Origin of the sequence: Kitasatospora sp. NPDC092039 (genome assembly GCF_044756065.1) — a bacterium.
Taxonomy (GTDB): domain Bacteria; phylum Actinomycetota; class Actinomycetes; order Streptomycetales; family Streptomycetaceae; genus Kitasatospora.
Window position 1 is genome coordinate 1 of record NZ_JBIVSD010000025.1, and the last position, 53,798, is coordinate 53,798.

56 protein-coding genes and 2 pseudogenes are annotated in these 53,798 nt (G+C 75.2%); 29 read left to right on the plus strand and 29 right to left on the minus strand.

Annotated features, from left to right (window positions below; genetic code table 11):
* Window positions 1–57 precede the first annotated feature (57 nt).
* Window positions 58–975 carry an MBL fold metallo-hydrolase gene (locus tag ACIQI7_RS34140; RefSeq protein ID WP_401117607.1) on the plus strand — a complete coding sequence of 306 codons (918 nt, stop codon included), beginning with the start codon at window positions 58–60 and terminating at the stop codon, window positions 973–975.
* Window positions 976–2,889: 1,914 nt separating this feature from the next.
* Here ACIQI7_RS34140 and ACIQI7_RS34145 read toward each other — a convergent pair.
* The 6 genes and pseudogenes from ACIQI7_RS34145 to ACIQI7_RS34170 all read right to left on the minus strand — a co-directional run.
* Window positions 2,890–4,311, minus strand: a complete 1,422-nt coding sequence (locus ACIQI7_RS34145; RefSeq protein WP_401117609.1) for a sugar ABC transporter permease — start codon at window positions 4,309–4,311, stop codon at window positions 2,890–2,892.
* Entirely contained in the window at window positions 4,308–5,093 is a 786-nt protein-coding gene (locus tag ACIQI7_RS34150) for an ATP-binding cassette domain-containing protein (protein ID WP_401117611.1), read from the minus strand. The genes ACIQI7_RS34145 and ACIQI7_RS34150 overlap by 4 nt, the downstream gene beginning before the upstream one ends.
* Before the next feature lie 307 nt (window positions 5,094–5,400).
* On the minus strand, window positions 5,401–6,498 hold the full coding sequence (locus ACIQI7_RS34155; protein WP_401117613.1) for a substrate-binding domain-containing protein: 1,098 nt from the start codon (window positions 6,496–6,498) through the stop codon (window positions 5,401–5,403).
* 451 nt (window positions 6,499–6,949) lie between these two features.
* On the minus strand, window positions 6,950–7,315 hold the full coding sequence (locus tag ACIQI7_RS34160) for a hypothetical protein (RefSeq protein WP_401117615.1): 366 nt from the start codon (window positions 7,313–7,315) through the stop codon (window positions 6,950–6,952).
* Between the two features lie 285 nt (window positions 7,316–7,600).
* The gene (locus ACIQI7_RS34165; RefSeq protein ID WP_401117617.1) at window positions 7,601–8,278 is read right to left on the minus strand and encodes an HAD family hydrolase; all 678 of its coding nucleotides are present in this window, start codon (window positions 8,276–8,278) and stop codon (window positions 7,601–7,603) included.
* A 1,184-nt stretch (window positions 8,279–9,462) separates the two neighbouring features.
* Window positions 9,463–9,771 (minus strand): annotated as a pseudogene (locus ACIQI7_RS34170) (DUF4331 family protein); the annotation flags it as partial.
* Window positions 9,772–9,982: 211 nt separating this feature from the next.
* Here ACIQI7_RS34170 and ACIQI7_RS34175 point away from each other — a divergent pair.
* Together ACIQI7_RS34175 and ACIQI7_RS34180 are read left to right on the plus strand one after the other, a co-directional pair.
* The gene (locus tag ACIQI7_RS34175) at window positions 9,983–10,582 is read left to right on the plus strand and encodes a putative glycolipid-binding domain-containing protein (protein WP_401117619.1); all 600 of its coding nucleotides are present in this window, start codon (window positions 9,983–9,985) and stop codon (window positions 10,580–10,582) included.
* 165 nt (window positions 10,583–10,747) lie between these two features.
* Window positions 10,748–11,137 carry a hypothetical protein gene (locus ACIQI7_RS34180; protein ID WP_401117621.1) on the plus strand — a complete coding sequence of 130 codons (390 nt, stop codon included), beginning with the start codon at window positions 10,748–10,750 and terminating at the stop codon, window positions 11,135–11,137.
* Window positions 11,138–11,272: 135 nt separating this feature from the next.
* On the opposite strand, the gene ACIQI7_RS34185 is transcribed toward ACIQI7_RS34180, so the two are convergent.
* Window positions 11,273–12,955, minus strand: coding sequence for a hypothetical protein (locus ACIQI7_RS34185; protein WP_401117623.1), 1,683 nt, complete (start codon window positions 12,953–12,955; stop codon window positions 11,273–11,275).
* A 283-nt stretch (window positions 12,956–13,238) separates the two neighbouring features.
* Between ACIQI7_RS34185 and ACIQI7_RS34190 the strand changes: the two genes are divergently transcribed.
* From ACIQI7_RS34190 to ACIQI7_RS34200, 3 genes are all read left to right on the plus strand, one after another.
* Window positions 13,239–14,345, plus strand: coding sequence for an RCC1 domain-containing protein (locus tag ACIQI7_RS34190; RefSeq protein ID WP_401117625.1), 1,107 nt, complete (start codon window positions 13,239–13,241; stop codon window positions 14,343–14,345).
* An 86-nt stretch (window positions 14,346–14,431) separates the two neighbouring features.
* Window positions 14,432–14,932, plus strand: coding sequence for a peptidylprolyl isomerase (locus ACIQI7_RS34195; RefSeq protein ID WP_401117627.1), 501 nt, complete (start codon window positions 14,432–14,434; stop codon window positions 14,930–14,932).
* 271 nt (window positions 14,933–15,203) lie between these two features.
* Window positions 15,204–16,919 carry a serine hydrolase gene (locus ACIQI7_RS34200; RefSeq protein ID WP_401117629.1) on the plus strand — a complete coding sequence of 572 codons (1,716 nt, stop codon included), beginning with the start codon at window positions 15,204–15,206 and terminating at the stop codon, window positions 16,917–16,919.
* A gap of 5 nt (window positions 16,920–16,924) precedes the next feature.
* Here ACIQI7_RS34200 and ACIQI7_RS34205 read toward each other — a convergent pair whose 3' ends face one another.
* The 7 genes from ACIQI7_RS34205 to ACIQI7_RS34235 all read right to left on the minus strand — a co-directional run bounded on the left by ACIQI7_RS34205 (window position 16,925) and on the right by ACIQI7_RS34235 (window position 23,919).
* A complete protein-coding gene (locus ACIQI7_RS34205) occupies window positions 16,925–17,545 on the minus strand; it encodes a hypothetical protein (RefSeq protein ID WP_401117631.1) in 621 nt (206 codons plus the stop codon).
* The gene (locus ACIQI7_RS34210) at window positions 17,545–18,060 is read right to left on the minus strand and encodes a DinB family protein (RefSeq protein WP_401117633.1); all 516 of its coding nucleotides are present in this window, start codon (window positions 18,058–18,060) and stop codon (window positions 17,545–17,547) included. The genes ACIQI7_RS34205 and ACIQI7_RS34210 overlap by 1 nt, the downstream gene beginning before the upstream one ends.
* A gap of 114 nt (window positions 18,061–18,174) precedes the next feature.
* The gene (locus tag ACIQI7_RS34215) at window positions 18,175–19,299 is read right to left on the minus strand and encodes an ABC transporter substrate-binding protein (protein ID WP_401117635.1); all 1,125 of its coding nucleotides are present in this window, start codon (window positions 19,297–19,299) and stop codon (window positions 18,175–18,177) included.
* Between the two features lie 1,613 nt (window positions 19,300–20,912).
* Window positions 20,913–21,290 (minus strand): hypothetical protein, encoded by a 378-nt coding sequence (locus tag ACIQI7_RS34220; RefSeq protein WP_401117637.1) that lies wholly within the window; start codon window positions 21,288–21,290, stop codon window positions 20,913–20,915.
* 32 nt (window positions 21,291–21,322) lie between these two features.
* Complete coding sequence (locus tag ACIQI7_RS34225; RefSeq protein WP_401117639.1) at window positions 21,323–21,718, minus strand: copper chaperone PCu(A)C; 396 nt, start codon at window positions 21,716–21,718, stop codon at window positions 21,323–21,325.
* A gap of 221 nt (window positions 21,719–21,939) precedes the next feature.
* Complete coding sequence (locus ACIQI7_RS34230) at window positions 21,940–22,188, minus strand: hypothetical protein (RefSeq protein ID WP_401117641.1); 249 nt, start codon at window positions 22,186–22,188, stop codon at window positions 21,940–21,942.
* A 186-nt stretch (window positions 22,189–22,374) separates the two neighbouring features.
* The gene (locus tag ACIQI7_RS34235; RefSeq protein ID WP_401117643.1) at window positions 22,375–23,919 is read right to left on the minus strand and encodes an alpha/beta fold hydrolase; all 1,545 of its coding nucleotides are present in this window, start codon (window positions 23,917–23,919) and stop codon (window positions 22,375–22,377) included.
* 316 nt (window positions 23,920–24,235) lie between these two features.
* On the opposite strand from ACIQI7_RS34235, the gene ACIQI7_RS34240 reads away from it, so the two are divergent.
* A complete protein-coding gene (locus tag ACIQI7_RS34240) occupies window positions 24,236–25,135 on the plus strand; it encodes a GNAT family N-acetyltransferase (RefSeq protein ID WP_401117645.1) in 900 nt (299 codons plus the stop codon).
* Between the two features lie 55 nt (window positions 25,136–25,190).
* Here the strand turns inward: ACIQI7_RS34240 and ACIQI7_RS34245 are convergent, their stop codons facing one another.
* Both ACIQI7_RS34245 and ACIQI7_RS34250 read right to left on the minus strand, forming a co-directional pair.
* Window positions 25,191–25,397 carry a DUF397 domain-containing protein gene (locus tag ACIQI7_RS34245; protein ID WP_401117647.1) on the minus strand — a complete coding sequence of 69 codons (207 nt, stop codon included), beginning with the start codon at window positions 25,395–25,397 and terminating at the stop codon, window positions 25,191–25,193.
* A complete protein-coding gene (locus ACIQI7_RS34250) occupies window positions 25,382–26,221 on the minus strand; it encodes a Scr1 family TA system antitoxin-like transcriptional regulator (protein ID WP_401117649.1) in 840 nt (279 codons plus the stop codon). The genes ACIQI7_RS34245 and ACIQI7_RS34250 overlap by 16 nt, the downstream gene beginning before the upstream one ends.
* A gap of 116 nt (window positions 26,222–26,337) precedes the next feature.
* Between ACIQI7_RS34250 and ACIQI7_RS34255 the strand changes: the two genes are divergently transcribed.
* From ACIQI7_RS34255 to ACIQI7_RS34265, 3 genes are read left to right on the plus strand one after another with little or no spacing between them, the layout of a single operon-like run.
* Window positions 26,338–26,535, plus strand: coding sequence for a hypothetical protein (locus tag ACIQI7_RS34255; RefSeq protein WP_401117651.1), 198 nt, complete (start codon window positions 26,338–26,340; stop codon window positions 26,533–26,535).
* 5 nt (window positions 26,536–26,540) lie between these two features.
* Window positions 26,541–26,786, plus strand: a complete 246-nt coding sequence (locus tag ACIQI7_RS34260) for a hypothetical protein (RefSeq protein WP_401117653.1) — start codon at window positions 26,541–26,543, stop codon at window positions 26,784–26,786.
* 35 nt (window positions 26,787–26,821) lie between these two features.
* The gene (locus ACIQI7_RS34265; protein ID WP_401117655.1) at window positions 26,822–27,289 is read left to right on the plus strand and encodes an NUDIX domain-containing protein; all 468 of its coding nucleotides are present in this window, start codon (window positions 26,822–26,824) and stop codon (window positions 27,287–27,289) included.
* 69 nt (window positions 27,290–27,358) lie between these two features.
* Here the strand turns inward: ACIQI7_RS34265 and cpt are convergent, their stop codons facing one another.
* Window positions 27,359–27,901: a chloramphenicol phosphotransferase CPT gene (cpt, locus tag ACIQI7_RS34270; RefSeq protein ID WP_401117657.1), complete on the minus strand. Its 543-nt coding sequence runs from the start codon at window positions 27,899–27,901 to the stop codon at window positions 27,359–27,361.
* Window positions 27,902–28,118: 217 nt separating this feature from the next.
* Here cpt and ACIQI7_RS34275 point away from each other — a divergent pair, with 217 nt between their 5' ends.
* The gene (locus ACIQI7_RS34275; protein ID WP_401117659.1) at window positions 28,119–28,727 is read left to right on the plus strand and encodes a DUF2306 domain-containing protein; all 609 of its coding nucleotides are present in this window, start codon (window positions 28,119–28,121) and stop codon (window positions 28,725–28,727) included.
* A gap of 166 nt (window positions 28,728–28,893) precedes the next feature.
* A complete protein-coding gene (locus ACIQI7_RS34280) occupies window positions 28,894–29,298 on the plus strand; it encodes a hypothetical protein (protein ID WP_401117661.1) in 405 nt (134 codons plus the stop codon).
* Between the two features lie 144 nt (window positions 29,299–29,442).
* Here ACIQI7_RS34280 and sigJ read toward each other — a convergent pair whose 3' ends face one another.
* The gene (gene sigJ, locus ACIQI7_RS34285) at window positions 29,443–30,426 is read right to left on the minus strand and encodes an RNA polymerase sigma factor SigJ (protein ID WP_401117663.1); all 984 of its coding nucleotides are present in this window, start codon (window positions 30,424–30,426) and stop codon (window positions 29,443–29,445) included.
* A 170-nt stretch (window positions 30,427–30,596) separates the two neighbouring features.
* Here sigJ and ACIQI7_RS34290 point away from each other — a divergent pair, with 170 nt between their 5' ends.
* The 4 genes from ACIQI7_RS34290 (at window position 30,597) to ACIQI7_RS34305 (ending at window position 32,869) form a co-directional block, all read left to right on the plus strand.
* Window positions 30,597–31,073 carry a carboxymuconolactone decarboxylase family protein gene (locus ACIQI7_RS34290; protein WP_401117665.1) on the plus strand — a complete coding sequence of 159 codons (477 nt, stop codon included), beginning with the start codon at window positions 30,597–30,599 and terminating at the stop codon, window positions 31,071–31,073.
* A gap of 45 nt (window positions 31,074–31,118) precedes the next feature.
* The gene (locus tag ACIQI7_RS34295; RefSeq protein WP_401117667.1) at window positions 31,119–31,505 is read left to right on the plus strand and encodes a DoxX family protein; all 387 of its coding nucleotides are present in this window, start codon (window positions 31,119–31,121) and stop codon (window positions 31,503–31,505) included.
* 220 nt (window positions 31,506–31,725) lie between these two features.
* The gene (locus ACIQI7_RS34300; RefSeq protein ID WP_401117668.1) at window positions 31,726–32,244 is read left to right on the plus strand and encodes a SixA phosphatase family protein; all 519 of its coding nucleotides are present in this window, start codon (window positions 31,726–31,728) and stop codon (window positions 32,242–32,244) included.
* A gap of 130 nt (window positions 32,245–32,374) precedes the next feature.
* Entirely contained in the window at window positions 32,375–32,869 is a 495-nt protein-coding gene (locus tag ACIQI7_RS34305) for an EF-hand domain-containing protein (RefSeq protein ID WP_401117670.1), read from the plus strand.
* A gap of 153 nt (window positions 32,870–33,022) precedes the next feature.
* Here the strand turns inward: ACIQI7_RS34305 and ACIQI7_RS34310 are convergent, their stop codons facing one another.
* Window positions 33,023–33,766 (minus strand): polysaccharide deacetylase family protein, encoded by a 744-nt coding sequence (locus tag ACIQI7_RS34310; protein ID WP_401117813.1) that lies wholly within the window; start codon window positions 33,764–33,766, stop codon window positions 33,023–33,025.
* Between the two features lie 283 nt (window positions 33,767–34,049).
* On the opposite strand from ACIQI7_RS34310, the gene ACIQI7_RS34315 reads away from it, so the two are divergent.
* From ACIQI7_RS34315 to ACIQI7_RS34325, 3 genes are read left to right on the plus strand one after another with little or no spacing between them, the layout of a single operon-like run.
* Window positions 34,050–34,730: a response regulator gene (locus ACIQI7_RS34315; protein WP_401117672.1), complete on the plus strand. Its 681-nt coding sequence runs from the start codon at window positions 34,050–34,052 to the stop codon at window positions 34,728–34,730.
* Window positions 34,727–36,250, plus strand: a complete 1,524-nt coding sequence (locus tag ACIQI7_RS34320) for a sensor histidine kinase (RefSeq protein ID WP_401117674.1) — start codon at window positions 34,727–34,729, stop codon at window positions 36,248–36,250. Before ACIQI7_RS34315 ends, ACIQI7_RS34320 begins: the two co-directional genes overlap by 4 nt.
* Window positions 36,247–36,726 (plus strand): GerMN domain-containing protein, encoded by a 480-nt coding sequence (locus ACIQI7_RS34325; RefSeq protein ID WP_401117676.1) that lies wholly within the window; start codon window positions 36,247–36,249, stop codon window positions 36,724–36,726. Before ACIQI7_RS34320 ends, ACIQI7_RS34325 begins: the two co-directional genes overlap by 4 nt.
* Before the next feature lie 69 nt (window positions 36,727–36,795).
* Here the strand turns inward: ACIQI7_RS34325 and ACIQI7_RS34330 are convergent, their stop codons facing one another.
* Both ACIQI7_RS34330 and ACIQI7_RS34335 read right to left on the minus strand, forming a co-directional pair.
* Window positions 36,796–38,157 carry a DUF418 domain-containing protein gene (locus tag ACIQI7_RS34330; RefSeq protein ID WP_401117678.1) on the minus strand — a complete coding sequence of 454 codons (1,362 nt, stop codon included), beginning with the start codon at window positions 38,155–38,157 and terminating at the stop codon, window positions 36,796–36,798.
* A gap of 802 nt (window positions 38,158–38,959) precedes the next feature.
* Complete coding sequence (locus ACIQI7_RS34335; protein ID WP_401117680.1) at window positions 38,960–39,619, minus strand: histone deacetylase; 660 nt, start codon at window positions 39,617–39,619, stop codon at window positions 38,960–38,962.
* Between the two features lie 216 nt (window positions 39,620–39,835).
* On the opposite strand from ACIQI7_RS34335, the gene ACIQI7_RS34340 reads away from it, so the two are divergent.
* Window positions 39,836–40,084, plus strand: a complete 249-nt coding sequence (locus tag ACIQI7_RS34340) for a DUF4287 domain-containing protein (RefSeq protein ID WP_401117682.1) — start codon at window positions 39,836–39,838, stop codon at window positions 40,082–40,084.
* A 26-nt stretch (window positions 40,085–40,110) separates the two neighbouring features.
* Here ACIQI7_RS34340 and ACIQI7_RS34345 read toward each other — a convergent pair whose 3' ends face one another.
* Window positions 40,111–40,836 (minus strand): class I SAM-dependent methyltransferase, encoded by a 726-nt coding sequence (locus tag ACIQI7_RS34345; RefSeq protein WP_401117684.1) that lies wholly within the window; start codon window positions 40,834–40,836, stop codon window positions 40,111–40,113.
* Between the two features lie 322 nt (window positions 40,837–41,158).
* On the opposite strand from ACIQI7_RS34345, the gene ACIQI7_RS34350 reads away from it, so the two are divergent.
* The 4 genes from ACIQI7_RS34350 to ACIQI7_RS34365 are packed head-to-tail and all read left to right on the plus strand — an operon-like array spanning window position 41,159 to window position 43,789.
* The gene (locus ACIQI7_RS34350) at window positions 41,159–41,278 is read left to right on the plus strand and encodes a lasso RiPP family leader peptide-containing protein (RefSeq protein ID WP_401117686.1); all 120 of its coding nucleotides are present in this window, start codon (window positions 41,159–41,161) and stop codon (window positions 41,276–41,278) included.
* A 10-nt stretch (window positions 41,279–41,288) separates the two neighbouring features.
* Complete coding sequence (locus tag ACIQI7_RS34355) at window positions 41,289–43,103, plus strand: asparagine synthase-related protein (protein ID WP_401117688.1); 1,815 nt, start codon at window positions 41,289–41,291, stop codon at window positions 43,101–43,103.
* Between the two features lie 15 nt (window positions 43,104–43,118).
* Window positions 43,119–43,376 carry a lasso peptide biosynthesis PqqD family chaperone gene (locus tag ACIQI7_RS34360; protein WP_401117690.1) on the plus strand — a complete coding sequence of 86 codons (258 nt, stop codon included), beginning with the start codon at window positions 43,119–43,121 and terminating at the stop codon, window positions 43,374–43,376.
* Window positions 43,373–43,789, plus strand: a complete 417-nt coding sequence (locus ACIQI7_RS34365) for a lasso peptide biosynthesis B2 protein (protein ID WP_401117693.1) — start codon at window positions 43,373–43,375, stop codon at window positions 43,787–43,789. The genes ACIQI7_RS34360 and ACIQI7_RS34365 overlap by 4 nt, the downstream gene beginning before the upstream one ends.
* Window positions 43,790–44,593: 804 nt before the next feature.
* Here the strand turns inward: ACIQI7_RS34365 and ACIQI7_RS34370 are convergent.
* Entirely contained in the window at window positions 44,594–45,178 is a 585-nt protein-coding gene (locus ACIQI7_RS34370; protein WP_401117695.1) for a hypothetical protein, read from the minus strand.
* The gene (locus ACIQI7_RS34375) at window positions 45,175–45,903 is read right to left on the minus strand and encodes a hypothetical protein (protein ID WP_401117697.1); all 729 of its coding nucleotides are present in this window, start codon (window positions 45,901–45,903) and stop codon (window positions 45,175–45,177) included. Before ACIQI7_RS34375 ends, ACIQI7_RS34370 begins: the two co-directional genes overlap by 4 nt.
* A 58-nt stretch (window positions 45,904–45,961) precedes the next feature.
* Here ACIQI7_RS34375 and ACIQI7_RS34380 point away from each other — a divergent pair, with 58 nt between their 5' ends.
* Entirely contained in the window at window positions 45,962–46,981 is a 1,020-nt protein-coding gene (locus tag ACIQI7_RS34380) for an ArsR/SmtB family transcription factor (RefSeq protein ID WP_401117699.1), read from the plus strand.
* A 313-nt stretch (window positions 46,982–47,294) separates the two neighbouring features.
* Window positions 47,295–47,885, plus strand: a complete 591-nt coding sequence (locus ACIQI7_RS34385; RefSeq protein ID WP_401117701.1) for a hypothetical protein — start codon at window positions 47,295–47,297, stop codon at window positions 47,883–47,885.
* A 100-nt stretch (window positions 47,886–47,985) separates the two neighbouring features.
* Here ACIQI7_RS34385 and ACIQI7_RS34390 read toward each other — a convergent pair whose 3' ends face one another.
* The 4 genes from ACIQI7_RS34390 to ACIQI7_RS34405 all read right to left on the minus strand — a co-directional run bounded on the left by ACIQI7_RS34390 (window position 47,986) and on the right by ACIQI7_RS34405 (window position 50,885).
* Entirely contained in the window at window positions 47,986–48,618 is a 633-nt protein-coding gene (locus tag ACIQI7_RS34390) for a flavin reductase family protein (RefSeq protein WP_401117703.1), read from the minus strand.
* 231 nt (window positions 48,619–48,849) lie between these two features.
* Window positions 48,850–49,428: a carbonic anhydrase gene (locus tag ACIQI7_RS34395; RefSeq protein ID WP_401117815.1), complete on the minus strand. Its 579-nt coding sequence runs from the start codon at window positions 49,426–49,428 to the stop codon at window positions 48,850–48,852.
* A 280-nt stretch (window positions 49,429–49,708) separates the two neighbouring features.
* Window positions 49,709–50,392, minus strand: a complete 684-nt coding sequence (locus tag ACIQI7_RS34400; protein WP_401117705.1) for a DUF6766 family protein — start codon at window positions 50,390–50,392, stop codon at window positions 49,709–49,711.
* Between the two features lie 82 nt (window positions 50,393–50,474).
* The gene (locus tag ACIQI7_RS34405; RefSeq protein ID WP_401117707.1) at window positions 50,475–50,885 is read right to left on the minus strand and encodes a hypothetical protein; all 411 of its coding nucleotides are present in this window, start codon (window positions 50,883–50,885) and stop codon (window positions 50,475–50,477) included.
* 157 nt (window positions 50,886–51,042) lie between these two features.
* On the opposite strand from ACIQI7_RS34405, the gene ACIQI7_RS34410 reads away from it, so the two are divergent.
* The 3 genes from ACIQI7_RS34410 (at window position 51,043) to ACIQI7_RS34420 (ending at window position 52,356) form a co-directional block, all read left to right on the plus strand.
* Window positions 51,043–51,486 carry a helix-turn-helix transcriptional regulator gene (locus ACIQI7_RS34410; protein WP_401117817.1) on the plus strand — a complete coding sequence of 148 codons (444 nt, stop codon included), beginning with the start codon at window positions 51,043–51,045 and terminating at the stop codon, window positions 51,484–51,486.
* Between the two features lie 10 nt (window positions 51,487–51,496).
* On the plus strand, window positions 51,497–51,913 hold the full coding sequence (locus ACIQI7_RS34415; protein WP_387754126.1) for a VOC family protein: 417 nt from the start codon (window positions 51,497–51,499) through the stop codon (window positions 51,911–51,913).
* 317 nt (window positions 51,914–52,230) lie between these two features.
* Entirely contained in the window at window positions 52,231–52,356 is a 126-nt protein-coding gene (locus tag ACIQI7_RS34420; RefSeq protein ID WP_401117819.1) for a superinfection immunity protein, read from the plus strand.
* A gap of 905 nt (window positions 52,357–53,261) precedes the next feature.
* On the opposite strand, the pseudogene ACIQI7_RS34425 reads toward ACIQI7_RS34420, so the two are convergent.
* Window positions 53,262–53,711, minus strand: a pseudogene (locus ACIQI7_RS34425) (FAD-dependent monooxygenase); the annotation flags it as partial.
* Between the last annotated feature and the right edge of the window lie 87 nt (window positions 53,712–53,798).

The following is a 53,798-nucleotide window of genomic DNA, read 5'->3' on the forward strand; positions in this document are numbered from 1 at the left end:
CGGCGCGTCGTCGACGCCTGCGGTTGACGCCCGTCATCCCGTCAAGAGGAGAACACCATGAGCCGGCACCACGCCGCCCACCCCGAGGCGCCCGGACGCGACGAGCTCGTCCCGTCGCGCTACGCGCTGAAGGTCGGGAACATCGACGTGATGGTGATCAGCGACGGGGTGCTGCCGATCGCGCCCGCGACGCTGGCCACCAACGCTCCTGCGGCCGACCTGAAGGCCTGGCTCGGCGACATGTTCCTGCCGCTGGAGTCGATCGACTGGCCGTTGAACGTGGCCGTGGTGCGCAGCGGCGGGCGGACCGTCCTGATCGACTCCGGGCTGGGCACGCAGTTCCCGGGCTTCCCGCGGGCCGGGCAGCTCGCGGCGCGGCTGGACGCCGCCGGGATCGATCCCGCATCGGTGACCGACGTGGTCCTCACCCATCTGCACATGGACCACATCGGGGGGTTGCTCGTCGAGGGGTTCAGGGGTCGGCTGCGTACCGACGTGCGGGTTCATCTGGCTGCTGCCGAGGCCGAGTTCTGGGCGGCGCCGGACTTCTCGCGTACTGACATGCCGGGGCCGGTGCCGCAGGTGCTCCGCACGACCGCCTCACGGTTCCTGGAGGTCTACCGCGGCCGGTTGCGGCCGTTCGAGTCGCAGTACGAGGTGGCGCCGGGGGTGGTGGTGCGCCGCACCGGCGGGCACACGCCCGGCCACAGCATCGTCTGCCTGGAGTCCGGCGGCGACCGGTTGACGTTCGCCGGTGACGCCGTGTTCCAGTGCGGGTTCGACAAGCCCGACTGGCACAACGGCTTCGACCACGACCCCGAGGAGTCGGCCCGCGTCCGGGTCCGGCTGCTGGAGGAGCTCGCGTCCGGCGGCGGGCAGCTGCTGGCCACGCATCTGCCGTTCCCGTCGGTGTGCCACGTGGCGGACGCCGGCAGCGGCACGTTCCGCTTCGTGCCGGTCGTCTGGAACTACTGACCGCCGCCCGCCGCCTGCTGCCTGTCGGCGGCCGTGCCGTGCCGTGCGCGGCGCAACGCCCGTGCCGCGCCGCATAGGAAGTCGACCCCGCCGACTTCCTGTGCGCGCGGCGGGGGCGGGGCAGGGGGTCGTGCGTCCTGGCTTTACATGCGGGTGGCGCCGCCTCGGGTACGCCGCCTCGCTTTCGGTGCTGGTTGTTTCGTGCGTGGGAAGTCGATTCCGCCGACTTCTCGTGCGTGCGAGGGAGCGGGTTGGGGCTTGGGGGCCAGTGGCCCCGTGTTAGGAAGTCGGTTTCTCGTGTGGGCCGGGTGGTCGGGTGTCCCGGCTGTCGGCTGCGTGTGCGGGTGGCACGTCGCTTCGCCGTTCGGGGCTGGGTGTTTCGTGTGGGGGAAGTCGACTGCGCCGACTTCCTGTGCGTTGGGGTGGCCCGGGTGACCGGCGCCAGCGCCCGGCCGCATTGCAGGGGAAAATTGGTCGTGCCGCCGTTGCAGGCGGCCAGCCGCGCCGCCGCGCCTTCGGTGCTGAGTGTTTCGTGCGTGGGAAGTCGACTCGGCTGGCTTCTCGTGCGTGCTGGTGGTGGTCGGGTGGTTGGGGGTTCTCTCGGCCGTCTTGGGAAGTTGGCCGTGTTGATCTTGCACGTGGGCGGGCCTCGTCGCCTTACCGTCGGTGCTGGCCGCTTTTTCGCGGGAGGTCGATTCCGTCGACTTTCCTGTGAGCGCTGGTGGGTTGGGGGCAGGTCCGGCCGCCCTGCGTAGGAAGTCGACTCCGCCGACTTCCCGCACGTGCCGGGGTGGTCGGGTGGTTGGGGGTTCTCTCGGCCGTCTTGGGGGAGGTCGACCGTGTTGATCTTGCACGTGGGCGGGCCTCGTCGCCTTACCGTCGGTGCTGGCCGCTTTTTCGCGGGAGGTCGATTCCGTCGATTTCCTGTGAGCGCTGGTGGGGCGGGGGCAGGTCCGGCCGCCCTGCGTAGGAAGTCGACTCGGCCGACTTCTCGTGCGTTGGCGTGGCCCGGGTGACTGGTGCCAGCGCCCGGCCGTGTTGCAGGGGAAAGTTGGTCGTGCCGGCTTTACGCGCGAGTGGCCGCGTCGCCTTGCCTTCGGAGTCGGCTGTCGCGTGCGTGGGAAGTCGACTCGGCCGACTTCTCGTGCGCGCTGGTGGTGGTCGGGTGGTGGAGGTTACGGCCGTCCTGTGGGGGAGGTGGGTGGTTTCGGCTTTACGCGCGAGTGGCCGCGTCGCCTTGCCTTCGGAGTCGGCTGTCGCGTGCGTGGGAAGTCGACTCGGCTGGCTTCTCCGGCGTGCTGGTGGTGGTTGGGTGGTTGGGGTCTCTTGGCCGTCCGGGGGAGGGGGAGGTCGGCCGTGCTGCCGTTACGCGCGGGCGGCCGTGTCACCGTGTCTTCGGTGCTGGTTGTTTCGTGCGTGGGAAGTCGATGCCGCCGACTTCTCGTGCGTGTGAGGGAGCGGGTTGGGGCTTGGGGGCCAGTGGCCCCGTGTTAAGAAGTCGGCTTCTGGTGTGGGCCGGGTGGTCGGGTCTCCCGGCCGTTTTGTGTGGGAGGTTGGCTGTGTCGGCTGCGCGTGCGGGTGGCACGTCGCTTCGCCGTTCGGGGCTGGGCGTTTCGTGTGGGGGAAGTCGACTCGGCTGGCTTCTCCGGTGTGCTGGTGGTGGTTGGGTGGTTGGGGTCTCCTGGCGGTCTGGTGGGGGAGGTCGGTGGTGCCGCCGTTGCGTGCGGGTGGCCGTGTCACCGTGTCTTCGGTGCTGGGTGTTTCGTGCGTGGGAGGTCGATTCTGTCGATTTCCTGTGGGTGCTGGTGGGTTGGGGGGCAGGCCCGGTCGTCCTGTGGGGGAAGTCGACTCGGCTGACTTCTCGTGCGTTCTGGGTGTGTGGGGGTGGTTTGTGGGGGGTTTGCGGGGGGTGGGTTATGTGTGGGTGGTGGTGGTGTGGGTGTGGCGGGTGAGGGAGTCGAGGACGACGGCGGTGAGGAGGACGGCGCCGGTGATCATGTATTGGATGGCTTGGGCGGCGTGGATCATGTCGAGGCCGGTGGTGATGGTTTGGATGACGAGGATGCCCAGGAGGGCGGACCAGGTTTTGCCGTGTCCGCCGAAGAGGCTGGTGCCGCCGATGACGGCGGCGGCGATCGCGCTCATCAGGACGTTGCCGCTGCCGAGTTGTTTGTCGGCGGAGCCTTGTTGGGAGGCGTAGAACAGGCCGCCGAGGCCGGCGAGGAACGCGGCGAGGACGAAGACGGAGATCCGTACGCGGGTGACGTTGACGCCTGCGCGGCGGGCGGCTTCCACGCCGCCGCCGACGGCGAAGACCTGGCGGCCGTAGCGGGTGCGGCGCAGGACGAAGTCGGTGGCCAGGACGGCGCCGAGCAGGACGACCAGGGACAGTGGCAGGCCGCGGTCCTGGTTGAGGGTGTAGGCGGTGGCGAGGGTGGGGACGGCCAGGGCGCCGGCGCGTACGGCGCTGTCGGTGGTGGGGGGTGCGGTGAGGCCGGCGGCGCGGCGGCGGCGGGCGGTGTGCAGGCGGGCGGCCAGGTAGAGGGCGGGGGCGAGGACGGCCAGGGCCCAGGCGTAGGCGATGTCGCCGTCGCCGAGGAAGGTGGTGTCCAGGCCGGCGATGATGCCGTCGTGGCGGTTGTTGACGGTGCCGGCGTCGCCCAGGGTCCATTCCTGCAGGCCGCTCCAGGCGAGCATCCCGGCGAGGGTGACGACGAAGGCGGGTACGCCGATGCGGGCGAAGAAGAAGCCGTGGAGCAGGCCCATGGCGCAGGCCGCGCCGAGGGCGGTGAGGATGGCGAGCCACTCGGGCAGGTCCTGGCGTACGGCGAGGACGGCGGCGAGCGCGGCGCTGGCGCCGGCCACCGAGCCGAGGGAGAGGTCGATCTCGCCGAGGATGAGCACGAAGACGACGCCGACCGCGATCAGGCCGGGCCCGGCGATGAAGCGGGTGATGTTGGTGAGGTTGTCGGCCTGCAGGAAGTGGTGGGTGACGGTCTGGAAGACGACCGCGATGACGACCAGGGCGGCGACGACCGGCAGTGAGCCGAGTTCGCCGCGGGCCAGGCGGTGCCGGGCGGCGGCCGCGTGTGCGGCCCAGCCCCGCACGCTGTGGTGCAGCCGCGGATCGACGGCCGGGACGCCGCCGGCACCGCCGGCGGGGACGCTCTCCTCGGCGGGGACGGCGGCGGCGCCGTCGGTGGGGGCGGTCTTCTCGGCGGGGACGGCGGTGGCGCCGCTGGCGGGGACGGCGGTGGCGCCGTCGGTGGGGGCGGTCTTCTCGGCGGGGGCGGCGGGGGTGGGTGCTCCGGGGGCGGGTGCTTCGGGGGTGCTCATACGGCCTCGGCCTCCTGGGTGCGGCGGGCCCGGCGGCGGGCGTGGGCGTTGTCGGTGGCGCCGGTGATCGCGGCGATGATCTGTTCCTGGGTGGTGTCCGCCACTGCGAACACCCCGTTGTTGCGGCCCAGGCGCAGCACGGCGACGGTGTCGGCCACCGCCCGTACGTCGGCCATGTTGTGGCTGACCAGCACGACCGCCAGGCCCCGCTCGCGCAGCCGTTCCACCAGGTCCAGGACCTGGGCGGTCTGTTCGACGCCGAGGGCCGCGGTGGGTTCGTCCAGGATCACCAGGGCGGGTTCGCCGACCAGTGCGCGGGCGATGGCCACCACCTGCCGCTGTCCGCCGGACAGCGCGGCCACCGGGGTGCGTACGTCGGGGATGCGGATGGCGAGGGTGTCCAGCAGCCGGCGGGCGTGCTGTTCCATGGCGACCTCGTCGAGCAGGCCGCGGCGGCGTTTCTCGTGGCCGAGGAAGAGGTTGGCGATGACGTCGAGGTTGTCGCACAGTGCGAGGTCCTGGTAGACGGTCGCGATGCCGAGGGCGGCGGCGTCCTGGGGGCGGGCCGGGCGGACGGGGTCGCCGTGCCAGGTGAGGGTGCCGGCGTCCACGGGGTGGACGCCGGCGATGGTCTTGACGAGGGTGGACTTGCCGGCGCCGTTGTCGCCGACGAGGGCGAGGACCTCGCCGGCGTGGACGGTGAGGTCGACGTCGGTGAGGGCCTGGACGGCCCCGAAGCGCTTGGAGACCGAGCGCAGCTGGAGGACGGGTGCGCCTGTCACGGGAACAACCACCTTGGGGGAGCGGCTACGTGGGGCAGTACGGGCAGTACGGGCGATGCCGGGAGATGCCGGAGCGGTACCGGGCGATGCGGGCGGTGCCCGGGCGGTGCCGGCGCGGTACCGGCAGATACCGGGGCGGTGCCGGAGCGGTACCGGCAGATACCGGGGCGGTGCCGGAGCGGTACCGGGGCGGTGCCGGGGCGGTACCGGGGCGGTACCGGGCGGTGCCGGGCGGTACCGGGCGATGCAGGCGGTGCCCGGGCGGTGCCCGGGCGGGCCGGGGCGGTGCCGGGGGTGGGGGGTGGGGTTATTTGAGTCCGGCGGCGGTGCACGCGGCGGCGTAGTCGGCGGTGCAGATGTCGGAGACCTTGTAGAGGCCGTCGGCCAGGACGGTGGCGGCGATGTTGTCCTTGGTGACGATCTTGGCGTCGAGGAGCTTGGCCGGGATGTTCTTGTCGGTGGCGCTGTCGACGCTCGTGTCGGCGATCGCCTTGACGTCCTTGCCGTGCAGGAGGGCGACGGCCAGTTCGGCGGCGGCTTCGGCCTGCGGGCGGTAGGCCTTGTAGATGGTGTACGCCTGGTCGCCGTTGACGATGCGCTGGATCGCGTCCAGGCCGGCGTCCTGGCCGCCGACGGGGACGGTGATGCCGGCGCCCTTGAGCTGGGTGATGATGGCGGCGGCCATGCCGTCGTTGGCGGAGTAGACGGCCTGGAAGCCGTTCTTGCCGAACTCGGTGACGGCGGCGGAGATCTTCTGCCCGGCGACGGTGGGCTCCCACTGCCCGGACTGCTCGTAGACGACCTTCCTGACCTTGCCGTCCAGGACCCTGTGCGCGCCGGTCTTGAACTGGGCGGCGTTGGGGTCGGCCTCGTCGCCGTTGATCATGACGATGTCGGCGTCGGCGGCCCGCGCGCCGAGCGCGGCCAGCAGGGCCTGGCCCTGGAGTTCGCCGACCTTCTCGTTGTCGAAGGAGGTGTAGGCGGCGACCGGGCCGCTGGCCAGGCGGTCGTAGGCGACGACCTTGACGCCCTTGGCGGCGGCCTCCTGGACCCAGCCCTGGGTGGACTTGGCGTTGTAGGGGTCCAGGACGATCACCTTGACGCCCTGGGCGAGCAGGGTGTCGAACTGCTGCTTCTGTTTGGCGGCGCTGCCCTCGGCGTTGTTGTACAGCACCTTGCACTGCGCGCACAGGGCCTTGACCTTGGCCTCGATGTACGGCCGGTCGAAGGACTCGTAGCGCACCGAGGAGGCGTTCTCGGGCAGCAGCAGGCCGATGGTGTCCGGGCTGCCGGAGGCCGAGGCCTCGGCCTTGGCGCCGCCGGCCTTCCCGCAGGCGGCGGTCATGGACAGGGTCAGTGCGAGGCCCACGGTGGAGACGAGGGCGCGACGCAGTACGGCATTCATACGGGTGCCTCTCCCTGGGGTCGCCGCGGCGTCGCGGCGGGGTGGGGGGAGTTAAACCTGAGCGCGTACATGACGTCAATAAGTAAAACCAGACTGCCCGCGATCCACCACCACTCGTTATCTTCGTGAACACTCCGGCGGGCGGCGGGCGGCGGGCGGCGGGCGGCGGGCGGCGGGCGGCGGGCGGCAGGCGGCGGGCGGCGGGCCGGGGCCGCGGGTCGGGGCGCCGGGGCGGCGGGGCGCAACGGGGCCTGGGGACGGGACCGGGGCGGGGCCGGGGGCCTGGAGGCGGGGCCGGGGGCGTGGGGGCGGTCAGCCGGGATCCCCGGTCCGGGGGCGGGGCGGGGGGCGGTCAGTGGGGTCCCCGGTCCGGGGCGGGGCGGGCGAAAGCGGCAGTGCCCGCCGCTCCCCTCGTGCGGCGGGCACTGCCGGGCCGGCGCCCGACCGGGCGTCAGGGGCGGTCGAGCGTGATCGAGTTGATCGGCCCCAGGTCGTAGTACACGCCCTTGGGCGAGGAGAGGTCGTAGACGCAGTCCGCGCCGTTCGCGCCGCGGCACAGCCGGGCGTGCGCGCCGCCGGTCTGGTTGTTCAGCACCCAGTGGTTGCCGTACTGGCCGCTGAGGTTGTGCGCGCCGTAGCTCCAGTAGACGGCGCTGGGGCTGACGGCCGGGTCCTGGTCCTGCGGGTAGACGCAGACCGCGCCCGACGGGCAGCCCGCCCACTCGCCGTCCGCGGCGCCGGCGCCGCCGGCGCCCGTCGTGGTCAGGGCGGCGGCGGCCAGGGCCAGGACGGCGGCGGCACGGGTGATCCTGCGCATAGGGGGTTCTCCCTTGGCTGGTACGAGGACGGACGGTCGATCCGCCCGGTGCCCGTCAGCCTAGGAACCCGGTGCCCGCGGCGGTCCCTGACATCTGACAGGGGCGCGCCTGCTTGCCCCGCCAGCGCGACAGGCCCCGCCAGCGCGACAGGCTGCGGGCCCGACACCCCGCGAGCCCGACACCCCGCGAGCCCGACAGGCCGGGGGCGCGACACCCCGCGAGCCCGGCAGGCCCCGCCAGCCCGACAGACCCCGCAGGGCCCGCCGTCGGGGCTGCGGGCGCGGTTACGGCAGGGGCAGCGACCCGGCGCCGGCGACCAGCGCCGGCAGCTCCCGCATGTCCGCGAACGTACGGGTGCCCGGCCCCTCCAGCCACGCCCGCGGCGTCAGCCCGCCGTGGAAGCCCAGCGAGCGCATCCCCGCCGCCCGCGCGGCGGCCACCCCGTACTTGCTGTCCTCGACCACCAGGCACGCCGCCGGCCGCACCCCCATCGCGGCCGCCGCGTGCAGGAACAGGTCCGGCGCGGGCTTGCCGCGCTCGACGTCCTGCGAGCTGAAGATCCGCCCGGTGAAACGCGGCAGCAGCCCGGTCAGCCCGAGCGTCGAGCGCAGCCGCGCGTGGGTGCTGGAGGACGCCACGCAATCCGCCACCCCGGCCTCCCGCAGTGCGGCCAACGCCGCCACCACGCCCTCCACCGGGGCCAGTTCGGCGGCGAACACCTCGTCGTACAGGCGCTGCAGGCGCCTGTCCCAGCCCGGCTCCAGCGCCACCCTCGCGTGCGCCTCGATCTCGGCCGTCATGAACGCGTGCGACCGGCCCAGGAACCGCTCGACGAGCTCCTCGCGCGACAGCGGCCAGCCCGCCTCGGCGACCACCCGCTCGTCCACCCGCACGGCCAACCGCTCGCTGTCGAGCAGCACACCGTCGCAGTCGAAGACCACCAGCTCCACAGGAACGGACATGCCGCCACCCTACGCGGCCCCCGCCCGGGAGCCGGCCGCCCCCGGCGCAGGAGCCGGCGGGGCGGTTGAGGAGAGCGCGAGCGTGTGGTGCCCGGGGGTCGGTGCGGGTGGGCGGGGTAGGGGGAGAGGGGCAACAGGTCGGTGTGCGGCCCGGTGTGGTCGCCGGGCACTTTCGCGTCGAGGTTCCGGGGCCGGTGCGGGGGAAGTCGGCCCGGTGCGGGGGAGGTTCGGGGCCGGCGGGGCGGTTGAGGAGAGCGCGAGCGTGTGGTGCCCGGCGGTCGGTGCGGGTGGGCCGGGTGGGGGGAGTGGGGCCACAGGTCGGTGTGCGCTCGGGTGCGGTCGCCGGGCACTTTCGCGTCGAGGTTCCGGGGCCGGCGCGGGGGAAGTCGGCCCGGCGCGGGGGAAGTCGGCCCGGTGCGGGGGAGGTTCGGGGCCGGCGGGGCGGTTGAGGAGAGCGCGAGCGTGTGGTGCCCGGGGGTCGGTGCGGGTGGGCCGGGTGGGGGGAGTGGGGCAACAGGTCGGTGTGCGCTCTGGTGCGGTCGCCGGGCACCTTCGCGTCGGTGAGCATCGTCAGCCGCGCCGAGGCCACGTCGTCCGTCAGCGGGCGCCCGTTCGGACAGCCCGCCGCACGGGCGCGGTCGTAGCGCGGGATGTCCGGCAGCACGAGCCGCAGCTGCGCCTGCGCCGCGTGCGCGGTGTGCCCGCCGAAGTGCTGCGGCTTCGCCGTCCACGGATCCCGGTAGGTGTCCCAGTCGTCCACCGGCTCCCCGGCGTTGTACGCCTCCTTCACGTCCTCCTCGTGGAAGTACGCCGTCAGCGTCGGGTGCGCGCCGCGGTCCACCGGCGCCGGCCGCCCGTCCTTGGGCACGCCCACCCGCGCCCGCACCCCGATCTGCGGCGCCGGCCCGAACGCCGCGTCCGGCGCCTGCCGCACGATCCCGAACACGTTCTTGTCCGCGCCCCGGTCCACCCCCCGTCCGCTGGAAGTCCTTCACGATCCCGTCCAGGTCCGTGAACAACGGGTCGCTGCGCAGCCCCGCGCTCACCTGGTACGGCCCCCGCCTCCACCACCGCGGGCGTGCCCGTGAAGCTCGCCGGCGCCCCGGACACCAGCACCTCGCCGGTCGCCTCCGGCCCGCGCGCCACCGCGACCGGTGGCGCCGCCGCACCGTCATGGTCTGCTCCCCGCCCTCCGGCTCGCAGAACGTGAGGCTGTAGGCGAGGCCGGCCCGCCGGTCCCCGTCGGTGCCGAGGTCGATCCGGTACACCGCCTGCGGGTGGAAGGCCCGCCCGCCGCACGGCGCGACCGGGTTCACGTTCATGACCGGCACCGTGCGGCCCGGCTCCGGCGCGGCGAAGGCGAACAGGTCGGTCCGGTCCAGGCGCGCGTCACCCCCGGGGGAGCGCGGGTCCGGTCCGCTGGGGTGGTGCGACAAGGCGGCCTCCGGCACTCCAGTGCGTCGAGTGGGCCGAGGGCTCCACACACTCCACACGCTCGCCGTGCTTCACACGCTCCCCGTGCTCCCCGTGCTCGGCGGGCTTCACACGCTTGGCGTGCTTGGCGTGCTTGCGCATGGACGCCCCCGCCCCCCGCGGTCATGGCCCACACGCCCGGGCGGGCCCGGCCCGCCCCGCTGCACCACCCGGGCGAGCGGGCGCGGGCGGGGCCGGGCCGTTGTCGGCGGCCCGTACTACCGTGCACGAATGACCAGCCCCACCGCCCGCGCCACCGCCCGCGCCCGCAGCGCCGTACCCACCTGGCGCGTCACCGAGACCGCCGGCCTGGAGACCTCCTGGATCGACCTCGCCCCCCGCGCCCTGACCGCCCACGGCCGCGCCGCCGCCGCCGAACCCGCCCCCTACTGGCTCGACTACCGCCTGGAGACCGGCGACGGCTTCACCACCCGCCGCATGCACGTCACCGCCCGCACCCCGGACGCCACCCGCACCCTGGACCTGCGCCGCGACGAGGACAGCGGCCGGTGGAGCGCCGACGGCACCCAGCGCCCCGACCTGGCCGGCGCCCTCGACTGCGACCTGGGCCTGTCCCCGCTCACCAACACCCCGCCCGTCCTGCGCCACGCCCTCCACCGGCGGCCCGGGGAGCACCACTTCCTGATGGCCTGGATCCGCGTGCCCGACCTGGTGGTCGTGCCCTCCCGCCAGACCTACACCCACCTGCGCCGCCACCCGGACGGCCGCGCCACCGTCCGCTACACCAGCGGCGACTACCGGGCGGACCTGCTGCTGGACGCCGACGGCCTGGTCGCCGACTACCCCGGCCTGGCCCACCGCATCGCCTGACAGGGCGCCCACTCGCCGCGCCCGGTCCGCTCGGGCGGATCCCGACCCGCCCGAGGAGGCCCTGCGACGCCCTGGTCCACGCCGGAGAGCTTCGACGCGTCCTTCTTCGACACCGCACCGCACCTCCACCGCTTCCCCACGGACCTGCCGGCCGCGCCGGCGAGCGTGTGGCAGGGCCTCGTCGGCCCGGCACCGCCGTCCTGGTGCCGGGGCCCGGCCCACGGCCGCTACACCCCGCCGCCGCCGCACGGCGCCGGCACGACCCGGGAGATCACCGCACGCCAAGCGCTGCGCCTGCGCGAGGAGTTCCCGCACTGGGGGGAGGGCCGGCGACACGCCTTGCGCGTCACCCGGGCCACCCTGCCGCTGTACCGGCGCTTCGGCGAGGACGACCCGGTCGAGCCCCTCCCGGGCGGCGGCACCCGCTTCACCTGGACCTTCGCCTACGAGCCGCGCCCGCTGCCGCGCCGCCCCGCCGCCCTGACCGACCTGCCCGCAACGGCCTTCCCGCGGACGCCGGCCGCCGGCACCAAGCGCCACTTCCGCGCCGCCTGAACCCCCGCCGTCAACCTGCGCCGCCGCTCCCGCGCCCGGCGCACCGTACGGCCCGGTGAACGGCGTGGCCCGGTGAACGGCGCGGCCCGGCGCCCCGTACGGCCCGCGGGCCGCACCGCGCGCCGGGCCCGCGCCTCAGATCGCCAGCGGGTCCGCGCACACCGCCAGGTCCGCCACCGTCCCCGCGAACCGCGTCGGCGCCGCACCCGGGTCCAGCACGTCCCGGGCCGCCGTCAGCAGCGCGTTGCGCAGCCGCCCGTGCGCCGCGAGGTAGCCGAGCTGGGTGAGCGCCCGCGACTGCAGCTCCCGCGCCCGCCGCTCCACCGCCGCGGGCACGGCCGCCGGGACCGCGCACGCCGAGACCACCGGGTCCAGCAGCAGCACCGCCCGCGCGTAGTCCGGCCCCGCACCGACACCCCCGCCCGTACCCGAGCCCGCGCCCCCGCCCGCACCCGCACCCGAGCCGCCGCCCGCGCCCGCGCCCCCGCCCGCACCCGCGCCCGCACCCGAGCCGCCGCCCGCGCCTTCGTACGCGCGCTGCGCCGCGTCGACCGCCCGCCGGGCGCCGTCCGGGCCGGCGAGCTCGGCGCGGGCGGTGACGGCCGGTCGGGCCGGGCCCAGGGCGGTGCCGGCCAGCCGGGCCCAGACCTCGCGCACGGTGCGGGAGGGGGTGTGCAGGTAGCCGGGGTGGGCGAGCAGCGGGGCGGCGGGGCCCGGGTCGGGGGCGGTGGCGGCGGCGGTGCGGTGGGCGGTGAGCCACCCGCGGACCTGCGCGGCGCCCCACACCGGGGCGCCGTACGCGCACATCCCCAGGCCGGCGGCGGCGCCGAACGCGGTGGCGGTGGCGTCGAGCAGGGCGGCGCGGTCCGGGCCGGGGGCGCCGAGCAGTCCGGCGCCGGCCAGGAGCAGGGCCCGGTGGTCGGGCAGGTAGAGGTTCAGTTCGGCGGGGCAGGCGTGCCCGCCCGCGGGCTGCAGGACCATCCGCACCCCGGCCGCCTCGACGGCGTACAGGCCCTCCTGCCAGGGCACGCCGGCCGCCGGGGCCCAGGCGGGCCAGTGGGCCCGGGGGGTGGGGGCGGACAGCGGGCCGCCGACGGTGTCGGTGGGGGCGAGGAAGTCGGGCCGGCCGGTGGAGACGGTGCGCCCGAGTTCGCAGCCGACCAGGCCGCGGGGGCCGGCGTCGAGCCGGGTGCCGTAGGCGTAGTCGACGAGGCGGGCGGTGTGGGCGCCCGCGGTGACCTGCCGGTGCACCGCGTCGGCGAGGAACCCCTCGGGCGCGTACACCGCGAGGTCGGCGGGCAGGCCGGCGCGGGCGCCGGCGAACAGGCCGCGCACGCCCCCGAAGTGGTCCACCCCGCTCTGGGTGTGGACCACGGCCCGCACCGGCCGCTCGTCCCCGGTGGCGCAGCGGTAGAGGGCCAGGGCCGCGCGGGCGGTCTCGTAGGAGCCGAGCGGGTCGATCACCAGCAGGGCGTGGGCTCCGGTGACGACGGTCAGGTTGGCGAGGTCGTAGCCGCGCACCTGGTACAGGCCGTCGGCGACCTCGAACAGGCCGCAGGACAACGCCAGCCGGCCCTGGTGCCACAGCGGCGCCGCCACCGTGGCGGGGGCGTCGCCGGCCAGGAAGCCGAAGGCGCCGAACCGCCAGACCGCCTCCTGGCCGTCGTGGGACGGCAGCGCGCGGTAGGGCGGGGCCGCGAGCAGCCCGCGCCGGGCGCCCTCGAAGTCGGCCGGGGAGCCGGGGAGTTCCTTGGCGCCGGCCAGGTTCCGCTGCGTGACGTACGCGGTCGGTTCCACGGGCACGAAGGTGTCGGCCACGGGCTTGCCTCCTCAACGGCGAAACGGACTGCGGCGCGCTGCCCGCGCACCGCAGACCGCCGACACTAGGGGTGACGGGCCGGACACACAACGGCAGGGGCGTGCGGACCGCGGACGGAGCGGGGGCGCGGGCCTGTCGTCACCCGATCGGGTGGCGGGCACGGCCGTTGCCCGTGCCGCGCCGGGCGCGTGGGTAGCGTCGGGCCATGATCGTGGAGTCGTCAACCGGCGTGACGTACCGACGATTTGACTTATTGTCATAGAGGTAAAGAGGCATCGTCGCATGGCAGAGAAGCGCCTGAAGTCCTGGGGCAACAACCGCTCCGGCCAGCTCGGGGACGGCACCTGGGCCGACCTCCGCACCACGGCCACCGCCGTGCTCGGGCTCACCAGCAGCGAGGTGGTGAAGATCGCCGCCGGCGGGTTCGGCCCCGCCGCCGGCCACGGCCTGGCCCTGCTGGCGGACCGCACGGTGCAGTCCTGGGGCGTCAACGGCGCCGGCCAGCTCGGCGACGGCACGGTGTTCAGCCACAACACGCCCGGCCAGGTCGTCAACCTCACCGACGCCGTCGAGATCGCCGCCGGCGGCGCCCACAGCCTCGCCCTGCTCGGCGACGGCACCGTGATGGCCTGGGGCCAGAACAAGCACGGCCAGCTCGGCAACGGCACCGGCGCCGACACCAGCATGCCCACCCGCGTCGAAGGCCTGACCGGGATCGTCGCCATCGCCGCCGGCCTGCACCACAGCCTGGCCCTGCGCGAGGACGGCACCGTGTGGGCCTGGGGCTACAACTTCAACGGCCAGCTCGGCGACGGCACCTGCTCCAACCGCGCCGTCCCCGCCCCGGTCACCGGCCTGAGCGCCGTCAGCCGCATCGCCGCCGGCGCCGGCCACAACCTCGCCCTGGTCGGCGCACCGGGCCCCGGCGCCACCGTCCGGGCCTGGGGCTACAACGCCACCGGCCAGCTCGGCGACAACACCACCATCAACCGCTTCACCCCGGTCACCACCCAGGCGACCTGGAGCGGCGGCGTCACCCGGATCGCGGCCGGCTGCAACCACAGCATGGCCGTGGTCGACAGCGACCACCGCCTCAAGGCCTGGGGCCAGAACACCGCCGGCCAACTCGGCGACGGCACCACCGTCTTCCGCGTCCTGCCCGTCACCGTCCCGGGCCTGAGCGGCGTACGGCTGGTGGCCGGCGGCCGCGAGCACACCGTGGCCCTGTCCGGCACCAGCACCGTGCACTCCTGGGGCAGCAACGGCTCCGGCCAGCTCGGCGACGGCACCACCACCGACAGCAGCACCCCGGTGCCCACCCTCACCGCGCTCACCGGCATCGACAAGCTCGCCGCCCCCGTCGGCGGCGACTTCAGCCTCGCCAACTGAAGCGCCTCAACCGTGCCCGGCCGCCCCTGCTGTCACAATGCGCGTGAACGCTTCGTAGCCGCCACCACGCAGACAGTGAGGTAGTCATGTCGAAGGTCAAACTGAGCACCAACCACGGCGACATCGTTCTCCGGCTCGACGCGCACAAGGCCCCCGCCACCGTGGAGAACTTCCTCCAGTACGTCCGGGACGGCTTCTACGACGGGACGGTCTTCCACCGGGTCATCAACAACTTCATGGTCCAGGGCGGCGGCATGGAGCCCGGCATGCGGCAGAAGAAGACCCGCGCCCCCATCCAGAACGAGGCCGACAACGGCCTGAAGAACACCAAGTACACCGTGGCGATGGCCCGCACCGGCGACCCGCACTCCGCCACCGCCCAGTTCTTCGTCAACGTCGCCGACAACGACTTCCTCAACCACAGCGGCAAGAACCCCCAGGGCTGGGGCTACGCCGTCTTCGGCGAGGTCGTCGAGGGCCAGGACGTCGTCGACGCCATCAAGGCCGTGCCCACCGGCTCCAAGGCCGGCCACCAGGACGTCCCCAAGGAGGACGTGGTCATCGTGAAGGCCGAGGTCGTCGAATAGCGCCCGGGCAGCGGTAGGAGCGGGACGCCGGCCCGGCCGGCCTCCCGCTCCCCGCCCACCGGCCCCCGCCATCCCCACCACCCCCGCCCCGCCCCGCCCGCAGGAGCCGCCCGCAAGACCCGCGCCGCCCGCAGGCCGCCGCGCGCGCCGTCCCGCCGGACGGGTGATTGCGCCCGCCCCGGTGCGCGGCGCCCTGCGGCCCCGCCCCGGCCCGTCCAATACTCACCCGACGAGGCGCACGGCCGCGCCACCCGGGACGAGGGAGGACCCCATGCACCGCCGCACCGCCGCCAGAGCGGGACACCGCACCGCCGCACCCCTGCTGGCCGCCCTGCTGCTCACCGGGTGCACCTCCGCCGCCGCCACCGACCCCGCCGCCGCCCCCAGCCCCTCGGGCGCCGCCGGCGCGTCGGGCGCCGCCGGCGCGTCGGGCGCCGCCAGTGCGTCGGGCGCCGCGGCGACCGCGCCGCCGGCGCCCTCGCCGCAGCTGACCGACCGGCAGGTGGCCACCGCCGTCGACCGGATCGACGCCTACGTCCAGGACGCGATGCGCAGGACCGGCGTCCCGGGCCTGGCCCTCGCCGTCGTCCACAAGGACAAGGTCGTCCACGCCAAGGGCTACGGCGTGCGCGAACTCGGCAAGCCCGACACCGTCACCCCCGACACCGTCTTCCAACTCGCCTCCGTCTCCAAGCCGATCGCCTCCACCGTCGTCGCCGCGGCCGTCGGACAGAAGGCGGCCACCTGGGACGACCCCGTCTCCGCCCACGACCCCGGCTTCACCCTCGCCGACCCCTGGACCGGCGGCCACGTGACGATCGCCGACCTGTTCTCCCACCGCAGCGGCCTGCCCGACCACGCCGGAGACCTCCTGCAGGACCTCGGCTACCCGCGCGACTACATCCTCCAGCACCTGCGCGACCAGCCCCTGGCCCCCTTCCGCGCCCACTACGCCTACACCAACTACGGCCTCACCGAAGCGGCCGTGGCCGTCGCCAGGGCCAAGGGCACGGCCTGGGAGGACCTGTGCGCCGACACCCTCTACAAACCGCTCGGCATGGCCGCCACCAGCTCCCTGCGCTCCGCCTACGACCACGCCGCCGACAAGGCCGTCCCCCACGTGCGCACCGGCGACAACAGCAGCAGCAGCGGCAGTAGCAGCAGTGGCAGTAGCGGTGGCTGGCAGGTGAGCACCACCGAGAACGCCGACGCCCAGTCCCCGGCCGGCGGCGTCAGCTCCACCGCGCAGGACCTCGCCCGCTGGATGCGCCTGCAGCTCGCCGGCGGCTCCTTCGAGGGCCGCCAGGTCGTCGACACGGCCGCCCTGAGCCAGACCTGGCTCCCGCACAGCCTCTCCAACCCGCCCGCCGCGCCCGCCGGCAACCCCGGCCAGTACGGCCTGGGCTGGAACGTCGGCCGCGACACCCGCGGCCGGCTGCGGCTCAACCACTCCGGCGGCTTCCTCCTGGGCGCCGCCACCGTCGTCACCCTGCTGCCCGCCGAGCAGCTGGGCATCGTCGTGCTGACCAACGGCCAGCCCACCGGCCTGCCCGAGGCGGTGGCCGAGGAGTTCTTCGACCTCGCCCAGGAGGGCCACGAGAGCGTCGACTGGCTCGGCTTCTTCGGCAAGGTCGTCCCCGCAGGCCTGGTGGCCGGCACCTCGCCCACCGACTACACCAAGCCCCCGGCCGGCGCCCCCGGCGCCAAGCCCGACGCCGCCTACGTCGGCACCTACACCAACGGCTACTACGGCCCGCTGACCGTGACCACCGGCAACGGCGGCGCCCTGGTGATGAGCCTGGGCCCGGACAACCTCCGGTTCCCGCTCCAGCACTACGCCGGCGACGTGTTCAGCTTCCGCACCCGCGGGGAGAACGCCGTCGGCCTGTCCGGCGTGACCTTCACCACGGGCGACGACGGCAAGGCCGCCAAGGTCGTCGTCGAGCAGTTCGACCACGACGGCCTGGGCACCTTCACCCGCAGCTAGCACCCCTAGCCGGTACGCGTCGCGTACATCTCCTGGAACAGCTCGAACCCGCCCTGCGGGGAACCCGGCCAATCCGCAGCGCCCGGGGAGCCCGGGGAGCCGGGGGAGCCCGCAGCGCCCGGGGAGAGGGGGGAGTCGGGGCAGCCGGGGGAGCCGGGGGACAGGGGGGAGGCGCTGAAGCCCTGCCAGCGGAAGGAGGTCGGCGTGACCTCGGTGAACGTCCACCGCGAGCGCCGCCCCTGGGCGTCGGTGCCCTCCTGGACCATCCCGCCGGCCCCGTCGCAACGGCCGACCTGGGAGAAGTACGAGGGGAGCTTCGGCGAGACCCAGGTGATCCGCCACAGCCCGGTCGTGACGTCGTACATGCGCAGCGTCGTGCCCGGGAAGCGGCCGTGGAAGTCCGGGCACCAGAGCACGTCCTGCACCACCCGGCCGCCCAGCGCCCAGCCGAAGCGCCACTCGCCCGCCGCGGTGCGCCACCGGCCGTCGGGGAACAGGTACCGGTTGCGGATCTCCCACGTGCCGACCAGCCGGCCGTAGAGCATCAGCGCCTGCGCGTGCTCCGGATCCGGCCCGTTCGCCGACAGCAGCTCCAGCATCGGGTCACCGGACGGGCCGTCAGCCATCAGTAGTACCCCTTGGAGCCGTCCAGCAGCTCCCGGACGATGTCGGCGTGCCCCGCGTGCCGGCCCGTCTCCTCCACCAGGTGGATCAGCATCCAGCGCAGGTTGGCGCCGCCGGTACGGAAGTCGGGGTGGCGGCCGACGTCGTCCAGGGAAGCCGCCGCGACGATCTCGTCACTGCGCGCGCACTGGGCCTCGTACTCCGCGAGCAGCTCGGCCAGCGGACGCCCGCCGGTGTGCCAGTCCCCGTCCTCGCCCGACCCGTCGAACACCGGGTGCTGCGTCTTGTCGCCGCCCAGGAACAGCACCTCCAGCCACAGGTGCTCGGTCCAGCGCATGTGGGACAGCAGGCCGGCCATCGTCATCGCGGGCGAGGTCGCCACGACGCAGCGGTGCGCGTCCTCGTCGCTCAGCCCCTCGCACTTCCAGCGCAGGATCCTCCGCTGCAGCTCCAACCAGCCGACGATCGCGGTGCGTTCGTCCGCCAGGAGCGGGGGCCGTTCCAGTTCCGAAGCCATGGCGGTGCACCCTACCCAGCCGCCGCGGCGTGCGCACCGCATTTTCACCGGCACGGGGCGGGGGCGCGCGGGAAGCCCGCCCCGCCGACCTCCCGCGCACCGGGCCCGGTGCCCTCAGCCGGTGTGCAGCACGCGCAAGCGCCCGGGCGCCGCCGGATCCCGGTCGACGACCTGCACCGGCGGCCACGCCCACTGCCACACACTGCCGCCCGGCTCCCGGGAGAACCGGATCCTGCCGCGGGTGCCCTCCACCGCGAGATGCGGCCACGACGCCGCGATCCGCGCCCGGTCCGGCCCCTGCGAGCGCAGCACCTCGGCCAGCACCGCGACCGTGTCGTACCCCTCGAAGGCGACGAACGACGGCTCCCCGCCCAGCCGTTCCCGCAGCGCCGCCCCCACCCGGGCACCGAGCGGGCCGAGCCGCTCCGGCAGGTAGCGCAGGAACGGCACGCCCGCGCCGTCACCGCCCAGCAGCGCCGCCCACTCGGCGAACTCCGGCTGCCCCGCCGGCGCGCCGACCAGCACCCCCGCCAGCCGCCTGTCGCCGCGCACCGCCCTGACGAGGGACACCGCCGGCTCCGGGTGGCCGACCAGCAGCAGCACGGCCGTCGCCTCCCGCCGCACCAGTTCCCCGCACACCGCGGCGGGGCAGAGCGCGGCCGCGTCGACTTCGACGACGGCGCCGCCGTGCGGGGCCAGGCACTCCCGCAGGACGCGCGCCCCGGACGCCCAGTAGACGCTCGGCTGGGTCACCACCGCGACCCGGCGGTGGCCCGCGCCGAGCAGGAACTGCGCGAACACGCGCCAGCTGTGCGACTGCGCCGGACACAGCCGCGCCACCCACGGCGTCGGCCGGTCGGTGAGCGCGTCGAGCACCGCCGACGTGCACAGGTACGGCAGGCCGGCGGCATCGGCCCCGGCGGCGACCGCCCGCGCCACGACGCTGTGGTACTCCCCGGCCAGAGCCGCCACCCCCAGGCCGGCCAGCTCCTCCACCGCCTCGGCGGCCCTGCGCGGATCGGCCGCGGTGTCCCGCACCAGCAGCTCCAGCGGCCGCCCGCCGATCCCCCCGGCCCCGTTGACCTCGTCCACGGCCAGCTCCAAGCCGGCGAGCACGTGCCGCCCCGCCTCGACCCAGCCCGGCCGGGACAGCGGAACGAGGGCACCGACGCGCACCGACGGACCCTCGCCCCGCCGCGCTCCGGTGGCCGATGGTGACGGTGACGGTGACGTACTCATGCGCTGGCTCCCCGCGTGACGATCCGGTCGGCGCGGACCGCGCGGACCGCGCGGACCCGTGCAGACCGCGCGGGCGGCCGGACCCGCCGGGCCGGCACTCCGCACCCGTCGCGTCCCGCTCCACCGCGAGCGCACCTGCGCGATCATGCGGGCCCATTGCACCCACCACCGCCACCCCCCGGCAAGCCGGTTTTCGGCCGCGCGCCACCAGCGCCCGCCCCTCGGCAACCGGCCCGGGCGGCAGGCGAACGTCGGCCTGCCGTCAAACGGCGGGCCCGGCACCCGTCGCAGCCCCGCCGCCATCCGGGGGACAGCCTCTGCTCGGCGACTTCGCCGGGCCGCACGGCGATTGCGGCGAAACTGGCCGGGCCCCCTCGGGAACCGGCCTGGGGCCTGGCCCGGACGGCAGGGGAATGTCGGCCTGCCGTCAGCGGCGGCAGGCGGCGGGCCGGGTGCCCGTCGCAGCCCCCGCCGTCACCCGGGGGACAGTCTCGGCTCGGCAACTTCGCCAACCCGCACGGCCAACCGGCCCCACCAGCACCACTGCCCGCCCCTCGGGAACCGGCCCGGACGGCAGGCGAATGTCGGCCTGCCGTCAAACGGCGGCAAGCGGCGGGCCCGGCACCTGTCGCAGCCCCGCCGCCCGCCGAGGGACAGCCTTTGGCTCGGCAACTTCGCCGGGCCGCACGGCGATCGCGGCGAAACTGGCCGGGCCCTCTCGGGAACCGGCCCGGGTTCGGCCCGGACGACGGGGGAACGTCGGCCTGCCGTCAAGCGGCGGCAGGCGGCGGGCCCGGTGCCCGTCGCAGCCCCGCCGCTCGCCGAGGAGCAGACTCGGCTCGGCAACTCCGCCGGGCCGCATGGCGATCGCGGCGAACGGGCCCCGCCGCCACTGGCCGCCCCTCGGGAACCGGCTCGGCCCCGGCCTCCCACGACCGGCGAATGTCGACCTGTCGTCACACAAGCGCCGCCCCGCGCAGCCCAGGACGCGAAGCGATGGCAGGGACGAGGCCCGCCATCCGAGGAACAGCCTCAGCTCGGCAACTTCGCCAGGCCGCACGGCGATCGCGACCCACGGGCCCGCGACCTCGCCACCCATCCAGGAGGACGCCCCCTTGCGCATCGGCAGGAAGCCCGCCGCGACCACGGCCCCGATCGGCGCCCTCGCCCCGCCCGCCCGGCGCCCTCGCCCCGGCGCCTCGCGCTGCGCCCCACGCCTCGCGCTGCGCCGCCCGGCTCTCCGCCCGGGCGCGAGGAGTGGGAAGTCGGCCGGGCCGGCTTCCCACTCCCGGGCGCCGGTTCGTGGGTGGGTGGTGGGGGTGGTCTGCTTCTTGGTGGTGATGTTGGGGAAGCTGGTGGCGAGGGTGTCGGGGGTTGTGGGAGGTCGCCTGGTCGGGTGGGGGCGGGGTTCCGTCGCCTTGGTGGTGGGGTGGTGGGGTCGTCGGCTTCGGCTGCTGGGTGCCGAGTTGGCCGGTGTCGGGCGGTGCGCTCGTGGCGGGTGGGTGGGTGGGGCGGGCGGGTGGGCATGCCACTGTGCTCGGTGAGGAGTGGGAAGTCGGCCGGGCCGGCTTCCCACTCCGGGGCGCCGTTCGCGGGTGGGCAGCGGGGGCGGACTACTTCTCGATGGTGATGTCCTTGAAGCTGATGACGAAGGCGTCCGGGTCGTCGTCCTCGTCCAGGTGGTAGGTGGTGCTGGCCCAGGCGTCGGCGAGGCGGACGCGGCGGGAGGCGGGGTCGGCGGGGTCCCCGGCGATCAGGACGACGTCCTGGTGGGTGCTGGTGTTCTCGACGTCCTCGACCCAGGTGGTGGTGGCCTCGTGGCGCTCGTCGCCGCGGGTGAGGAGTACGTCGCCCCACAGCGGGACCGGGGCCCTGACGCCGGTGGTCAGGAGGGCGTCGAGGTCGAGTTCGGAGCCGACGAGGGTGAGCTTGGTGACGGAGTCGAGTGCTTCGGCCCGGTCGTCGCCGAGGTCGAGGTGGTACGTGGTCATGTCCGGATCTCCAGGTGGCGCGGGCGGCGGGGTCAGTACAGCTCGGGGGAGGTGCGCACGGGGATCCTGACCTTGAAGACGGTGCCGTCGTCGAGGAAGAAGACGACGCGGGCGTTGTCCCCGGGGGTGATCAGGCGGGTCGGCTTCTCCAGCATGAGGTGGTACTGGCCCGGCACGAAGGCGAACCCGCCCTTGGCGGAGAGGGTCACCGTGTCGAGCTTGACCATCTTCGAGCTCTCCGCGTCGGTGACGGTCTGGTAGATCGTGATGTTGCGGTAGTCCGGGCTCTTGATCCTGGTGATCTCGTAGCGCTTGTCGGCGGAGTTGTCGAGCGTGATGTAGCCCGCGGCCGGCAGGGCGTTCGGCAGCCAGCGGATCCAGGCGGACTTGTCCCTGACCTTGATGTCGGTGGTGACCGGAGTCTTCATGCGGTGCTCCCCTCGGCGGGGCCGCCGTCCGGCCCCGGGGCGGCCAGCACACCGCGTGGCCGAACGATCACGCAAGGAGGGCTGCGGAAGATCACCCGATCGGGTGGCGGCAGGGCCCCGCCGCCCCTGTGGCGGGGCGGCGGGGCCGTCAACCGGGCCCGGTCGGCGCCGAGTTGAGCGGGGGAAGCCGGCCGGGCCGGCTTCCCCCTCCTCGCAACGTCCTAGAAGAACCAGACGGAGAGCCGGGCCGTGGTCGGGGCGACGTCGCAGAAGTAGCCGACCGCCTGCCCGCGGGCCACGTAGGCCTGCCCGGCGGCCTCGCACGCGGCGCCGCTGGGGTACATGCCGACGTAGGTGTAGCCGGTCGTCCTGGTGGTGGACGCCTGGGCGGCGGGGGCGGCCGCGAGGCCGCCCGCGACCGTGAGCAGTCCGGCCAGGGCCATGCTGGAAACTGCCGTGCGAAGTGCCATGTCGGTGTCTTCCTCGCTCAGGGGAGAACGCCGGAGTCCGCTTCCCGGCGTCCGGCGCAGAGCCTTCCGGAACCCCGGATTCGGGGCAATGGTAGAGACCAATTTGGCAGAAAACAGTCGATCACCGGGGCCGGCCGGCCCCCGGGCCCACCCGGCGGGTCGACCACGGCGGCACGCGCGCGCCGGCTACTGCCGGGTGCAGGTCAGGTCGGTCTGCGGCAGGCGTCCGCCGGCCAGGTAGGCGTTGACCGCGTCGTCCACGCACGCGTTGCCGTAGAGCCCGTAGAGCCCGTGCTGGTCGGCGCCCCGCAGGGTGAGCAGCCGCGATCCGGGCAGCATCGAGTGCAGCGCGACGCCGTCCCGGTAGGGGGTGCGCGGGTCCCCGGTGGCGGCGAGGATCAGCACCCGGGCGCCGCGGCGCACCTCGACGGGGGGACCGCCCGGGACGTCCCAGAACGCGCAGGGGCTGATGTTGTCGAGCAGCGGCCCGAACAGCGGGTGCTCGGCGCGCTCCTGCTCGATCCGGCGCCAGTACTCCTGCGGGTCGCGGGCAGCCGGGCCGTCCGCGCACAGCACGGCCTGGGCGCCGGCGGCCGGCGACGACCCCTGCGCGGTGAACAGGAGGCGCAGCAGGGCGGTCGTCGCGGCCGAGGGCGTGACCGGCCGGCCCGCCGCGGCCTCGGCCAGCTGCGCCATCTGCTCGGCGAGGGCCGCCCGTTGCGGGTCGGAGTCGTCCGCGAGCGCGATGAACAGCAGCACCGGTACCCGGGTGTCGTCGAGTTCGAAGGCGTCGGCGCCGCTGCCGACCAGGAGCGGGCGGGCCGCGGCCGCCTCGACCGTGCGCAGGATCCCCGCGGCCACCTCCTCGCGGGTGCGGCCGAGCCCGTAGCGGTCGTGCCGGGCCGCCGCCCAGTCGGCCCAGTCGGCGAAGGCGTGCTCGTTCTCCGCCACCGCGTTGGGCAGCAGCGCGGGCCCGGTGTGGCGCGGGACGGTCGCGCCGTCCAGGACCACCCGGTCGAGGCGGCCGGGGAACAGCTGCGTGTACACCGTGCCGAGGTAGGTGCCGTAGGACAGGCCGAGGAAGGAGATCCTCCGTTCGCCGAGCGCGCCGCGGACCACGTCCATGTCCCGGGCGGTGGGGACGGTGCCCGCGTACGGCAGCAGGTCGCCGGCCGCCGAGCGGCACCTGGCCGCGAGGTCCCGGTGGAGGGCGACCTGGCGCTCGAAGGAGGCGCGGCCGGTCCCGGCGGAGAAGAGGCCGCCGACCGGCCAGCCGCAGTCCAGCGGGGTGCTGCGGCCGGCGAAACGCGGGTCTAGGCCGACGATGTCGTAGCGGCCGGCGGTGTCCTTGAGCGCGGCGCGCACCCGCAGCGGCGCGCCGAGCGTGGGGGCGGCGGGGCCGCCGTCGTTGAGCAGCAGCGTGCCGATCCGGTGGCGGGTGTCGGTGGCCGCGATCCGGGAGAGCGCCAGCGTGAGGGTGCGGCCGCGGGGGTCGGCGTAGTCGAGCGGCACGGTGACGTCCGCGCAGCGGGCGCCGGCCTGCTGCAGTGCGGCGCCCACCTGGTCGTCGGGGCCCTGGAGGCAGCCGTGCCAGCCGAGGCGCTGGTGGTAGAAGCGGCCGAGCCCCGGCGCGGGGGCGGGGGATGCGGGCGGGGCTGCGGCGGCCACGGTCAGGCCCGCCGCGAGGGCGAGGCCGGCCGCGAGGGTGCGGCGGCGGTGGAAGGAGGGCATGAGGGCTCCTCGACGGCTGTCGGATCCGGTCGCAGGAGCATCCCCGCCCGCCCCGCCCAGCCGCGGACGGGGCGCGCGGAACAGCCGGACGGACGCCTCCCGTCCCCACGGGTCCCGCCGGTCGAGAAGCACGGAAATCCGTGCACGGACCCGCGGAAGATCACCTATCGTGTGGGGATCACGCCCTGAGACGGACGGAAGGAGGCGAGCGCCGTGCAGTTCACACCATTGCAGCGCTCCCTCTTCCGCTGTCCCGGCGTGGTTCGCCAGTTCTGACCGGGAGCGCCCCCAGCAGGCCTGTATCCCGGAGGAATCCATGACCGACCTGGTCATCCGCGCGCTCTGCGCGAGCGACGCGCATCTCTTCGACGCACTCCCCGACCCCATGGGCGCCCGTGAAGGCCATCGGCGCACCCGGTTCCGCCCCGACTGGAAGCGCGTCGCCCTGCGCGACGGCGAGGTCGTCGCACGCGGCGCGTGGTGGGGCGGCCCCGACGACTCGGAGCCCGTCAACATCAACTGGTTCGACGTCGCCGAGGGCGAGGAGGAGGCCGGAGCCGAACTCCTGCGCTCCGCTCCCTGGAAGGTCGAACTCGAGATCAACCTGCCCGGCGGCTGGCGGGAGCAGACCGACCTGCGCGCCGGCGCCGAGGCCCGCTTCGCCGCCGCACGAGCCGCGGGCTACGAACTCCTGGTGGAACGCTTCCTGTACCGCTGGACGCCGGAGCGGGGCCTGCCCGAGCGGCCCGGACGCCTGCGCTTCAGCGCGGAACCCGACGACGCCGTGTTCTTCGACGCGTTGCGCCGCATCCACTCCGTCACCCTGGACGCCCACGCGCTCAGGGCCATCGGGGAGGGCGGCCTCGACCGGGCCGCCCAGGAGGAACTCGACTTCTTCCACTGGTGCCCCTCCCCGCGCGAGTGGTGGCAGACCGCCCGCACGCCGGAAGGCGAACTGGCCGGCATCCACATCCCGGCCCACAACCCCTCCGGCCCGACCATCGGCTTCATCGGAGTCGTCCCGGAACAGCGCGGCCGCGGCTACGCCTACGACCTCCTCGCCGAGTGCACCCACCTCCTCGCCGAGCAGGGCGCGGAGTTCATCGGCGGGGCGACGGACCGGGGCAACTTCCCCATGGCCGCGAACTTCGCCAAGGCGGGCTTCCCCGTCATCCGTGAACGCATCAACTTCCTCCCGGCGGGCCACACCGCCTGAGCAGGAGCAGCACGCGGCGAGCGGTCCGGTGCCGAAGGCAGGCCCGGACCGCTCATCAGACGTCGAACTCGCCGGTGCGGACGGCGGTGACGAAGGCCTGCCAGGCGGAGGAGGGGAAGAGGAGGGCCGGACCGGAGGGGTCCTTGGAGTCGCGTACGGGCATGACGCCGGCGAAGCCGTCGGCGACCTCGATGCATGCGCCGCCGTTGGGGCCGCTGTACGAACTCTTCCGCCAGGAAGCCTTCGTCAGGTCGACATCCACTCCAGGTCCCTCCTTACCGCACGGATGAAAGCCAACGATTCGCTCTGGCCGAGGGCCTCGACCGCAAGCCGATCGTAGCTCTTGACGAATGCGGCAACCGACTTGGTGTCGCGGTCGATGTATCCCCGGGACTCAATCTCGCCGTAAGCGAGAACTTTCCGGTTCGGCATGGTAAGGAGATACGCCATGTGTGTGAAGGGCCGGTTCTCTCCCAAAGTGAACGGGGCCACCTGGATGATCACGTTCGGGCGAGTGGCCAACTGTTCGAGGTGAAGCAGCTGTTCGACCATCACATCACGACCGCCGACGATCCGCCTGAGGCAGCTTTCATCCAACACCACGTGTACGAGTGGGGGAGGAGTCCGTACCAGGACCTGCTGCCGGGCAAGCCTGAACTCGATGCGTTCCTCGGCCAGCTTCTGGGAGGAAAGGCCAAGGCCGACGCTACCCATCTGGATCGCGGTCGCATATGCCCGAGTCTGTAGAAGCCCGGCTACGACGTTGATCTCGAAAATCCTCATCTCCTCTGCGAGGGCCTCGTACCGGGCGTACTCCGGGAACCCCTCCAGGATCGCGGCGTTCTTCAGCTGATACCACATCAGCAGCATGGTGCCGCCGGTGTCGAGCGCGATGTCGGACAGCTCGGCAAGCTTGCGACTCGGGGGCCGGTGCGCAAGTTCGACGTAGGACAGGTGCGAGGGGGAGCACCCGATGAGCGGGGCCAGCTCCTCCTGGAGCAGGTCCTTGGCCTCTCGGAAAGCGCGGAGTTGGATTCCGAAGGGGGCCCAGGGGCTGGACTCCGGGTCGATCTTCTTCTTGTTCATGGCAGCCCTCAACTTCCGTGCGGCCCACTGGCAAGTAGCAGGCCGCTTCCCATGCTAGGTGACCTTGCGCCAGCATGTGCACAGAACGTGAAACTCCGATCGCAGAGAGTTCCCCCATGCCCCACGACCAACTCCCCCGCCTCCACGGCTACGGCGTCCGCTGGGACCCGCAGGCCGACCGCTACCGGGTCCGCAACGAGCTCACCGGCGAGTGGCTGCGCCAACCCGGCGGCGAGCTCGCCTCCTTCACCTTCTTCGGGGACGCCTACAGCGCCTGGCGCGCCTTCGAGGTCCACAAGCGGCCGGGGGAGTGACCACCGTGTCCTCCACCCTCTCCCGCGCGACCGCCGAGCAGCGCCGGCAGGCCGCCGAGGTCCTCGACGACCTCACCACCGTCCTCGCCCTCGGCGGCGTCCGGCCCCCCACGCTGGAAGTCGACTGGGACACCGGCCGGCTGACGTGCAGCTACCTGCTCCACCTCACCGCCCGCCCGCTCGACCTGCTGCGCATGGTCGACCTGCTCCGCAAGGGCCTGCGCTACGAGCGTCTGACCTGGGACGACTGAACTCCCCCGCCGCTGTCGAGAAAGTGACCTCCCCCGTGCAAGACCCCCGCCTGCTCGCCAAGCCCCCCGTCTGCCGGCTCGGCTGCCTCGTCCTGATCCGCAACCAGCGCGGCGACGTCCTCCTGGTCGACCCGGACTACATGGACGGCATGATCCTCCCGGGCGGCTCCGCCCGCCCCAACGAGCCCCCGCACCTGGCCGCCGCCCGCCACCTGCACGCCGACACCGGGCTGATCGTGCGTCTGACGGACGTCCTCGCCGTCGACTTCACCCCGGCCGACCGCTACCTGCAACGCCTCAACCTCGTCTTCGACGGCGGCACCGTCCCCGACAGCACCCGGATCACCGTCCCGGCGCAGCGCAGGAGCGGTCTGCTGGGCGCCCGCTTCGTCCCCGCCGTCGACCTGCCGGACTTCATGGCGCCCTCCCAGGCCGCCCGCACGGCCGAGGCCCTCGTCAACCGCTCCCTGCCCGTCCTCCTCCACGGCCAGCGCGCCGCCTGACCCACCTGCCCCGGCCCGGCGCGCACGTTCCGCAGCCGCGCCGGGACCGGGGGTGTGCGCGCCGAGCCGTCAGGGCCGGGAGGACGTCACCCGCGCGGCGATGGCCCGTGCGCACTCCATCGCCTCGGCGTGCGTGGTGTCCACCTCCAGGTCGTAGACCACGCCCCGGTGGACCGCATCCGCCTGGGACGCGGCCATCCCGATGATCCGGTCGCCCCGCGCGACCTCGCGGTCCGCGGCCACCGCACTGTCGCACCGCACGCCGACCCACAGCACCCGCAGATCGTGCAGGGCCTTGTGCCACCGCTGCTGCGAGTCCGCTCCGCTCAGGAACACCTCGTCGACGACGACCCGGGCGCCCGCGCGGGCCATCGCGGCGATCCCCTCGATCCACGCCGCCTCCACTGCCCGGAGTTCCGGCCCGACGGCCACCTGCCCGTCCGGCGCGAACTCGATCCCCGCGTCCGACGCCTGCAGGGACGCCGGTGCCGCGTCGAGCAGCGTGTCGACCCCGAGGACCAGCCACGGATCCGGCAGGACCGCCTGCAGGCACCGGGCGATCCCGGACTTCCCCGCGCTGGAACCACCGTTGAGAACGATCACTTCAGTCATCACCACGCCACAGTAGGGGCGCCCCGGCGGTCCCCGAAAAGGTTTTCCGCGCAGGCCGCCCGCCTCCCGCCACCCGGTGCCCTTCCCGGTCGCCGGATCCGGCCGTCGGGCGGGGGGCATCTCCCTTCGCCCGTACGGCGGATGGGGGTTCTCCGAGGGTGCTTCTCAGGGTCCACCCGGATACCCCTCGGGGCCCGGCAGGCCCGAGACTCGACCCATGCGCATCACACGGGCCGGCTGGGCCGTCATGACGGTGCTCTCCACCTTCATCGTCGTCAGCTCCGTCAAGTACTTCAGCTTCGATCCGGCGGCGTACTTCGCACACCAGCGCGCCACCTACCTGAGCCACCAAGTCCCGCTCGGCATCCACGTGTTCGGCGCCGTCACGGCGCTGGCCCTCGGGCCGTGGCAGTTCTCCGGGCGCCTGCGCGCACGCCTCCCGCGCTGGCACCGCCGCATCGGCGCCACCTACCTGCTGGCCTGCCTGGTCGGCGGGGTGGGGGCGCTGTGGCTGGCGCCCGTCGCGTACGGGGGCGCGCTTTCCGGGGCCGGCTTCGCGGGCCTGGCCGCGGCCTGGCTGGTGACCGGCGGCGCCGGGCTGCGGGCGGTCCTCGACGGCCGGGTGGCCGACCACCGCCGCTGGATGATCCGCAGCTTCGCGCTCACCTCCGCCGCCGTCACCCTGCGGCTGATGCTGCTCGCCGCGACGACGGCCGGCCTGGACTTCCGCGCCTCCTACACCGCCATCGCCTGGCTGTGCTGGGTGCCCAACCTGGTGCTGGCCTGCTGGTTCACCCGCACCCGGCGGGCCCCCGCGCCGGCGTGAGCGCGCCGGCGCGTGTTAGCCCGGCCGGGCAGCGCCGTTCCTCTGCCCGGGTAGCCGGCCGGCCGTCCGGGGGGCCGGCCCGGTGGTTCGGTTACGTATCGGTGTCGACGGGGGATCAGCTCCCGTCGGCGAACCCCGAGAACCCTTGAACCATCAGGAGGCCTCCATGGCCCGCACCAAGCCCCTGGTCCTGACCGCCCTCGCCGCCGTCGCCGTCCTGGCCGCGAGCACGGCGGCCGCCGTCGCCGACGACAAGCCCGCCGGGAAGCCCGCCGACAAGCCGGCCGTCGTCGTCCCCGAGGACCAGCCCCCCATCGACCCCTCGCTGTCGGCCGCGCACACCCCGGTCTCCGGCACCCCGGTCAGCGTGGCCGCGGGCGCCAACGGGATCGCCACCGTGACCTGTCCGTCCGGCCAGGTGCCCACCGGCGGTGGCGGCCAGACCAGCGCCTTCCGGATCTTCTTCACCGACTCCTACCCGAGCTTCGGCAACTCCTGGGTCGTGCGCGGCACCAACACCGGCACCGCGACCGAGACCATCTCGGCGACCGCCGTCTGCACCACCCCCTGACCCGCGGGACGCGCAGGCCGAACGACCCGGGCCCGGCCGTCGGGCCCGGGTCGTCCCGCGTCCCGCGTCCCGCGCCCGGCGTCCGGCGTCCCGCGCCCGGCGTCCCGCGTCCCGGGCCCGCGCCCCGCGTCCCGGGCCTCGCGGTCACTTCGGTGACGGCAGGAGCCCCACGTCCGAGACCGGCCCGAGGTGGGCGAGCTTGTCGGGGTTGGACACGGCGTGGACCGCCCGCACCGCGCCGCCGGCGTCGATGTCCAGCTCGATGACGCTGGCCACGCGCTGCTCGGCGTCGTACAGCACCGCGCCCGGGCGGCCGTTGACCCGCGCGGGGACCAGGCGCACGCCCAGGCGGCGGATGCGGCGCAGCCCGCCGACCAGCAGCTGGGCGACGCGGCGCGGGTCGGTGACGCACTGGGCGAGCGCGCGGGCCTTGCCGCCGCCGTCGCCCTGGAACACCACGTCGGGGGCGAGCATGGCGAGCAGGTCGTCCAGGTCCCCGCCCTCGGCGACCTCGAAGAAGCGCCGGGCCAGTTCCTCGCCCTGCGCGCGCCGCGCCGGGGCGGGGGCGAGCGCGCCGTCCTCGGGCGCGGCCAGGCGCTTCCTGGCGCGGGTGAGGATCTGACGGCAGTTCGCCTCGCTCCGGCCCACCATCCGCGCGACCTGCGGGTAGTCGTACCCGAACGCCTCGCGCAGCGTGAACACCGCCCGCTCGACCGGGGACAGGGCCTCCATCAGCACCAGGAACGCCATCGACAGGGTGTCCGCCAGCTCGGCGTGCTCGGCCGGGCCGGGACGCTCGGCGGTGGTGACGACCGGCTCGGGCAGCCACTCGCCGACGTAGGTCTCGCGGCGCACCCGGGCGGACTTCAGGTGGTTGATGCCCAGCCGGGTGACGGTCGTCGTCAGGTACGCCTTGGGGTCGGTGACCGCGGTGCCGGCCTGCTCGGCGCGGGTCAGGTTGAGGAAGGTGTCCTGGACGAGGTCCTCGGCGTCGCCGACCGAACCCGTCATCCCGTAGGCGATGGAGAACAGCAGCGGCCGGTACCCGGCGGCCGCCGACACCGCCGTTCCCGCCGCCGGTCCCGTCGCTGTTCCCGCCGCCGCCGTTCCCGCCGTCGGTCCCGTCATGGAAATCCCCCTCTCCGAGCGTGGCCAGCAGGCTATCCGAGGCCCGGCGCCGCCCATGCGTGGGTGGTGTGACGCAGGTCACCGGGGCGGGGGCGGCGGGAGCCGTCACAAAGCGGCGGGCTGTCCTGTCTTCAAGGGCAGCAACGGCACACACGACCGAGGAGCACACCATGGAACCCCGCCTCGACCCCTTCGCCAGCCCGCTCATCGGCAAGGTCTTCAAGCACCTCATCGCGGCCAACAAGCCCATCGCCGAGTCGAGCCTGCCCTACGCCGTCCAGGAGCTGGTGCGGATGCGCGCCAGCCAGATCAACGGCTGCGGCGCCTGCCTGGACATGCACTACAAGGAGGCCGTCCACGCCGGGGAGGACCCGGTGCGCCTGGCCCTGGTCGCCGCCTGGCGCGAGACCGACGTGTTCACCGACGCCGAGCGCGCCGCGCTGGAGCTCGCCGAGGAGGGCACCCGGCTCGCCGACGCGGCCGGCGGGGTCAGCGACGAGGTGTGGGAGAACGCCGCCAAGCACTACGACGAGGAGCAGATGGCGGCGCTGGTCAGCCTGATCTCGCTGATCAACGCCTTCAACCGGGCCAACGTGATGATCCGCCAGCCCGGCGGCGGCTACCAGGTCGGCATGTACGGGCACTGACCGGGCCGGGCCGGACCGTACGCCGGGGGAGGGAAGGGGAGCGCCGTGAACGTCGCGCTGTGGATCGTCGCCTGCCTGCTGGCCGCCGCCTACCTGCTGGGCGGCGCCCTCAAGGCGGTCGCGCCGAGGGAGCGGATCGCCGCCGCCGGGCCCAGCGGCCACTGGGTGGAGGACTTCAGCCCCGGCGGGGTGAAGGCGATCGGCGCCGTCGAGGTGCTGGCGGCCGTCGGGCTGGTGCTGCCCGCCGTGCTCGGCATCGCGCCGGTGTTCGTGCCGCTGGCGGCCGCCGGCCTGGTGCTGCTGATGGCCGGGGCGGCGGCGGTGCGCTGGCGCCGCGGGGAGTACCGGCTCGTGGCGCTCGACGCGGTCTACATCCTGCTGGCCGCCTTCGTGGCCTGGGGCCGCTTGGGGCCCGAACCCTTCCTCAACTAGCCCGCCGGGCACGGCCGGTGGGTCAGGCCGGGGCCGCCCGGCGGTACGGCTGCGCGCCCGCGCCGAGGTCCCGTCGGCCGGAACCGTTCGGTGGATCACTCGTACGGGTGAACATCGCCGGTGCGTCCCGGCCAACGGGACCTCGTCGCGGGCGCGGGCTGCCACGATCTCGGTCGTCGCGCCCCGCGCCCGACCGACGCCGTGAGAGAGGGAGAAACCGATGTCCGAGGAGACGACGCGCCGGATCGCCCTGGTCCGCCACGCCAAGGCCGAATGGTCCGACGGGGACGACCACGAGCGCCCGCTCGCCGACCGGGGCCGCAAGGACGCGCCGGTGGCCGGCCGCTGGCTCGCCGGCGCCGGCATCACGCCCGACCTCGCGCTCGTCTCGACCGCCGCGCGCACCCGCGAGACCTGGAAGCTGCTGGTCTCCGAACTCCCGGCCAGGCCGAGGGCCGTGTTCGAGGACCGCCTGTACGAGGCGAGCCCCGGCGAGCTGATCGCGGTCCTCAACGAGACCTCCGACGAGGTGCACGACCTGGTCGTGGTCGGCCACAACCCGGGCGTCCACGCCCTGGCCGACGCCCTGGCCGGCGAGGCCGAGGGGGACCTGCCGGCGCGGATGAACCGCTCCGGCTTCCCGACCTGCGCCGTGGCGGTCCTGACCTTCGCCGGCAGCTGGAAGGCCGTCGAGCACGGCGTCGCCCGGCTCGTCGCCTTCTGGGCGCCGCACGCCTGACGCCCGGCCCGGGCCCGGTTGCCTCTTTCGAGTGACCGGCGGCGCGACACCCGCTCCGGAGACCGGACGTACGACAGGGTGAGCCGGACACCCCGTCGTATCCGTACTCAGAGAGGGACAGGTGGGTTCCGTGGTGACCAAGGCAGAGCGCGACCACTTCCAGGCGATGTTCAGGAAGCTCGACGCCGACGGTGACGGAGTGATCGAGCAGGTCGACATCGACCAGCTGGTCCAGGAGATGCTGCACCGGGCCGGCGCCGGCGCCCCGGGCACGCAGACCTGGCGGCGGGTGACGGGCCTGGGCAACCGGCTGTGGCAGGAACTGCTCGCCGCCGTGGACGAGAACGCGGACCGCAAGGTCACCGCCCGGGAGTTCGTCGCCGCCTACCGGCGTCCCGACTTCCTCGACCAGGTCGCGGTCCCCTTCGAGCTCGCCGTCCTCGACGCGGCCGACGCCGACAACGACGGCAGGATCTCCGTCGGGGAGTGGCTGACCTGGCAGCAGGCCAAGGGCACCGTCCCGACCGAAGCCCTCGACGAGTTCCGGCGCATCGACGCCGACGGCGACGGCTACCTCACCCGGGAGGAATGCGCCCAGCACATCAAGCAGACCTACACCACCTGAGGGCCGCCCCGGCGCCGAACCCGGCGGGGCCGCCCGGCAGCCGGCCGCCCGGCCCCGGCACGCCTGACGCCCGGCCCCGGCACGCCTGACGCCCGGCCCCGGCACGCCTGACGCCCGGCCCCGCCGGCGCGGCAGCACGTCGCCGCGGCGGGTTCACCGCTGGGGGAAGCTGAAGGCGTAGCCGTTGTCCTTCAGCCACGGCAGGAGCTGCTCCAGCGCCTCCAGCGTCTGGGCGCGGTTGCCGCCGCCGTCGTGCAGCAGGACGGTGGGGCCGATGCGCAGCTGCGCCTTGGCCGTCTCCACGATCCTCTCCGTGCCGGGGCGTTCGAAGTCGCGGGTGTCGGCGTTCCAGCCCAGCGGGCGCATGCCGTGGGCGGCGGCGATCTGGCGGCTCTCGGGGGTGAAGGCGCCGCCCGGGGCGCGGTAGTACGGCACGGGCGCGCCGCCGGTGGCCTCCTGGATCATCCGCAGCCCGTCGACGACCTCCTTCTCCTGGTACGCGACGTCCTTGTGGTCCATCGCGGTGTCGTGGCTCACGCTGTGGTCGCACAGCCGGTGGCCGGCGGCGACGACCTGCCGGGCGAGGTCGGGGTGGGCCCGGGCGCTGGGGCCGAGCATGCAGAAGACGGCCTTGGCGCCGTTGCGGGCGAGGACGTCCAGGATCCGCGGCGTCCACCGCGGGTCGGGGCCGTCGTCGATGGTCAGGTTGACGGTCCTGCCGGGGTCCTCGGACCGGCGGGAGATGCCCATGTCCACCACCGGCGACGGCAGGCCCGGGTCCGGCGCCGAGGCCGGGGCCGCCCCGCTCGCCGAGGCGGACACGGAGGGCCTCTCGACCGCGCCGGCGACACCCAGCAGGGTCAGGGCCGCCGCACCGAGCGCCGCCACGCCCACCACCGTGCCGCGGCGCACGCGGCGCACGCGGCGCACGCGGGGCCCGCACGGCCGGGCCGGATGCTCGGCCCGCGGGTACCAGCTGCGCGGGGTGGGGTCGGCCTGGGTCTGCTCGCGGTGGTCGCGCACGTCGGTACTCCTCGTCCGGGGCTCGGGTGGTGGTGCCCACCACCGTCCGCCGCACGGTTGCGGGCGCTGTGATCCGCGGATGAGCGTTTTGCAACAACCCGCCCCGCCCCCGCGCCACGGGCGCGTTCCCGCAGGTCGGCCCCGGATACTTGCCGGTATGGCACGGCTACTGCTGATCGAGGACGACGACTCCGTACGCGAGGCGCTGGCCCTGGGCCTGCGCCGCCAGGGCCACCAGGTGCGCACCGCCGCCTCCGGCGAGGAGGGGCTGGAACGCGCCCACGCCGAGCCGCCCGAACTCGTCGTGCTGGACCTGATGCTGCCCGGCATCGACGGCTTCGAGGTGTGCCGGCGCCTGCGCCAGGCCGGACCCACCCCGGTGATCATGCTGACCGCACTCGGCGACGACGTCGACACCGTCCTCGGACTGGAGGCCGGAGCCGACGACTACGTGGTCAAACCCGCGCAGTCCCGCGTCCTGGACGCCCGGATCCGCGCCGTGCTGCGCCGCGCGGGCGCCACCGGCCCCGAGACGGAACGCGAGGCCCACGGCGACCTGGTGCTGGACCGCGCCGCGCTGACCGTCACCAAGCGCGGCGCCCCGCTGCCGCTGGCACCCAGCGAGATGCGCCTGCTGCTGGAGCTGTCCGCCGCCCCCGGGCGGGTGTTCAGCCGCGAGCAACTCCTCGCCTCCGTCTGGGGACTGGGCCGCCAGGAGGACATCCGCCTCGTCGACGCCGGAGTGAACCGGCTGCGCGCCAGGATCGAGGACAGCGCCGCCGCGCCGCGCTACATCCAGACCGTGCGCGGCTTCGGCTACCGCTTCGGGCCGCTGTGACCACCGGACCCCGCCAGGGCGACCCGCACCGGCCCGACCCCCGACACAGCGACCCCCGGCAGGGCGGCCCGCGCCCGGGCCTCCCGCGCCGGATCCGGCTGCGCCGCGCCGTCGCCGGGCTGCGGCCCCGGCTGCTGGCCGCCTTCGTCGCCGTCGCCGCCCTGAGCGCGCTGGCCACCGCCGCCCTCACCTACCGGGCCGCCACCGACTCCACCCTGGAGCTGACCCAGGACACCACCCTGGACGAGCTGCGCCGCCGCGTCGACACCCTCGCCCCCGCCCTGCCGTTCCCGCCCACCGGCAGCGAACTCGACCGCCTGGCAGGCCAGTTGTCCGGCACCGGCGGATTCCGCGACTGGCGGGTACTGGCCGCCCACGGCACCGACCACTCCCAGTGGACCCAGCCCGTCACCGTCCCGCCCGCCCTGGAGGCGACCGTGCGCGCCGGACGCGCCGCCTTCCAGCGCTTCAGCGCCGACGGCCACCCCTGGCTCGCCGCCGGCGTCCCCGTCACCGACGCCGCCGCACCGCACGCCCCCTCCGGCCTGACCGTCTACGCCCTGCTCCCGCTGGATCGCGAACAGAGCGCCAGCAACGCCCTGCTCGCCGCGGCCGCCGGCGCCGGCGCGTTCGCCGCCGTCCTGGCCGCCGGCCTCGCGCTGCTCGCCGCCCGGCAGGTCCTGCGGCCGGTGCGGGCCCTGGGCGACGCCGCCCGGGACCTCGCCCAGGGCCGCCTCGACACCCGCCTCACCGTCACCGGCCACGACGAACTCGCCCAGCTGTCCAAGACGTTCAACCACACCGCCCGCACCCTCCAGGGCACCATCGAGGAACTGCGCGCCGTCGAGTCCCAGGGCCGCCGGTTCGCCGCCGACGTCTCCCACGAACTGCGCACCCCGCTGGCCGCGATGCTCGCCGTCACCGACATCCTCGACGAGGACGCCGAACACCTCCCCGCCGACACCGCCACCGCCCTGCGCATGATCAGCAACGAGACCACGCGCCTGACCCGCCTGGTCAACGACCTCATCGAGATCTCCCGCCTCGACGCCGGCGCCGCACCGCTGCACACCGAGACCGTCGACGCCGCCACCGCCGTCCGCGAGACCCTGGACCTGCGCGGCTGGAGCGACCGGGTCGAACCCGACCTGCCCGCCGACCTGTCCGTGCGGCTCGACCCGCGCCGCTTCGACGTCATCGTCGCCAACCTCGTCGGCAACGCGCTGCGCCACGGCCGCCCGCCCGTACGGGTCGCGCTGCGCGGCGCGCACGACCAGCTCGTGCTGACCGTCACCGACCGCGGCCCCGGCATCCCGCCCGCCGAACTCCCGCACCTGTTCGACCGCTTCTACAAGGCCGACAAGGCCCGCAAGCGCTCCGAGGGCAGCGGCCTGGGCCTGGCCATCGCCCAGGAGAACGCCCGCCTGCACGGCGGCCTCATCGACGCCGCCAACGCCCCCGACGGCGGCGCGGTGTTCACCCTCGTGCTGCCCCGCGACCCCGGCCCGGAGGACCAGTGACCACCCGACACCGCACCGCCGCCGCCACCGCCCTGCTCCTGCTCGCCACCGGCTGCTCGATCCCCGGCACCGGAGCGGTGAAGAGCGGGCGACCGGCCACCGGCGTCCAGCCCGGCACCCGGCTCTACTTCCTCGACCAGTACGGCACCCGGCCGGCCGTGCGCCCCGGCAGCGAACGCCAGGACCTCCAGCAGACCCTGGACACCCTCCTGGCCGGCCCCGACCGGGCCGAGCAGCGCGCCGGCCTGCGCACCGACCTGCCGCGCTCCGGCACCGTCCAGGCCACCGCCACCCCCGGCACCGTCACCCTGCGGCTGTCCTGGTCCACCGCCTCGCTCACCACCACCGCCGTCCAGCAGCTCGTCTGCACCACCGAGGACGCCCCGACCAGCGGACCGCCGCCCAAGGTCGCCCTCATCAGCAGCGACGCCCCCTCCGCCATCCAGCAGCAGTGCGACCTGCACCGCACCGGCTGACGCCGCGCACACCGCACGGGCCCGGCACGCGCGAGGACCGCACCTCGCGTGCCGGGCCCGTGCGGTGTCCTAGCGGCGGGGCACCGCGGCCGTCGTCGCGCGGTGCACCAGGGCCTCCAGCGGGCCGCGGCGCCACAACCGCCGCCACAGCACCGAGCCGGCCAGGGCCGCCACCGCGAACAGCGCGTACGGCACGAGGGACTGCGGCGCGTGCCCGAGACCGCCCGGCCCCTGGCCCAGGCAGCGGCCGGAGACCACGTCCTGGACGACGTACCAGGTCAGCGCCATGCCGCCCATCGCGGCCGGCGGCCACAGCACCCGCCGCCATCCGCGCCTGTCCGCCAGCAGGAGCAGCGCGCCCAGCAGCGCCAGCGACACGCCCACCATCCAGACGGTCTGCAGCGCGCTGTACTCCGCGATGCCCGGGCCCGGCTCGGACATCGCCCACAGCTGCGCCCACGGCACCTTCGGCATCGGCGGCAGCTCCGGCGGCTGCGGCGGTAGCTCCGGCAGCGAGCCGTCCGCCGGGAGCGGCGGCACCGGCGGCATCGGCGGAGGCGCCGTCAGGGCCTGCTGGAAGCGGTCGACCGCCGCGCCCAGGCCCAGCGGGCCGAGCAGCAGCCACGACACCGCCCAGCCGCCGGCCGTGATCGCGGCACCGGTGAGCGCCATCCGCACCCGCACCGCGCGCTCGCGCAGGTCGAGGCGGCCGATCGCCAGGCCGGCCAGCAGCAGCGGCAGCGCGTAGAAGGTGTCCACGTTGAACAGGTACGACTGGAACACCGCGGGCCAGTCGCCCGGGTGCGCCGGCACCGCCAGGCCCTGCGGCAGCTCCGGCGCGCCCGGCCCCACCGGGGGCAGGAAGCCCCAGTCCTGGCCCCAGTTCGCCCGGGCGATCTGGAACACCGGCGCCGCCACCGCGAACACCCCCGCCGCCGCGAACAGCACCCGCGCCCGCACCCGCGTCCACGGCAGCAGGAACAGCAGCCAGCCGGTGTAGGCGGTGATGACGTTGGGTGTCCCGGACACCTGCTCCAGGCCCAGGCCCAGCAGGAGCAGCACCCCGGCCCGTACGGCGATCCGGCCGCGGGCCCGGCGCGACGCCGTCCCGGCGAACGGCCGCGCGCCGCCGGTCATCAAGCCGGCCGACACGCCCGCCAGCAGGAAGAAGACGCTGCGGGCGCGGGTGTCCAGGAAGCCGTTCAGCCACTCCAGGACCCCGGGCCAGGGGTGCCCCGGCGGCGTCGGCTCCAGCCATCCCGTGGGCACGAAGTGCATCCACACCATCCCGAGCACCGCCAGCGCCCGCAGCACGTCGACCGCCACCAGGCGCCCCGCCGGCGCCGCACCCGCGCGCTCGCCCCTCCTGCGTCCGGCCCCCGGCGGCCGGACGGCCCCCGGGGACCGCCCCGTCAACGGCTCGGTGATCACGGCAACTCCTTCGAACGACATCAGGGAGCCGCCACGCTAGGAATCCGGTGTCAGCCCGGCCCTCCCGGAACATGACCGTCGTGTCACAGGTCCCGGGCGGGGGCGGGGGCGGGGGAGGGGGTCCGCTGATGGGCCGGGCCGGGCCGGGCCGGACGGCGGGGCCGGGCGGGGGCGATCAGGCCTTCCAGGCGCCCCAGTAGACGTCGGCGTTGCCGCCCGAGCCGCCCTCCCGGGTGGTGCGGAAGGCGGCGCCGCCGGTGCCGTTCTCGTCGTAACCGTTGGACCCGACCTAGGGGTTGGACCAGTGCAGCACGACGGCCCTGCCGTCGCGCCAGCCCTCCCTCGCAGCCGTCCGCCCGGTACGTCACCGTGCCCTCGGTGCCGGTCATGAAGCCGTTGCGCTGCGACCGGAAGACTCCGACGACGGTGTTCTCCAGCGTCTGCGGCGGCTCCAGGCCCGGCGCCCAGGTGCCGTGGGCCAGGGAGTGGCCGCTCCGGTGGAGCGTGCAGCCGGTGCCGTTGTGCAGGTGCACCGTGGTGCTCCGGGCGGCCGGGCGGTGGTCGGGGCGGCCTGGGCGGTGCCGGCGACGGTGCGGAGCCCGACGGCGGCCACCGCGGCCACCGCGGCCAGCGGTGCGAGGCGTACGGAGGCAGGCATGGTTTCCCTCGGTTCCGGGTGTCTTCGGTAGCGGCGCGGCGGTGTCCCCGCGCCTCGACGACCCCTGCGGAACGCCGGCTGACGGGTGATGGACGGCGCGGTGGACGGGACCGGCCGGGCGTACGGGGAGCGCGGCCCGGTCGTTCACCCCAGCAGCGCCGCCACCGCCCGCGGCGTCCAGTGCCCGGCCGCGCCCGGGCGGGTGGCGAGGTAGCCGGCCGCGCGCCAGGGCCCCCAGCCGTGCGACTCGGCCAGACCGGCGGCCAGGGTGCGCAGGTAGGGCGGGGTGGGGGCGTTGAGCTCGGCGCCCGCCACGCCCCGGGAGGCGGTGAAGGTCAGCAGCGGGTGCCCGTCCAACTCGCCGACGTGCAGCAGGGTTTCGTAGCGGCCCGGCCCCAGTTCGGCGCGCCCGGTGGCGAGCACGGGGGCGAGGTCGAGGTCGGCGCCGGGGAGCCGGCGCATCTCCTGGGCGGCCAGGTCGCTGAACTGCCCGGCGGTCAGCAGGTAGGCGCGGCACGGGACGTCGCCGGGCGGGGCCGGGTCGTAGAACGCCGAGCCGCCGCCCCAGGTGAGCGAGAGGTCGGCGAAGTAGAGCGTGCCCGGCAGCGCGGTGGCCACCGTCCGGCGCGGCAGGCGCCGGTCGCGGCCGCCGGGGTGGTCCTGCGCCCCGCCGTCCGGGCGGCCGCCGCGCAGGTAGCAGGCGAGGCGGGCGGCGTGCAGGTTCGAGCCGTACGCCACGTACCAGACCAGCGCGTCCCCGTCCGGGCCCGTCGGCGCCAATCCCGGCGCCCTGGTGTCCACCACTCCCGCCACTCCCGTCGCACCGCCGCGGTGTCCGGCGATTACCGTTCACCGGCGGGAACGGTCGAAAACCCGCGAAATGACGTTCGATTCACGCCGTCGCCCGCCGCACGTGGTGTGACGCGGCTCACCTCCCCGGGGCGATGAGTCCGCGGCGCGGTCGCGGTCTACCTCCGTGACCGCACCGCTTCCGCCGTGCCCGACCGACAGGAACCGCTCATGACCGCCGCCGCCCCCGCCGCCACCCCTGCCGCCGCCCCTGCCGCCGCCAAGGGCGGCCCGGCCTCCTACTTCCCCTCCATCGAGAAGAAGTACGGCCGCCCGATCGAGGAGTGGAAGGGCCTCATCCGCACCTCCCCGCTCGTCAGGCACATGGAACTCGTCGCCTGGCTCAAGACCGAGCACGGCCTCGGCCACGGCCACGCCAACGCCCTCGTCGCCCACACCCTCGCCGAGGAGACCGCCTGAAACCGCCCGGCCGAGGGGCGAGGGGATCACGGCCTGCGGGCCACGAAGACGAACTCCCGCCCCGGCCGGTCCGGCGCGTCGCGCACCTCCTCCACCGCGAAGCCGCAGGCGGCCAGGTCCCGCCCGACCTCCTCCCGCTCCCGGAAGCGCAGCGTCGAATCCGAGGTCAGCACCTGCCCGTCCGCGGCGAAGACGTACGTCCACCGCAACGACACCAGCGGCCCGTCCACCGCGACCAGGTCGACCCAGCTCTCGACGGACCCGGCGCCCGGCACCCGCGTCACCCGGCGGGAGCGCTCGCGCGTCCACCCCTCCCAGGCCCGGGCGGCCGGGTCGCGGGTCTCGAAGACCAGCCGCCCGCCCGGCCGCAGCGCCCCGAAGGCGCCCCGCAACGTGCCCCGCCACGCGCACGGGCCGGTGATCGCCTGGGCCACGTTCGCCGTCATCGTCGCCAGGTCGACCCGCAGCGGCGGCAGGGCGGTGGCGTCGCCGTGGATCCACCGCACCTTCCCGGCGCCCGGCTTGGCGCGCGCGACCTCCACCGAGGCGAGCGCCGGATCGACACCCACGACCTCCACGCCGCGCGCGGCCAGCAGCAGCGCGAACACCCCCGTGCCGCAGCCGATGTCCAGCACCCGGAGCGCCCCGAACTCCTGCGCCATCCGCAGATACGCGTCGAGATCACCGCGCCCGGGCTCCAGCCGATCGTAGAGCGCGGCCAGCCGCGGATCCCCGAACTCCTCGTCAGCCATGGCACGACCGTAGGCGGGACACCCGTGGGCGAGACACCCGCCCGGCACCCCGAGGCGCCCCGAGACACCCATCCGGCACCCTACAGGTCTACACCACTGCGTCCACGGCTGGCCGAAACCGGCCCCACCTCCCGCCGCCCCCGCCGCCCGGCTACCCGGGTGCTCAGCAGTCCCGCGAGCGCCTCGGGCCACTCGGGAAGGGCCCGTCGGGTTCCGGCCGAAGCCCCCGCCCCCGCTTGTCCGTCGGCGAACCGAGAGGGAAGAGTGGGTCGTGCCGGCCGGCGATCGTGTCCAACTCCCTTGCGAACGAGAGGACATCGTGATGACCGACGACGTGTACGAGCCCCCGACGCTGATCGAACTCGGCGACTTCTCGGACCTCACCCGGGGCTTCGACTTCGGCAACCAGTCCGACGTCCACGGCTACTACCTCCTCCCCTGAGGACCGGGCCGTGAGCGGTCACCGACGGACCTGGTTCGTGGTCCTGCCGGACACCGAAGCCGCAGCCGCGGTGGCCGCGGTGTGGGGCACGGCCGACCGCCGTGCCCTGCACCACCCCAGCGGACGCCCCTGGATCCTCGGCCACTGGCCCGACGACCAGCCGGTCACCGCCCAGGCCGGCGCGGTCGCGCTCGCCGTGTTCGGCACCAGCGACACCGACACCCACCACCTGCGCCGCCACGCCGCACACGTCCGCGACCCGTACGACGCCCACACCCTCGCCGCCGACCTGGCCGGCAGCTTCCACCTGATCGCCACCGTCCACGGCACCGTCACCGCCCGCGGCACACTGTCCGGACTGCGCCGCCTCCACCTGGCCGACGTCGACGGCGTCCCCGTCCTGTCCGACCGCGCCGACACCCTGGCCGCCGCGGCCGGCCTCACCCCCTCCACCGAACGCCTCGCCCTGCGCCTGGCCCACCCGCTGCCCCACCCCGCCGACACCCTGCCCCTGTGGCCCGGCATCACCCCCGTACCACCGCACCACACCGCCGAAATCGCCCCCGGCCGCCCCGCCCGCACCCGCGCCCACTGGCACCCCCCGGCCCCCGAACGCCCCCGCCCCGACGCCGCCACCGCACTGCGCCACGCCCTGCACCGCGCCGTCGCCGCCCGCACCCGCGACGGCGGACTCGTCGCCGCCGACCTCTCCGGCGGCCTCGACTCCACCCCCCTGTGCTTCCTCGCCGCCGACGGCCCCGCCGACCTGCTCACCGTCACCATCGGCTCCCTCGACCCCCACCACGACGACGCCGCCTGGGCCGACCGGGCCGCCCGCCACCTGCCCGGCCGACGACTCGTCCTGCCCGCCGAAGAACTCCCCGCGATGTTCGCCGGCATCGACGCCCCCGCACCCCAGGGCGACGAACCGTTCACCTGGACCCGCACCAGGGCCCGCGACGAAGCCGTCGCCCGGCTCCTCGCCACCCACGGCGCCCGGCTGCGCATCAGCGGCGAAGGCGGCGACGAGATCCTCCAGGCCCTGCCCGCCTACCTGCGCACCCTCCTCCCGCGCCACCCCGCCACCGCCGCCCGCCACCTGCGCGGACACCGCGCCCGCCTGCGCTGGCCCCTGCCCGCCGCCCTCGCCGCCCTCACCGACCCCCGGCCCTACCCGGCCTGGCTCGCCCACGCCGCCGACCGCCTCACCCACCCCGCCCCGCCACCCACCACCCAACTCCTCGGCTGGGGAACCGAACCCCGACTACCGCCCTGGGCCACCGCCCACACCGCCGACCTGGTCCGCGACCAGCTCACAACCCTCGACGACACCGCACCCCTCGCACCCCTCGCACCGCTCGCGCCGCGGCACGTCCAGCACCAGGCCCTGCACATGCTCCGCCACAGCGCCTCCGCCATGCGCCAACTCATCGACGCCACCGCACACTTCGGCGTCCCCTACACCGCCCCCTACCTCGACGACCAGGTCCTCGACGCCTGCCTCGCCGCCGACCCCGCCACCCGCGGCACCCCCTTCGCCTACAAGCCCCTGCTCACCCAGGCCCTCGCCCCCGACCTGCCCGCCGACCTCCTACGCCGCACCGGCAAGGGCGACTTCACCCCCGACACCCACCAGGGACTCGCCCGCCACCGCCCCCAACTCGCCGCCCTCACCGAGGACAGCGCCCTGGCCCGCGCCGGCCTCATCGACCCCGACGCCCTGCGCCGGGCCTGCCTCGGGCTCTACCCGCCCCACACCCCCTACGCCGCCCTGGACGCGACCCTCGCCTGCGAACACTGGCTGCGCGCCCACCCGCACCCCTGACCGCAGGAGCCCGACATGGCCGCCGAACTGCGCCCCGACGTGACGCTCACCCCGACCGACGACGGAGCCGTCGTCCTGGACGAACGCTCCGGCCGCTACTACCAGCTCAACCGCACCGGGCTGCACGTCCTGCGCGCCCTGCAGGAGGGCCGCACCGCCGACGAGATCGCCGCCGGCCTCGCCGCCCGCCACCCGGTCACCGCCGACCGGGCGCGCTCGGACGTCCAGCGGCTGCACGAGAGCCTGCGCACCGCCGGGCTGGTCACCGGATGAGCCTGCACGCCCACGCCACCCGGACCGGCCGGCCCCCCTGGCACCGCCGGCCCGCCGCCCTCGCCGCGATCGGCGCGGCACGGCTGATCGAGAAGCTCCCCCCGGCCCGCATCCGCCGGGTGATGACCGCCCTGCGACGCGGCGCCCGCCCCGCCGACCGGGCCCAGGCCCTCGCCGCCCGCCAGGCCGTGGTCGCCCTCAGCATGCGCTGCGCCGGCCAGGGCTGCCTCCAACGCTCCATCGCCGCAGCCCTGCTGTGCCGCACCCGCGGCACCTGGCCCACCTGGCGCACCGGCGTACGCACCGCCCCCTTCCGCGCCCACGCCTGGATCGAGGCCGACGGCGAACCCGTCGACGAACCCCCCGACCTCGCCCACTTCCACCCCCTGATCACCATCCCCCCACAACCCTGACCACCGGAGCCGGCCGGCCCGACTCCCGCTCCGCCGCACCCGCGCGGAGCCTGCCGGCCGCACAGGAAGTCGGCGGCCCCGCCCCCTCGCGCGCCCGGGCCCCCTACCCGCTCCGCCGCACCCGCGCGGAGCCTGCCAGCCGCACAGGAAGTCGGCGGGCCCGACTTCTCGTGCGCCCGGGGGTCCGTGGCGCTCGGGCGCGGGTGGAACTCCGGAGGTGGCGTGCAGGAAGTCGGCAGGGTCGACTTCTCATGCGCGCGGAGCCCTGTTGGCCGCGTAGGGAGTCGGCGGGCCCGACCTTTCGTGCGCCCGGGGACTCTTTCCCGTTGCGCTGCTCGTGCGCGGAGCCCTGTTGGGCGCACAGGAAGTCGGCGGGGCCGACTTCTCGTGCGTGCGGGGCCCTTTCCCGCTGGGCTGCTCGTGCGCGGAGCCCTGTTGGGCGCGCAGGAAGTCGGCGGGGCCGACTTCTCGTGTGTTCCGGGGTCCGTGGCGCTTGGGCGCGGATGGAGTTCCGGAGGTGGCGTGCAGGAAGTCGGCAGGGTCGACTTCTCATGCGCGCGGAGCCCTGTTGGCCGCGTAGGAAGTCGGCGGGCCCGACCTTTCGTGTGCCCGGGGACTCTCTTCCCCGCTGCGTCGCTCGCGGGTGGACTCCGCCGGCCGCACAGGAAGTCGATGGGGTCGACTTTTCGTGTGTTCGGGGGTCCGTGGGGCTTGGGTGCGGGGGGAGCTTCGGAGGTGGCGCGTAGGAAGTCGGCGGGGCCGTGCTGGTGGGGGCTGGCCGGCACCGGCCTCAGCGGACTGGCGCTAACCCGTCTGCGCCGGGCCGGTTGACCAGCTCGCCGTGAGGAAGGTGCCCACGTGCCGGGCGAGGGTCCGTACGAACCCCTCAGCGGCCGGGAGGGGGCCGATGAGGGCGTCGCGGTGGGCGGGGGTCAGGAGGCCGGCGTGCTGGAGGCGGGGGACCATCGCGGCGTAGTTGGTGAAGGCCCAGTGGCCCGCGGCCGGGACGCGGGCGCGGCGGACCGTGCCGGGGGAGCGGGCGGCCAGGGCGGACCAGGAGCGGTCGAGTTCGTCGCGGTGGGGGAAGAACTCGCTGCCGAGCAGGAGCAGCGGACGGTCGGTGCCCTGCGCCGTGATCCGCAGCGGCTCCGGGGTGGCGCCCGGGGCGGCGGGCGGGTGGTCGAGGTAGCCCTCCAGGTTGACGGCGGCGCGCACGCGGCGGTCCTCGTGGAACACCTCGGTGACCGCGCTCGCCCCCGCCGAGTGCCCGTACACGGCGAGGCGGTCGAGGTCGAGGACGGCGGCGAGGCCCGGGGGCAGCGGCAGTTCGGCGGCGCGGTGGAGCCGGTCGAGGACGAAGCGCAGGTCGGCGATCCGGGCGTCGATCACGGTGCGCCACAGCGGCGGCCGGTCGCGGGGGTCGCCGCGCAGGACGTGGAGCGCACCGGGTCGTGGCGGAAGGCGGTGGTGCCCGGGAACTCCACCGCGAGCGCGTCGCCCGGGTGGTCGACCAGGACCACCACCGCGCCGTGGGAGGCCAACTCCTCGGCCAGGCAGGTCCCGAGGCCGCGCGGGTCGCCGCCGCCCGGGCTGTACACCAGCACCGGCCGGCGCGCCGCGCGCCCCGGCGGGCCGGTGCGGACCGGGGCGTCGGGGCGGGAGTGGGTGCGGGTGGCGGCCCAGTCCACGCCCGCGGCGGGCAGCTGCAGCGGGGTCTGCGGGGCGATCAGCCCGAAGAGGTCCGCGGCGCCGGGCGGCAGCTGCGGCGCGGTGCGGGCGGGGGCGCCGGGGGAGGGGGCGGCCGGGTAGAGGAACGTCACCATCAGCTCCCGCACCGGCAGTTCGGGCTCCAGCGGATCGGGCCGGGAGGAGTCGACCAGGTAGACGCTGCGGCAGCCCACCGGGTACCGGCCGCTCGGCGCGGGCAGGGTCAGGACCAGGCCGCCCGGGGACGCGGCGGCGGCGCGCCCGGCGCCCGGCAGCAGGAGGGCGGCGGGCGCCGCCAGCGCGGCCCGGGTCAGGGTGCGCCGGCTCACCGGCAGGCCGCGGGCCGTGCCGGTGGTGGAGCGGCGGGTGAGGCCGCGGGTCGTGCCGCGGGTCGTGTCGTGGACCATGGAGCCAGGTTCGCCCGCGCCGCCCGGGCGGGCGATCGTTTAGGTTGAGGGCTCAAGGATGGACACCGGCCCGGGGAGGGGCGCCGTGCTGCGGATCCACTGCACCCCCGAGGACCTCGCCCGCGTCACCCTCGCCCCGCGCCCGGCCCCCCTCCAGGAGCTCAACACCGCGCTGGCCACGATGTGCCGCACCGACGCCGACCCGCTGCACGGCCCCTGGCGCCGCCGGGCCCTGCACGCCCTGCCGCAGGCCGCCGCCGCGCTGGCCGACCTCGTCCCGGCCGGCCGCGCGCCCGGCTTCCTCGACGTGTTCGCCGACGGCCTGCCCGAGGCGCTCGAACAGGTCCGCACCGCCCCGCCCGGCTACGTCCGCACCGAACTGCGCCGCGCGTACGAGCCCGCGCCCACCGCCCCGCCGCCCTGGGTCGGCGACCTCGCCCGGGGCGACGCGGCCGCCTGGCGGCTGGTCCACCGGGCGCAGCGCGCCGCGTACGACACACTGCTCGCCCCGGTCTGGGACCAGGTGCGGGACCTGCACCGCGCCGAGTTCGTCCGCCGGGCGGTGCAGCTGGCCGAGGGCGGCGCGGCGGCGCTGCTCGACGGGCTGCTGCCCGGCGCGCGCCTGCGCGAGGGGGTGTGGGAACTGCCGGGCGCGCCCAGGGAGATCCACCTCGCCGGGCGCGGACTGCTCCTGCTGCCGACCTTCCACTGGTACGGGCCCGCGCTGCCCGCCGACCTCCCCGGCCGCCCGCTCGTCCTCACCTACCCGGCCGGGCCCGGGCTGCTGCCCCGGCCCGACGGCCGCACCGGAGCGCAGGCCCTGGCCGCCGTGATCGGCTCCACCCGCACCGAACTGCTGCACCTGCTGGCCGAGGAGCGCACCACCACCGGCCTCGCCCGCCGGCTGGGCGTCAGCGCCGCCACGGTCTCCGCCCACGCGGGGGCGCTGCGCGGGGCGGGGCTGGTCACCAGCGTCCGCGCCGGCAAGGCCGTGCTGCACCGGCGGACGGCGCTGGGGGAGCTGCTGGCAGGGGGTGACGGCGCGCCGGACCGGGCGCCGCGGGAGGCGGGGCGGTGAGGGGACCGGGCGGTGAGGCGACCGGGGGCCGGGCGGCGGGGTGTCCCGGGAGCCGGGGCCGCCTCCGGCACGATCGGGAAGAAGGCGGCCCCGGCCCCGGTACGGGTTCCGTACGGGCGGGGCATCGACCGCGATGCCCGTACGGCTGCGGTCGGCACCCATTCCACGACTTCAACAGCACTTGAAGTCAAGCCCGGCCGGAGGCGGGCCCCGCCCGAGGGCGCCGCCGCGGAGCGGGGTAGCCTCGCTCCCGGCGGGGGCCTGCGGGGGGACGGACACCAACAAGACGGACAAGACGGGCAGGGGCGGGCGGATGACCGAGCAGCACAGCTACTGGCGGGCGTCGGACGGTTCGGCGGTCAGCGCCAGCCAGGCGCACATCGTGTGGACCAGGGCGGCCTACCCCGCCCTGGTCGAGGTGGCGGGCCGCTACCACGCGGTGATCAGCTACGCGGACCTGGCCGAGGCGGTCCAGGAGGCCTCCGGGGTGCGCACCCGGATCCACCAGCGGCACTGGATCGGCAAGGTGCTGTCCCTGGTGATCCGCGAGGCGCACCGGCGCGGCGACCCACCCCTGACCGCCCTGGTGGTGCACGCCACCGACGGCCGGGTCGGCCCCGGCTACCAGGAGGTGCTGGCGGTGGCCGGACAGCCCCCGGTGGCCGCGGAGATGGACCGCGAGCAGCATGCCGCCGCCGCCCGTCTGGCCTGCTACCGGCACTTCGGCGCCGACCTGCCCGCCGACGGCGGCACGCCCGCCCTGGCCCCGCGCCTGCGCGCCTCGGTCGAGCGCAAGGCCGCCGCCACCGCCGTGCCGCGCCCCCCGGCGATCTGCCCGAACTGCTTCCTGGAACTGCCCGCGACCCGGGTGTGCGACTCCTGCGGGACCACGGTCGCGCCGTGACCGGCCGGGACGACGGTCGCGCCGTGACCGGCCGGGACGACGGTCGTGCCGTGACCGGGGGCGCCCCGCGCCGATGAGCGGGGCAGGGGCTGAGCGGGCGTCACACGGCGGCGGGCAGCCGCCCCGGCATCTGCCAGCCCTCGGCGAGGCGGGAGGGCGCCAGGCGCCGCCCGTCGCCGAAGAACTCGCAGAACTTCATGATCAGCGGGTCCCAGCCGACCGGGTCGACGTAGTGGTCGCTGCCCGGCACCAGCAGGCCCTCCTCGACGTGGGCGCGCACCACCGTCACCTCGAAGGCGGTGCGGCCGCCGCCCGCCAGCGGCGTCGCCGCCTCCACCCGGCACTCCAGCTGCACCGGGCACTCGGCGGCGCGCGGCGCCTTCACCAGCTCGCCGGGCAGCTCGGTCAGGCCGGCGGCGGCGAACTTCCGCCGCTCGTGGCGGTAGCCCTGCTCGATCCGGTACTCGGCGATCCGCGGGTTGGCGGTCAGCAGCGCGAGGGCGTCCACGGCGTCCACCTGCGCGGAGGAGGGCAGGTTGAGCACGCACTCGCCCTCGCGCCGCAGGTTGGCGGAGGTCTGGGAGCTGTCGCCCAGGCCCAGTACGCACGACTGCCCCAGCCACCACGCCGAGGACATCGGCATGAGGTTGGCGCTGCCGTCCTCGTTGCGGGAGCCGATCAGCACCACGGGGGTGCCGAAGTACAGGACCTTCAGATCGATGACCTTGTGCACGGGAACTGCCGTCCTCGGAAACTCGGGAACTCGGAATCTCGGAGCCGCGCGAACGCGGGACCCGGGAACGCGGCGGCCCGGGAACGCGGATCGCCGCCGGTCACCGACTCTGCCCCCGCCCGTGCGGGGGCGCTGGCGGCGATCGGACATCGCGTTCCGGGCCCGTCCGGTTCCCGGGGACGCCCGGTCCCCGGTCCGCCCGGTTCCCGAGGACGGACCGGGGACCTGCCGTCAGCCCACCGGCCCCCGGGCGGAGACCAGCCGGGCCCGCCCGTCGTGCAGCCGGTAGGACAGGCCCACCACGGCCACCTTCCCCTCGGCGATCCGCGCGGCCAGCGCCTGCGAGCGCTCCACCAGCAGGTCCACGGTCTGGCGGATGTGCTCGTCCACGATCCCGTCGCGGTCCTCGATGCCCGCCGCCCTGGCGGACAGCACGCTCGGGGTCACCCGCTCCACCACGTCCCGGACGAAGCCGCCCGGCAGCTGCCCCTGCTCCAGGGAGTCCAGCGCCGCCGCCACCGCACCGCAGGAGTCGTGCCCCAGCACCACCACCAGCGGGCAGTCCAGCACGCTCACCCCGTACTCGATGCTGCCCAGCGCCTCCGCGCCGGTGACGTGCCCGGCGGTGCGCACCACGAACAGGTCGCCCAGGCCCCGGTCGAAGATGATCTCGGCGGCCAGTCGGGAGTCCGAACAGCCGAACAGCACCGCGAAGGGCCGCTGCGCCGGGGCGAGGGCCGCGCGGCGCCCGGCGTCCTGGTTGGGGTGCTCGGGGTTGCCCGCGACGAACCGGGCGTTGCCCTGCATCATCACCCGCAGGGCCTGGGCGGGGTCGGTCAGGAAGTCGTCCGTCGGGCCGTCGAGCGGGCCGGGCTCAGGGCTGGTTATCGGTGTGGGGATCATGCCAGCACCCTAGATCGCCGCAGGTGGGGTCCGCAGCCCCGGGTCAAGGGCCGGACGGCCCCATGGACGCGCCCACGCCCCCCTCACGACCCCTCACGACCCCCTCGGAGCCCCCTCACGCCCCCGTCGGGCTCCCCACGGCCCGTCGGTGCCGACGGCAGCGGGCCCTGCCGGGGGGCGGCCCGGATCAGCCCTCGATGCCGGTGGAGGCGTGCGCGGCGCCGACCGGTTTGGACTCGGGCGAGCCGCGCTGGCGCAGGTACACGGAGAGGATGGCCATGGACGCGACCGCGAGGAGTTCGGACTGCCAGTTCTGCAGGGTGCGGCTCCAGAAGTCGGCGGACAGCACGTACTGGCCCCAGCGCACCGGCGCCTGCAGGTCGCGCAGCTGTTCGGCGTTGTAGGCGGACCAGCCCGAGATCGACTGGGACGTCCAGGAGCCGAGGAAGAACACGGCCATGACGATGCCCAGGGACCGGGAGTAGAAGCGCAGGCGCAGTCCGCGTGCTCTGGCCCAGGCGGGTGAGTCCGCGGTGGCGTGCGGGCCGATCTTCTGTTCGCGGTCCGACTCCGTCCCGGCCTTGCCCATCTCCTTGGACTCGGGGGATCCGCGCTGCAGGAGCCAGACGGTGCCGAAGATGTAGAGGAAGAACTGCAGGTACTCCGACTGCCAGTTCTCGGTCACGTCGACGGCGAAGTCGGAACCGGTGAGGTAGCCGGCCACGTCCAGTGGCTGGAGGCCGGCGGCGACGAGCTGGTTGTTGAGGTCGGCGCGCCCGGCGGCGGCCTGCCCGGCGAGGGCGAGCAGGAAGGCCGTGCCGAAGGCGAGGGTGAGGCCGTTGTCCCTCAGGAACCCCGTGGCCCGGCTCACCGCTGCAGCGCTCCGATCGCGGTGAAGTAGGCGAGGCCGGCGACGACGGTGGCGATGCACAGGACGAACAGGCTCCGCATCCTCACGCTCCCTTGATCTCGCACTGGTACGGGCGCCGGTCGCGCGGCGTGCAGCCCGCCGCGGTGACCTTCCAGCCCTCCGGGAACGCGGACAGGAAGAGGGTGTCGCCCTCCAGCACCACGCGGGCCTGCCGCCCGAACACGTCCACGCGCCGCACCGGCCCGCCCGCGGGCAGGTCGACGCCGGCCAGGGCCGGCTCGCAGTCCTTCTTCTCCTGGTCCTCCAGCTCCTCGCGGGTGGCGGGCGCGAGCGTCCCGCAGAGCGCCGCGGCGTCCGAACGTCCTGCGGCGTCCTCGAACCCGGCCGCCACGGCGGCCGCCGCGTCCTCGCGCCGATCCACCTGGCCGCAGCCCGCAAGGCCGACCAGGGCGGCGACGCCCGCCGCCCGCACCCACCGCATCCGCAGCGTCATCCCCCCAGGGCACCACGCCGGCGGCGCCGGGCCAAGGAGGCGCGGCCGGACGGGCGCGGGCGGGCCGCGCCCGGGGCGGGGGCGCCGTCCGTCGGCGGCGCTCGGTACGGTGGCGGGTGTGCCGCCCTCCTCCTCTTCCCCCGCCTCCTCCCCCCGGCTGCCGCTCGACGACCTCGTCCGGCTGCGCCGGGCCCGGGACCGGATGGACCGCGAGTACGCGCAGCCGCTGGACGTGCCGGCGCTGGCCCGCACCGCGCTGATGTCCTCCGGCCACTTCTCGCGCAGCTTCCGCGCCGCCTACGGCGAGACCCCGTACAGCTACCTGATGACCCGCCGGATCGAGCGGGCCAAGGCGCTGCTGCGGCGCGGGGACCTGAGCGTGACCGAGGTGTGCATGGAGGTGGGCTGTACCTCGCTGGGCTCCTTCAGCACCCGCTTCACCGAGCTGGTCGGGGAGAGCCCCAGCGCCTACCGGGCCCGCGACCACGAGCAGGGCGCGGCGATCCCGGCGTGCATCGCCAAGATCCGCACCCGCCCGGCGCGGCACGCCCAGGCCAAGGACGGCGGAGGCAGCGCGGGCGCCGGGGACGCCGAGCGGTAGCGTGACCGCCATGAGCATCGAACTCGCGCAGTGCTTCATCGCCGTCGACGACCACGACCGGGCGCTCGCCTTCTACCGCGACGTCCTCGGCTTCGAGGTGCGCAACGACGTCGGCTTCGAGGGCATGCGCTGGGTCACCGTCGGCTCGCCCGACCAGCCCGGCGTGGAGATCGTCCTGGAGCCCCCGCTGGCCGACCCGCACGCCTCCGCGGACGACCGCCGGGCCGCCGCGGAACTCCTCGCCAAGGGCCTGCTGCGCGGCGTCATCTTCCGCACCGACGACTGCGACGCCACCTTCGAGCGGCTGCGCGAAGCCGGCGCCGAGGTCCTCCAGGAGCCGATGGACCAGCCCTACGGGGTGCGCGACTGCGCGTTCCGGGACCCGTCGGGCAACATGCTGCGCTTCAACCAGCCGCGCACCCGGTAGCCGGGTACCCGAAGGCCGGGGGCGGGCGGCTGCGGCGCTCGGGCGGGAGCCGGCGGCGCAGCAGGCAGAACTCGTTGCCCTCCGGGCTCCGTCGTCCGGCCCGGGGCGGGGGTCGCCGCACGCGGGCTCCCCGGTGGCGGCGAGGGGTCGTCACGCCACCGCCCCGGCGGAGCGCCACGTCTGGACAGGCCGCGGCGGACGGGATAGAGAGGGTGTCAACCAACGTTCAGCCGGGGGGACTTGTGAGTTTGAACGTGCTCGTGCCGCTGGCGCTCGTCGTCGCGCTGCTGTACTTCGTGCCGGCAGTCGTCGCGATCGTGCGAGGTGTCCCGAACCGGGGGTCGGTCATCGTGGTCAACGTCTTCCTCGGATGGACGGTGCTCGGCTGGATCGTCGCGTTGGCCATGGCGGCCCGGAGCGGGCCGCCGCGTTCCCGCGGGTAGTCCGCGCCCGCCCCCGGACTCGAACCGCGCGGTCCAAGCGGGCCGACGCCCCGGGCCGCCCCGGGTGGTGGGCGGGGCGTCAGGTGAGGGCGGGCAGCGGGGTAGTCGGGCAGGGTGATGTCGCCGGCCTTGGCGAACTGGGCGGCCAGCACGGGGCGCAGCGGCCAGCGGCCCATCCAGCGCATGGAGGCGGCGCGCAGGCGGATCATCAGGGCGCTGTCGGGGGCGTAGCCGTTCAGGCCGCCGGGCGGCAGTTCCTGGGCGCGGGCCACGTAGGGGCGCATCAGCTCCTCGTAGCGGGCGAAGGCGGTGCGGAAGTCGCCTGCGGCGGCGGCGAGTTCGCCGGCCAGCAGGTACGCGCCGACCAGGGCCAGGCTGGTGCCGAGGCCGGTCAGGGGGCTGGGGCTGTAGCCGGCGTCGCCGAGCAGGGCGACGCGGTGGTGGCTGTAGCGGTCGAGGTGGACCTGGCCGAAGGAGTCGAAGGCGAAGTCCTCGGCGGTGCGCATCGCGGCGAGCAGCCGGTCGACCTCCCAGCCGGCGCCCGCGAAGCGCTCGGCGAGCAGGCGCCGCTGGGCGGCGCTGTCGCGGCGGTCGTACGCCAGGGGCGCGCTGCGCAGGCCGAGGGAGGCCTTGACCTCGCCGGGCAGCCGGCCGGGGCGGGCGCCGGCGACCAGGCCGCCGGGGGCGTTGTACATCAGGAACCAGCCGTCCAGGGCGCGGGCCAGGGCGGGGTCGTGGACGGTGAACCAGGCGTGGTAGCCGCCCAGGGGGCGGTAGTGGGCTGCTTCGGGACGGCCGCCGGAACCGTGGCCGTGGCCGGGGGCGCCGGCGGCGGGGAAGGCGAGGCGGCGGACGGCGGAGTGCAGTCCGTCCGCGCCGACCACCAGGGCGAAGCGGCGGGCGGGTGCGTTCTCGAAGGTGACGCTGACGCCGTCGGCGTCCTGGTCGAGCGCGGTGACGGTGTCGTCCCAGAGGTACTCGACGCCGTCGGTGGCCTCGCGCAGCAGGTCGGCGAGGTCGCCGCGGAGGATCTCGATCTCGGAGACGATGCCCTCGCCGCCGAACAGGTCGACGGGTATCCGGGCGGTGGTGCGCCCGCGCCGGTCGACCAGGGCCATGCCGTGCTGCTCGACGCACAGCGCGCGGGCCCGCTCCATCAGGCCCATCCGCTCGATCACGGTGCGCCCGGCGCCGCGCAGGTCGACGGCCTGCCCGCCGGGGCGCGGGCCCGGGGCGCGTTCGACGACGGTGGGGGTGAAGCCGTGGCGGCGCAGCCAGTAGGCCAGGGCGGGGCCGGCGATGCCGGCGCCGGAGATGAGGACGTCGGTGTCCGGGGTGCGGTCCAGGTGTTCCATGCCGCCGAATGTACGCCGTACGCATCGGCGTCAACAAGCTCTGGGCTTGGAGTATTCGAAGGGGGTGCACTAGTGCGGTGGGGTGTT

Excerpts from the sequence above, each read along its gene's own strand:
- sigJ (WP_401117663.1), bottom strand. The coding sequence starts at position 30,426 with ATGACGGGACCGACGGCGGGAACGGCGGCGGCGGGAACAGCGACGGGA.
- ACIQI7_RS34145 (WP_401117609.1), bottom strand. The coding sequence starts at position 4,311 with ATGAGCACCCCCGAAGCACCCGCCCCCGGAGCACCCACCCCCGCCGCC.
- ACIQI7_RS34360 (WP_401117690.1), top strand. The coding sequence starts at position 43,119 with ATGGCCGCCGAACTGCGCCCCGACGTGACGCTCACCCCGACCGACGAC.
- ACIQI7_RS34405 (WP_401117707.1), bottom strand. The coding sequence starts at position 50,885 with ATGACGCTGCGGATGCGGTGGGTGCGGGCGGCGGGCGTCGCCGCCCTG.
- ACIQI7_RS34200 (WP_401117629.1), top strand. The coding sequence starts at position 15,204 with ATGCACCGCCGCACCGCCGCCAGAGCGGGACACCGCACCGCCGCACCC.
- ACIQI7_RS34290 (WP_401117665.1), top strand. The coding sequence starts at position 30,597 with ATGGAACCCCGCCTCGACCCCTTCGCCAGCCCGCTCATCGGCAAGGTC.
- ACIQI7_RS34215 (WP_401117635.1), bottom strand. The coding sequence starts at position 19,299 with ATGAGTACGTCACCGTCACCGTCACCATCGGCCACCGGAGCGCGGCGG.
- ACIQI7_RS34235 (WP_401117643.1), bottom strand. The coding sequence starts at position 23,919 with ATGCCCTCCTTCCACCGCCGCCGCACCCTCGCGGCCGGCCTCGCCCTC.
- ACIQI7_RS34240 (WP_401117645.1), top strand. The coding sequence starts at position 24,236 with ATGACCGACCTGGTCATCCGCGCGCTCTGCGCGAGCGACGCGCATCTC.
- ACIQI7_RS34205 (WP_401117631.1), bottom strand. The coding sequence starts at position 17,545 with ATGGCTGACGGCCCGTCCGGTGACCCGATGCTGGAGCTGCTGTCGGCG.
- ACIQI7_RS34415 (WP_387754126.1), top strand. The coding sequence starts at position 51,497 with ATGAGCATCGAACTCGCGCAGTGCTTCATCGCCGTCGACGACCACGAC.
- ACIQI7_RS34255 (WP_401117651.1), top strand. The coding sequence starts at position 26,338 with ATGCCCCACGACCAACTCCCCCGCCTCCACGGCTACGGCGTCCGCTGG.
- ACIQI7_RS34375 (WP_401117697.1), bottom strand. The coding sequence starts at position 45,903 with ATGGTCCACGACACGACCCGCGGCACGACCCGCGGCCTCACCCGCCGC.
- ACIQI7_RS34280 (WP_401117661.1), top strand. The coding sequence starts at position 28,894 with ATGGCCCGCACCAAGCCCCTGGTCCTGACCGCCCTCGCCGCCGTCGCC.
- ACIQI7_RS34165 (WP_401117617.1), bottom strand. The coding sequence starts at position 8,278 with ATGTCCGTTCCTGTGGAGCTGGTGGTCTTCGACTGCGACGGTGTGCTG.
- ACIQI7_RS34315 (WP_401117672.1), top strand. The coding sequence starts at position 34,050 with ATGGCACGGCTACTGCTGATCGAGGACGACGACTCCGTACGCGAGGCG.
- ACIQI7_RS34230 (WP_401117641.1), bottom strand. The coding sequence starts at position 22,188 with ATGGCACTTCGCACGGCAGTTTCCAGCATGGCCCTGGCCGGACTGCTC.
- cpt (WP_401117657.1), bottom strand. The coding sequence starts at position 27,901 with ATGACTGAAGTGATCGTTCTCAACGGTGGTTCCAGCGCGGGGAAGTCC.
- ACIQI7_RS34275 (WP_401117659.1), top strand. The coding sequence starts at position 28,119 with ATGCGCATCACACGGGCCGGCTGGGCCGTCATGACGGTGCTCTCCACC.
- ACIQI7_RS34380 (WP_401117699.1), top strand. The coding sequence starts at position 45,962 with ATGGACACCGGCCCGGGGAGGGGCGCCGTGCTGCGGATCCACTGCACC.
- ACIQI7_RS34160 (WP_401117615.1), bottom strand. The coding sequence starts at position 7,315 with ATGCGCAGGATCACCCGTGCCGCCGCCGTCCTGGCCCTGGCCGCCGCC.
- ACIQI7_RS34345 (WP_401117684.1), bottom strand. The coding sequence starts at position 40,836 with ATGGCTGACGAGGAGTTCGGGGATCCGCGGCTGGCCGCGCTCTACGAT.
- ACIQI7_RS34195 (WP_401117627.1), top strand. The coding sequence starts at position 14,432 with ATGTCGAAGGTCAAACTGAGCACCAACCACGGCGACATCGTTCTCCGG.
- ACIQI7_RS34220 (WP_401117637.1), bottom strand. The coding sequence starts at position 21,290 with ATGACCACGTACCACCTCGACCTCGGCGACGACCGGGCCGAAGCACTC.
- ACIQI7_RS34300 (WP_401117668.1), top strand. The coding sequence starts at position 31,726 with ATGTCCGAGGAGACGACGCGCCGGATCGCCCTGGTCCGCCACGCCAAG.
- ACIQI7_RS34350 (WP_401117686.1), top strand. The coding sequence starts at position 41,159 with ATGACCGACGACGTGTACGAGCCCCCGACGCTGATCGAACTCGGCGAC.
- ACIQI7_RS34210 (WP_401117633.1), bottom strand. The coding sequence starts at position 18,060 with ATGGCTTCGGAACTGGAACGGCCCCCGCTCCTGGCGGACGAACGCACC.
- ACIQI7_RS34190 (WP_401117625.1), top strand. The coding sequence starts at position 13,239 with ATGGCAGAGAAGCGCCTGAAGTCCTGGGGCAACAACCGCTCCGGCCAG.
- ACIQI7_RS34385 (WP_401117701.1), top strand. The coding sequence starts at position 47,295 with ATGACCGAGCAGCACAGCTACTGGCGGGCGTCGGACGGTTCGGCGGTC.
- ACIQI7_RS34250 (WP_401117649.1), bottom strand. The coding sequence starts at position 26,221 with ATGAACAAGAAGAAGATCGACCCGGAGTCCAGCCCCTGGGCCCCCTTC.
- ACIQI7_RS34340 (WP_401117682.1), top strand. The coding sequence starts at position 39,836 with ATGACCGCCGCCGCCCCCGCCGCCACCCCTGCCGCCGCCCCTGCCGCC.
- ACIQI7_RS34225 (WP_401117639.1), bottom strand. The coding sequence starts at position 21,718 with ATGAAGACTCCGGTCACCACCGACATCAAGGTCAGGGACAAGTCCGCC.
- ACIQI7_RS34395 (WP_401117815.1), bottom strand. The coding sequence starts at position 49,428 with ATGATGCAGGGCAACGCCCGGTTCGTCGCGGGCAACCCCGAGCACCCC.
- ACIQI7_RS34140 (WP_401117607.1), top strand. The coding sequence starts at position 58 with ATGAGCCGGCACCACGCCGCCCACCCCGAGGCGCCCGGACGCGACGAG.
- ACIQI7_RS34175 (WP_401117619.1), top strand. The coding sequence starts at position 9,983 with ATGACCAGCCCCACCGCCCGCGCCACCGCCCGCGCCCGCAGCGCCGTA.
- ACIQI7_RS34365 (WP_401117693.1), top strand. The coding sequence starts at position 43,373 with ATGAGCCTGCACGCCCACGCCACCCGGACCGGCCGGCCCCCCTGGCAC.
- ACIQI7_RS34155 (WP_401117613.1), bottom strand. The coding sequence starts at position 6,498 with ATGAATGCCGTACTGCGTCGCGCCCTCGTCTCCACCGTGGGCCTCGCA.